Source organism: Pirellulales bacterium (genome assembly GCA_019694455.1).
Taxonomy (GTDB): Bacteria; Planctomycetota; Planctomycetia; order Pirellulales; family JAEUIK01; genus JAIBBY01.
Genome location: JAIBBY010000027.1, coordinates 1 through 57,671, shown reverse-complemented (window position 1 = coordinate 57,671; position 57,671 = coordinate 1). Strand labels below are relative to the sequence as shown.

Here is a 57,671-nt window from a genome sequence, read left to right as displayed (position 1 = left end):
GCCAGCGCGCGGCCAAAAAAATGATGTTGCCCGGTACTTTTCTGACGCCATCCGCGCGCGGCGACGAATTGCTCCGCCAGCGCAAAAAAAGGCGCAAAAACCCGTAAACGAAACGCGGCGGAGTCTTAGTTTGGCTGGCGCGAAGCGGTCGCTTCGCCGGGCGTGCGCACGCAGCGGAAGCCGAGGTGCGACATGGAGCTATCCGGAGTCGTGCCGCGGCGAGCGCTGGGGCGGTAGGAAGCGCAATAGGCATCGTTGCACAAGAACGATCCGCCGCGCTGCACCCGTTTGGGAGCATACGGCTCGGTGGGGTCGAAACTCTCATCTGGCCCCGGGGGGTCGATCAGCGGCGCCGCCGCGGTGCTCGCCTGCCTCGCGTAGGCGTCGGCGCGATACCAGTCGGAACACCACTCCCAGACGTTGCCGGCCACGTCGTACAAGCCATACCCGTTGGGGGCGAACGACTTCACGGGGGCGGCGAGGATGTATCCATCGGCCGCGGTATTCTGGTTGGGGAAGTGTCCTTGCCAGACATTGCACTGCGGCGCCGCATCAGAAATTGGATCGTTTCCCCAAACATTTGTGGCATGCGACAAACCGCCGCGGGCCGCGAATTCCCATTCGGCCTCGGTGGGCAATCGCTTGCCAGCCCAGCCTGCATAGGCGACGGCATCATCCCAACTAACCTGGACCACCGGTTGCTGGCCACGCCCCTGGAGATTGCTTTGCGGCCCGCTGGGATGGCGCCAATCGGCCCCGGGAACCCATGCCCACCAGGCAGCGAAATTGTCGAGCGGCACTGGCTGTGTCGGGGGAGTAAACACCATCGACGCCGCGACCAGTTTTTCGGCGGGGGGCTGGGGGGTGTCGGGAGGAAGTTGCTTTTTCAGTTCTTCCCAGTCGGGGGCGCGCTCGGCGGTTGTCTGATAGCCAGTGGCGGCCACGAAAGCGGCGAACTGGTCGTTGGTGACCTCGGTTTCGTCCATCCAGAATCCGGAGACCTTCACGCGATGCAATGGCCCTTCGTTGTTCCAACTCAGGGGGTCGTTGCCTCCCATCGTGAATTCGCCGCCGGGTATCCAGACCATGCCGTCGGGCTTTGCGCCGGGGGGCCGATCGGTATTGGGCACGGTCTCTTGCGCCGCGGTGGCTGCCGGTGGAGGTGAGGCAGCCAGATTCGATTGTGTCGGCTTGGGGCGGCTCACGGCCCAGGCAATTGCAAACCCCACCAAGCCCAAGGCGCACCACAACGCGACATTTCTAAGGCGAGAAGGGGCTTTGACGGATGGAGAGCGTCCACGCTGGCTCATGTATTTTTTCCGAAGTTTGCAACCCGCGGCAGAGCAGTCGCCGCGCAACATAGCTACTTCGATCTTATTCGAGCGACCGGCGCAATGCCTCAAGGATGCGCTGATATTTCGCTGGGCGATTTTGTGCTGGTCACAAGGTGGGCCAACTCGACATCGTTTTCCGCCCGCATCTTGATGAGGATGCGAGATCGATGCTTGGCGGCGGTTTGCAGGCTGATTGCCAAGGTCGATGCGACTTCTTTGAGTCGCCTGCCCGCGACAAGCAGATCGAGCACTTCTTGCTCGCGCATGGTGAGGGTTTCTCGGCGGCGGTTAACTTCGCTAGCGCGGCGGGCTTGGATGGTTCGCGACAAGGCGATTTGGATGCGAGCGATCAAAATATCATCGGCAACGGGTTTCTCCAGAAAATCGATGGCCCCGGCGCGAAACGCGCGCGAGCAGTTTTTCACTTCGCCATGTCCGGTAACAAAAATGGTGGGCAAACGGATGCCGCGGGCCATTATTTGTTCATACAAGTCCATGCCGGTCATACTTGGCAAGCGCCAGTCGAGGATCAGGCAGCCCAGATCGTCCCAATTGGGCTCGACCAGGAAGGCCTCGGGCGATTCCCACAAACGAACCTCAAAGCCGGCGGATTGGATGAGCCAGCCGAGAGAGCGGCGCGCGCCGGCATCGTCGTCGACGATTCCCACCAAGGCGTCTGCGGTCATGAACGTGTTCTCGCGAGGCCGTAAAATTTCGACTTGGTCGAACCCATATCATTCTCAGTAGCGAATCATGGAGCGAGACTATTTTCGATGAGGCGCCTCGGCGCCGCAAGCGGCGTAAACGATTCATTCCGATTCTTTGGCCCCAAGCGTTAATCCTTGACCATTCTTGATTTCTGCTCGTCTGAATGGGCGATTTACTAGGTTGATCGCGCGCGGAGCGGAGATACCGCCCGGAGCCGCACTTGCGCGGATTGCGATGTTGCGACCGACACGCCAAAGCCAGCAGGAACCCGCTACCGCCATGCAGCAACCGGCAGCTTACGACGCCATTGTGATTGGCGGCGGACACAACGGCTTGGTCACCGCCGGCTATCTGGCCAAGGCGGGCAAGAAGGTGTTGGTCCTGGAGCGGCGCCATGTGCTGGGGGGCGCGGCGACCACGGAGGAGCTTTGGCCGGGATACAAGGTGTCGACGGCCGCCTACGTGGTGAGCCTGTTCCTGCCGGAGATCACGCGCGATCTCAAACTAAGCGAGTATGGTTTTCGCGTATTGGCGCGGAGTCCTTCGTCGTTTACTCCACTGCCAGACGGCCGCTACTTGTTGATGGGCCCCGAGCAAGGTTTGAATCAGCGTGAGATCGCCAAGTTTAGCGCGCGCGACGCCGCTCGCTTCGGCGACTATGAGTCGCTGTTGGAGCGGGTTGCCAAGACGCTGGAGCTGGTGCTGAGCCAAACCGCTCCCGACGTGCTGCCGATGCCGCGCGATTGGCGCTCGATTGGGCTAGCGAAACGGCTACGCGACGGAAAGTCGGCCTGGCAGTTGTATCAAAGCATGGGGCGCTTGGGGCGGGACTTGCCGGAGGCGGTTGAACTGTTGACCGGATCGGCGCGCGCGATCTTGGATCGCTGGTTTGAAGCGGACGCGCTGAAGGCAACATTGGCCACGGATGCGATTATTGGGGCCTTCGCGCCGATTTCGGCGCCGGGCAGCGCGTATGTGTTGCTGCATCATGTGATGGGCGAGGCGGGCGGCGCGCGCGGCGTTTGGGGCTATGTGCAAGGAGGCATGGGAGGGTTGGCCAACGCGCTGGAGCGCGCGTGCGCGGACCTGGGGGTGGTGATCGAACGGGAAGTGGAGGTCACGCGGATCCGCACGACCGGCGGAACAGCGCAAGGCGTGGCGCTCGCCGATGGGCGCGAGTTCTCGGCGCCAGTGGTGGCGTCTAGCATCGACCCGCATTGGACGTTCGAGCGGTTTTTGACGCCGGACGAACTGCCGAGCGATTTTCTGGCGGCGGTCCAGCGCATCGATTACTCGTCGGCCTCCGCGAAGATCAACCTGGCTTTGGCCGAGGCGCCGGCGTTCACCGCCTGTGGCGACAACACAGTAGGCCCGCAGCACCGCGGCACGATGCACATTGGGCCGAGTTTGGATTATTTGGAGCGGGCCTACGACGACGCGAAATATGGCCGCCCCAGCGCTGAGCCAATTCTTGAGTTAACGATGCCAACCAGCGTGGACGACACGATTGCGCCCGCTGGGCGGCATATCGTGTCGATCTTCGTGCAGTACGCGCCTTATCAACTGGCCCATGGCGATTGGGATTCGATCAAAGAGTCGTTTGCCGATCGGTGCATCGCCAAGTTGGCGGAGTACGCGCCCAATGTGCCCGGCGCGATCCTGCATCGCCAAATCTTGTCGCCGCTCGACCTGGAGCGCACCTATCGCTTGACGGGGGGGAACATCTTTCAGGGGGCAATGACGATGCACCAGTTATTCAGCTTCCGCCCGGTGGCGGGCTGGGCCGACTACCGCACACCGATTGCGGGCTTGTACCTGTGCGGCGCCGCCGCGCATCCGGGTGGCGGCGTGATGGGAGCATGCGGGCGGAACGCGGCGCGAGAGATCTTGCGCGACAATTAGCCTTGGCGCACTCTCGCGACGGCGCGACCTGGAACGGCAACCTTGTTTAGCGCCCGCCGTCGACGACCAGGCATTGGCCCGACACGTAATTGGCCAGTGGCGAAGCCAGAAACAGGATGGCGCCGGCCGCTTCCTCCGGCGTGCCTCCGCGGCCGAGCGGGATGAGCAATTGGGCCATCACCAGCAGGTCTTGCGGAATGCCGAGCTTGATCTTTTCACCGTCGCGCACAACTTCTTCTTGTTGCGACTTGTCGCGGGTGAGGCGCGTGTCGATCCAGCCGAACGCCGCGGCGTTGGCGCAAATGTTAAAGCGGCCCCATTCCTTGGCGATGGTCTTGGTGAAGCCGATCACTCCAGCCTTGGCGGCGGCGTAATTGGCTTGCCCTGGGTTGCCATCGGTGCCCGAGATGCTGCTGATGTTGACGATCTTACGCGGCTGCGCGTGGCCGGAGGCTTCCAGTTCGGACTTGCCGGCCTCGCGCATGGCGCCGCCGACGACTTGCGTCATACGGAAGACGGCGGTGAGATGGACATCGAGAATCGCCTGCCACTGTTTTTCTTCCATTTTGTGGAGCACGGCGTCCCACGTATATCCGGCGTTGTTGACGAGGATATCGGGCGTGCCGAACGAATCACGCGCGAGCTTCAGAATGCGATTGGGAAATTCGGGATCGGTCACGTCGCCGGCGAGCGTGACGACCTCGGCGCCGCTGGCCTTGATTTGCGAGGCGGTTTGCTCCAACGGCCCGGCATCCAGATCGGCCAGCACCAACCGCGCGCCGGCCTGCGCCATTAAGGTGGCCGTTGCGGCGCCAATTCCGCGGCCAGCGCCAGTGACGATCGCCACCTGACGATGCAGCAATTTATCTAACATCGGAAACGACTTCTCCTGCTTCGAGATAGAACAACGCGATGGAAGCACGCGGCGCAGGCACTTACGGTAGCGAGCGACGGCAATTCCGGCAATTGGCGCGGAGGCCGAAGAATCGATCTGACCGGCGCAACGCTAACCGCGCCATGAGCTAAGCTTTTTATGTTGGATTTCTTCCGGGGAGAATTGATGATGCCGCGGACCCAATTGCTTGCCGCCTTGGTGTGCTTCGCCCTATTCCAGCACAGCGCGCTGGCTATGGCGCCTTTTGCGGAGGACGTGGCGCGGCTGGCGACATCGCCACTGGACGCCAAGCGACAACGGGCACAGAGCAATTCGATTCCGCCACTGGTGACCTTCGTGGGATCAGCGAACGGCGATGAGGTGGCCAGCCCGCGGCGGCCTGATCGGTCGCCAATTTTGCGGTCGTTCGATGCGCGGCTCAAGTCGATTGATCCGTACTTCGCCAATCGCGATCGCGTGAACCGGCGTTCGCCGATCAAGTGGTAATCGGCGCGGCACACGCGGCTGCGGGATAGCGATCGAGCATTTCGCGTAAATCAAATTTGAATTTCCCCAGATTGCCGCCGAAGTTGGCGGCGGACACTGACAATGTTTCGGGGCCGGACGCTGCCCGCGCCGCATCGGCCATGGCGCGGCCGATGATCTGTTCGTCGATGCCGTCAAAGACAAGCTCGTAAGCGCAATTGGCGTCTGGATCGAGTTCGCTGGGATACCGACCGCGCAGGGTAGGACACCATGCCTCATTGGTCGACGCCCGCAGGCCGCGATAGCGTGAGCCAACTTTGCTGCCACTGCGAACAACACCGCCCGGGAAGGGGGCGATGACACCATCGAGCAGATCAATCGCGCTGGCCGCGCGACGCGAGGCGGCCAGCGCCGCCATTTGTGTGGCGGCCTGCACGATCAAACTGCCTCCGCCCACTCCTTTGCCAACGCCGGCGATGGCTTCGACCAAAAATTCGCCATCCATGACGGGAATGCGCCAGTAGCGCCGATCGCCAATGAGTTTGCTGCGCTGATGCCCATCGCCAAAGTAGCGCAAGTGGTTTCCCAGGGGGATGCGCTCCTCGCTTACGGGTAGACCGTTGTAGACAGCGGTGGTGGGGCAGGTCATAACGCACTGCCCGACGCGCGTGGGGACGCTGCGCGCCAGAGATTCGGCCGAGAACCCGAAGAACAACACGACGGCGCCGGGTCTGCCATCGGGCGTGTCTTGCGGAGGCAAGTAGCGATCGAGGCCTGCCTCCACGTCGCAGGCGATCACCGAGGCGGCGTAGCCCGTCACTTCGCGGACGGCGGCATCGAGCCAGAACTGGTCCATGGCGGTGATGATGAGTCGCGCATAGCGCATACGAAATGCTTCGGCGTAGGCATCATGCACGAAGGTATTCGCGAGCTTCATGAAGGGCGCGCTCTAGGGTAGTGCTGAATTACGGCGTAGGATGGACCTTCGCCGGAGAGGCAGCATCGCTCGTCACCTGGTCGGTTAGGTCAACGACCGCAAGGCGATTAGTATACGCGAACGCCCGCCGCAGAGTCCCGCCCCACAATAATCCATTGCTGGATTGCTCCCCTCGTGCCAGACGCCACATCTGATACAGGCAGCGACAAGAGGCAAGTGCCCGACGCCGTTTGTCTGGGTTGTGGTTGCCTATGCGACGACCTGGTGGTCGAGACGACGGCGACTCGAGTCGTCGGCGCGCGGAACGCCTGCGACAAGGGATTGTGGTGGCTGACAAGCGACGCCGCCGATCGCTCATGGATCGCGCGGATTCGCGGCGACGCTGCCGAGTTGAACGCGGCCATTGAGCACGGCGTGAACATGCTAAAGGGGGCTCGCTACCCGCTCATTTATGGCGGCGCGGACTTGGACTGCGTGGCGCAGCGGCGCGCGATCGCCATTGCCGATCGGCTGCGCGGGTGCGTTGATTTTTGCCTGACCGATGAACAGCGAGCGACGCTGCGCGCAGTGCAATCGGTTGGCCAGGTCACCTGTACGCTGGGGGAGATCGCGAACCGCAGCAACATGGTGGTCTACTGGGGCGCCGATCCCGCCACTACGCACCCGCGGCATGGCGAGCGGTATGCGCTAGCGCCGATGGGAGAGTTTGTGCCGCGCGGGCGCGCCGACCGCACCTGCGTGGTGGTCACCGACCGGGAAGTGGCCACCGAAGCCTGGGCCGACGAGGTCTTGCGAATTCGATCGGGTCGCCATTTTGAGGCAATCGCCGTGCTGCGAGCGCTGGCGACGGGCGCCGTGCTGGAAGCCAGCGAGGTCAAGCGGCAGACCGGCGCGGAACTTTCCACCTGGCTGCGACTGTTGGGACAAATGAAGGATGCGCAATACGGCGCGATCTTCTACGGAGACCAGCTTGGCGCCGCTACAGCGCCTGCAACACCTGCCTCCGAATCCAGCAGCAACAAATACGACGCCGGGATTGGTCGCCCTCCCCATTCCCCGGCGTGTCGGGGCGAGGATGTTGAGTATTGCTCTAGTCACCTGATCGTCGAGGCGCTGCTTCGATTGGTGATGGAGTTGAACGAGTTTGCGCGATTTGTTTCGTTATCGCTCGGCGGGGGAGGCAACTCGGCCGGCGCCGAGGAGACGATGACTTGGACGACAGGCTATCCGTACGGCGTGAGCTTCGCGCAGGGGTATCCGCGATCTTTTGATCGCGAACACCTCGGGGAGGCCATGTTGGCCCGCGGCGAAGTCGACGCGGCGCTACTGGTGGGAGTGAACCCGGCGGAATTGAATCACGCGGCCCAGCGGCATTTGGAAACAATTCCTAGGGTGTTGATCGATTGGCGAAGCGAAACCGCGGCGAGTCGCGCCGACGTGGCAGTACGTATAGCACGACCGGGCATCGAGACGGGGGGCACGGCCTATCGCGCTGATGGCGTACCGCTGCCACTGAGGCCGGTGCGACTGTCGGCGGCGCCGGCAGCGGCCAGCGTGCTGGAAGCGCTGGAGCGATCGATCCTTGCCACGCGAGAAACCACTATTGCGTCGAGGGAAGCGTGACGGAACCGGCGCCAAGGTTCGATTTGCTGATCCGCGGCGGGACCGTATATGACCCCGCCAACGGAGTTGACGGCGCATCGCGCGATCTATGGATTCACGATGGTCGGATTGTCAGCGCGCCCATACTACCGGACGCGCGCCCCGCACGCGTCATCGAGGCGCGGGGCCGGGTGGTCATGCCCGGCGGTGTGGACATGCATTGCCACATTGCGGGCTCGAAGGTGAACTTGGCGCGAAAGATGCAACCCGACGCCGCGCGCGACGGGGAACCAGAGCCGGAGCGCCGGTCGTTGCGCAGCGGTAGCGGTGGGCAGATACCGAGCACCTTCGCCACTGGGTACCGATACGCGGGTCTGGGTTATACGACGGCTTTCGACGCGGCAATTCAACCGCTGGCTGCCCGCCATGTGCATCAAGAGTTGGCCGACACCCCTTGCATCGACAAGGGCTTTTACGTGTTGGCCGGCAATAGCCACTTTTTGATGCAGCGACTGGCGGCGGGCGAGCTTGACGAGGCGCGCGACTTTTTGGCTTGGCTATTGAACGCCACCAAGGCCCACGCGCTAAAGTTGGTGAATCCGGGCGGCATCGAGATGTGGAAGCAGTTGCGCGCCGGCAACGTGGCGAGCATTGACGATGTGGTGGGGCATTTTGGCGTCACTCCGCGAACCATCGTCACTCAGGCCGCGCGGCTGGCCACGGAACTTCAATTGCCGCATGCGGTGCATATTCACGCCAATCACCTGGGTGTGCCGGGCAATTGGCAAACCACGCTCGAAACGATGCGCGCCGTGGACGGGGCGCGGGCCCATTTCACTCACATTCAATTTCACAGCTATGGGGGGAGCGACGAAGCGAGCCTGTCATCGGCCGCCGCCGAGTTGGTCGAGTATGTCGACGCGCACAAGAACCTGACGGTCGATGTGGGACAGGTGCTGTTTGGTCGCACGACCAGCATGACGGGGGATGGGCCGCTGGGGCATTTTTTGCATCAAGTGTATGGCGGCAAATGGTACAGCGCCGACATCGAGCAAGAATCGGGCTGCGGCATTGTGCCGATCGAGTACAAGGAAAAGAGCCTGGTGCATGCTTGGCAATGGGCAATCGGCCTGGAGTGGCATCTGCTCATGCGCGATCCATGGCGCGTGGCAATGAGCACCGACCATCCCAACGGAGGCTCCTTTCTGGCGTATCCGCAGATTATTCGCCTATTGATGGACAGAGAATATCGACAAAGCATGCTGAAGCAGGTACATGCCGTAGTGCGGGAAAAGTCGCTATTAGCGACCTTGAATCGGGAATACACGCTTGGCGAGATTTGCATCATTACCCGCGCGGCGCCCGCGCGTATGTTGGGTTTGAAGCACAAAGGGCATCTCGGCGTCGGGGCCGACGCCGACGTGACCATTTACGATCCGGGCAACGATCCGGCGGCGATGTTTTCGCTGCCGAGATACGTGATCAAGGCGGGGCAAGTGCTGATCGATGATGGCGAACTGCGGGAATCGGCGCCGGGTAACACGTTGTTCGCCGCGCCAGAGTACGACGACAAAATCGAGATGCGGCTGGCGGATTGGTTTGAGCGGCGGTACAGCGTGCGGATGGCGAACTTTCCCGTGGCGCTCGACGAGATTGAATCGCCATGCCAGATCGCTTGCCATCAACCGGGGGGGTGAGGCGAGCGCAACAGTTCGTCGAGTTGTTCCGGGGTATCGAAGCTCCGGCAGCACTGGAGCGCCGGATCGACCTCGATCAGTTCTTGTTCGGTAATGCGGCGGGCGCTACATAGCTTCAGCAGGTCCATCGGACCGGCCGACCCGCAGTCTTGCAGGTGCTTTATCATTGCAACAAGTCTCGTCGCGTAGACGGCGGCCAACGGTTGCGGCGCCGCCGACAGCACAGGTATTGCGATCTCGTGGCCAGTGGAAAGCGCGACGACGCGGCTTACGAAAGCGCTGGTTAAGAGCGGCATATCGCAGGCACACAGGAACGCGCCGTCGCAGCCGCGCTGTTGGAGGTGTTCCAATCCAACGCGCAGCCCTTCGAGTGGGCCGATTTGATCGCATTGATCGCGGAGAATCTCGATGCCAGCCGGCAGATTCGGCAACGACTGATTCCGCGCCCCGACGACAACGACTGGATCGAGCGCTGCGCCGACAATGCGAACCGTGCGGGCCAACCACGTTTCGGCGCCGAACAGCAATGCCGCTTTGGGGCGGCCCATACGGCGGCTTTCTCCCCCGGCCAAGACGATGGCGCCAATACGATGCTCAGCGGTCATGCTCAAATTCGCGATTGGAGCCAACTATATCCGGCGGCGCCTTGGCGTTATATTCGGCGCGACACGCCAACATCTCGTATTGTAGGTGGCGGGTAAACCCTTTACCGCGCCGCCAGCCCCATGGATTCGCCACCGCCCTGATGCCGCTCACGCTGGAAATTCGAACTACCACGACGGCGCCGATCTCGTTGGAGGAGGTGACTCCCGCGGCGCTAGAGAAGTTATCGACGTCACATGTCGAACGCCTGGCGATACAGCATGGCAATCGCCGAACGCCGCTGGGCGAGCTGTTCAAGGTGAGCGGCAACGCGGCCGACGGTGAATTGCGCCTGCTCGGCCAATTGGCCGGGGTCCACTGGATCGGCGCTCGCATGGAGCAGGGAACGGTGCGAGTTGAAGGCGACGCAGGCAGGCACATAGGTTCGCAGATGCGCGGCGGCGTGATTTGCGTGAGCGGCAGCGCCGGCGACTATGCAGGCGTGGAGATGCGCGGGGGGCAAATCCACGTGCGGGGCGGCGTTGGAGAGCAAGCCGGTGGCGCCTATCCCGGCAGTCGGCGCGGAATGCGTGGAGGAGCGCTGTTGGTCGATGGCAACGCGGGTTCGGAACTGGGGCGCTCCATGCGGCGAGGAATAATCGCCGTGGGGGGATCGACGGAGGCGGCGCCAGGGTACGATATGATTGCGGGCACGATCGTCATTGGCGGCGAATGTGGTCGCTGGCCTGGGGGAGGAATGCGGCGCGGGACTTTGATCGCGTGTGGCGATCCACCTGAGCTTTTGCCAACATTTCGCTGGGCATGCCGCCAATCGCCGGTTTTTTTGCAGTTGTTGCGTGGCGAACTATTGCGGCGCGGGTTTGCCAACGCCGATGCACTGCTGTCGCGGCAGGAATGGGATGTTTTTAACGGCGATTTGACGACGATCGGCAAGGGAGAAATTCTCGCCCGCGCGCGTTAGCCGTTGGCAGAACGGAGCGAATACGGCAAGCGACGACCTACTCGTGATACGGTCGCGGTAGTCGATGCTCGGGCGACTGCGACAGGAACCTGGCGACTTGCTCTTGGCGCGAGACAGCGTCTGGCAGAAACGCGATTGCTTCTTCGATGGCCTCATCGGATTGAGCGCAACTGAAGCGCAGGAACCCGGCGCCCGCCTCGCCAAAACATTCACCGCCGAGGCAGGCGACGCCTAACCGATCGTCGGCGCCAGCCAGCAGATAGAGCGCCAGGCCGTGCGAAGTGATGGCGAGGCGATTGCAGATCGACTTGACGTTGGGGAAGGCGTAGAAAGTTCCCGCCGGCATCAAACAGCGGACGCCGTCGATGGCGTTGAGGCCATCGACAAGTCGGCGGACTTTGCCGTGGAAAGCGCGCATGTTCGCATTGCGCTCATCGGCATCATGCAGCAGCGCGGCTTGACCGGCCATTTGCACAAAGGGAGGGGCGCACGAGAGAGAAGTGTTGATGAGCCCGGCCAATGTGTTGGCCAGGGCGGGACTGGTCACCGCGAAACCAATGCGCCAGCCGCTCATGCTGTACGACTTGCTGAAGGTGTAGGCCGCGACGGTTTGGTTGAGCATGTCTGGCTGCGCGGCGATCGAGTGATGACGGCCTTCCCACACCATGCGGTCATAGGGTTCGTCGCTGAAGATGGCGATATCCCGTCCGCGAATCAGATCGGCAATGCCGCGCAGGTCGTCGGGCGTGGTCACACCGCCAGTGGGATTGTGGGGCGAGTTGAGAAAGATGGCCTTGGGGCGCGGATCGTCCGCCAAGAATTTTTCGACATCGGCAAGCTGGGGGCGAAATGCGTGGCGCTGTTGAAGATCGGCGATCCAGGGACGCGCGCCACGACGAGCAATGTTGGGCAAGTAGGTGGGAAAATAGGGGCCAAACACCAACACGCCGTCGCCGGGGTTCAAGAACGCCTCGCAGAACAGCAGCTCGAAGACTTTGGCGCCATGCCCTGCGATGATATTGTCGGCGGTGGCCGGGATACCGTATTCGCTGGCGACAAACTGGGCCGCGGCTTCCCGAAAGGCTGGCAGACCAGCCGAGGGGCAATAGCGGGTTTGTCCCGCTTCAATCGCCGCAATGCCGGCCGCAGTCGCGGCTTTAGTTGAGGGAAATGGCGAATCGCCGATTTCCAGTTCGATGACGCGTTTGCCTTGTGCCATGAGCTTTTGAGCCATCGCCAACACAGTGAACGCCGACTCAACATGCAAATCACTGGCAAACTGGCTGAGCGTTACGGCCATAGTATTTGGACTCGATGGATAGTGCAGGTATGTGTCACGACCGTACTGAGATTCCGGGTCAAATCAAGTCGCCGACTTGCAGAAGCGAAAGTGGGGTTGGTTTTTTGTCGCTCACCGCGCACAGTTGGGCAATGGAAGTTGTGCATTGATTTCGCATTTTCTTGGCAATCTCACTGACTGGCGTAGGGCATTTTTCGCGCCGCGATCTGATATAAGCACCGTGAAGGATTCTGAGATTGGCATTTTCTCTTTTGGCTTCCCCTCGACCTGAATTGAGTTGATCGATGGCTGAGCAATCGCCCGAACGGGGCGTGATCTTCGATATGGACGGCGTTCTGCTGCGCACGGACGAATATCACTACCAGTCATGGCGCGAGATGGCGGACGAACTGGGAGTGTCGTTTTCGCGGCAGACGTTTGACCAGCGAATGCGCGGGGTCGAGCGGTCGACGGCGCTGGCCATCTTTTTGGAATCGGCGCCGGGGCGCTTTGACGACGCGCAGTCGCGGGAGTTGCTAGACGAGAAGAATCGCCGATTCTTCGCCATCCTGGAGCGCGAAGGGATACGCCCGCTCGATGGGGTGATGGCGCTAATTGACGCATTGCGGAGGCGGCGAGTACCGATTGGCGTAGGATCGTCGAGTCGTAACACGCGAAGGCTGTTGCAGGCCGCCGGTCTGGCGAGCTTGGTTGAGGCGGTTGTGGACGCCAACGACGCGCCAGGCAAGCCATCGCCCGACATTTTTTTGTCGGTGGCAAAGGCATTACGCCGGTCGCCCGCTGATTGCGTGGTGATCGAGGACGCATTCGACGGTATTGAAGCGGCGCGGCGGGCCGGAATGGCGGTGGTGGCAGTGGGAGACCGGGAGCGTTTGGGAGAGCAGCCGAATTTTGTGCCGACGCTCGAAGGGATTGACGTCGATTGGTTGCTGTCGCTGCCGCAGCGGCGACTAGCGACCTAGCAATCACTCGTGGTTGACAAGATATTCGCTCGGAGTTGCCACAGCGCCAGCGGCGAGCCACCTGGCAGTACCACGCGACAAGCAGGCAGTGACTCAATCGTGCGAGTCTTCTTGCGCGGGTTCTGGCAGCCAGAACGAGGTAATGAAGCCGAGCGTGTAGACAATGGCGGCAGTCGTGGCGGCGGCATAGGCTAGCCGCTGAAACGGCGTGCCGCTGGAGAACAAGTTGGCAATCGCGGGCGTCAGCACCGCCGCTGACGTGCCGATCATGCGTCCGCCGACATTGGCGGCAAAGCCTTCACCGGTGCCGCGCAAGTAGGCGGGATAGACCACCGGCAGGTAATTCCCCCAGAAACTGAACTGGGCCACCGTGAAGAAACCAGCCAATGCGATTCCCCATTTGAGCAATTCTACATCCTTGGTGGCCCAAAACACGAATATCAGTGGGATAACGATCAGGCCCGGAACCTGGAAGACGCGCAACAGCGCGCGGCGACTGACGATATACATGGCCAGCACGGCCAAGGCGCAGCGACCCAGCAGGCCGCCGATCTCTTGCCAAGACTGCACCCGGCTGACGGCCTTTTGCTGTGCGCCAGCCACCTTTCCAATTTCTGCGCGCAGCGCGCTGGTGTCGCTGCCTGCTTCCTTGGCGGCTTCGAGTTCCTTACGGAGTTCCTTGAGCTTCGGCGCGCCAGCGACCAAGCCGGGCACGATTTGCGGCGTGAATTGAATGGCGCCGAACGCGGCGCCATACGCGCAGGCGAAGAGGATGGTGGAGGCAATGGTGGTACGGCGGAATTTGGGCGCGAAGAGTTCCGCCAGACTTGGCCGCTTGAGCGTGCCGGCGCGTTTCTTTTCGCACCACACGGGTGATTCGGGGAGGAAGGGGCGAATGACGATCAGCGGCAGCGCCGGAATCAAGCCCGAGATCAACGTGTATCGCCACGGTTCGTGCGTGCCGTAAATAGCGGGTAGCTGATCGGCGTAGTGGATTACCAGATAATAGACTCCAGCGACCAAGAGTCCGCCCAGCGACGAAAACGCCTGCGTGACGCCCAACACCCACTCGCGCTGGCGCGGATTGGGAAAGACCTCGGCCAGCCAAGCGACCGCGGCGACAAACTCCACGCAAACGCCGACGAAGGTGGCGCACCGCAGGACGAGCAGCATTGCCGCCGAAGTGGCAAAGCCGGCGGCAAAGGCCGAGCAAGCGTAGAGCAAGATGCTCCAGGTAAGCACACGGCGGCGGCCAAACCGATCGGTGAGGTATCCGCCCAAGAGGCCAAAAGTTCCGCCGCACAGGGCGCTACCCCATTGAATACGCCCCGTCCAAGTGAGGATCAATTGGTGGCCCGACTCGGTCAAGGGATCGACGCTGAGCAACTGCGCCAAGGCCGGTCGCGCGATGAGCGGCATCATTAGCAGTTCGTAGATGTCGAACGCGAAGCCGATGACCGCGACCAAGAGAATCAACCAGTGCGTGAGAGTCAGCGGTTGTCGCTCGGGTTCGCGAATCTCCATCGTGAGCCACCTATCGAGAGTGAAACGTTGGGCGCCAATTAAAATTACGCCGGCGCAAGTTTCCGATGATACGGGGCCATGTGACGAGCGACAAGCGCGGCGCCCCGCTTGTGAGCGAGGCCGATAGACGCGAAACTGCGCATTCGCCGCGATGCAAAAAAATCTCAGAATCGAATGAATTCAGGAATTGGCTTGCGATGACAGACCGCGAACGCTGGACCGTGTACCCGTTGTTGCTGCTGGCGCTAGGCATATCGATGCGCGACAAGTTGGCGCCGCCGCCGGTGCTGCGCACGAAAGACTTGCAGTGCGAACGCTTGGAGATTGTGAGCCCCAAGGGGCATCCACGGGCGGTCATTGCCGCGATGGGGGAAAAATCGGGGATCGTCGAATTATTGGGCGCCGATGGCAAGCCGAAATTGCTGCTGGCGGCAGGATCGGACCAATCGGATCGTCCGGTGATTCAGTTGCTGGGGAGCGACGGCGACGCGCGTGTCGAAATGACGGTGTTAAAACAAGAGGCTGGCAGCGTGCAGTTGCGGCGTAGCGCGGATCAGACCATCGTCGCGCTCGGGACCGACAAGGAGGGAACAGCGGGCGCCATCACCACTTTCGCCGGGGACAACTTGCCGACGGTGGCAATTGGTTCCGTGGCCGGCAATGGCGTGGTCAGCACGGCGGGGCCAGACAACAAGCGCTTGGTGGACTTGACGTTTGCAACCAACGGGGCCGGCAGCGTCACGACGTATCTTGGCGACAGCAAGCAGGTGGTGCTCGATTCGCATCAAGACGCAGGCCGCGTCAGCACAATCACGAAGGACGGCCGATTGCAGTTCATCATCACCGGCGATGAGCAAGGTCTGGGGCGGGCGATTGCCACCGACAAGCAAGGCAAGCTCTACCTGGCGGTCATGGCAGGATTGACGTTGGCCCCGGCGACAGCGCCCGCGCCCGAAGCTGACCCGAAAGCGGAACCGTCGCCCGACAAACCCGAGGGCGAAGCGCCGCCTGCCGACGAATAGCGCAGACTACTTGCCCGCAGCGCTGGCCGCCTCGGCGGCGGCAGGTTGCTGAGCCACCTGTGGCTGGCCGAAGAGTCGGTCGCGATAGAGCAGCAGGCCATGCGCGGCGTGGTAGAGGGCGCCGCATTCAACATCCATATCGCGCGTTTCGTCGAGCAGTTGGCACATGGCCACGGCGCCGCGCCGCAGCGCGGGATCGTGAAGTTGTTTTTCGTCGGCCGACATGACGAGAAACTCGAACGTATGCCCGGTGGCGTGCAAGACGGTGGCGATGTCTGGCGAGGTAGCCGGCCGTTCAAAAAAGGCGACTGAAAAGTTGCCGTCGGCCTGCTGGTACTTGAGTGCGGTCGCCACCGATTCTTTCACCTTTTTGTCAGCCGCGGCCCAGCCGCCAGTCAACTTGCCGCCTTGCGCCAGGTGCAGATTGAGTGCCATGGCCAGTCCATAGAGCCGATGCGTGCCACCGCAGGGACTTTCCAGCAAGTTTTGTCCGGCCTCCATTTCGGCAATCTTTTCAACGGTCCATTCGGTACCGTCCTTCGACTTCCAAGTCGCGCCGGGGGGAAGGTAGGTGCTAAGGGCCATGAGGGTCCAGCTAGCTTCCATGCCGGGGTGGATGTCCCATTGGGCTTGCGTCAGCAGGTCGCTGAGCTTGAACGTTTGCCCTTTGACGACGATGGCGTCGTCTGGGGCCAGCCCACACTGCGAGAGATAGCCGATCCATTGATCTTCGTGACCTTGGCCGATCTTGGTGCCGGGCTCCAGGACGGCTTCGAGACCGTGATCTCCGGGGCGCATGGTCCAGCCGCGAATCTCGCCGCCTTGCACCAGATAATCGAGAGCCGAAACGAGCTTTCCGTCGACCTTGATTTGCAAATCTCGCCCGTAGGCCAGAATGCCGTGGACGATCTGCCAGGCGTTGTGATCCTCGGCGGTCATGTGCCGCGCGCGAGTGAACTCAATCGTGTCGTCGAGCCGTTTTTTGAGCGCGACGTCGTCTGTAAGTTCCGGCGCGCTGGCGGGGGTGATCTTGGCCGCGGCTTTCTGTTCCGCCACGGGGGAACAACCGCCGATGGTCAGCAGCATCGAGACGAGGGCGCCGCTAGCGGCAAAACGGGCGAGTTGCATGAGAGTTCACTTCCTTAACCCAAGGCGGGAGCAGCGCGGGGAGGCAACTGCCGAAAGGCGGGTGGGCGTTAGCGAGGACTTACATGAACATAGCACGAAATGGGGCGGAATTCCATTTTGGAATTGGATCACCGCCCGGTTGTGAACTGCGATTTTTCAGCTCGCGTTTTCAACGCGTAGAGATCGGCGCCGCAGCGCGGCACCGACGATTTTTCCTAGCTCAATGGCGGTGGCGGGAAATAGCGCGATCAATAGAACGACCGGCCAAGAAATCGCGCCTTCGACGCCAAAGACGCCGCGCGTCCAAGGCAGCGACACGACCATCCATTGCAGCATCGCGGACAAGGTGATGGCTATGAACAAATACGCATTTGAGAAAGGTCCGAGTTCCAACATCGTGGATCGCTCGCTGCGGCATGCCAGCGAAAAAAAGAGCTGAGCGACGACCAAGACGCAGAAGGCGGTCGTACGGGCCTCGGCGAGGTTGGCCGATTGCTCGTCGTATCGCCACCAAAAGGCGATCGTGGCGGCCAGAGCCATCAGCAGGCCGTCGCGTAGGATGCGCAGGGCGCGCTGGCGCGTGATGACGGGCTCTGAGCGCGGCCGCGGCGGATGGCGCATCTGATCGGGATCGGGGGGCTCCAGCGCCAGGGCGATCGCCGGGATGCCGTCGGTGACGAGATTGATCCAAAGAATCTGCACGGCCAATAGCGGGGCTGGCCAGCCCAGCAGCGCCGTGGCGAACATGAACATCACTTCGCCGGCGTTGCAGGAAAGCAAATAGCGAATCACCTTTTGGATGTTGTCATAGATTCGCCGTCCCTCGGCGACGGCGCCGACGATGGACGCAAAATTGTCGTCCATGAGCACCATATGCGAGGCTTGCTTGGTGACATCCGTGCCCGTGACGCCCATGGCGATGCCGATATCCGCCGCTTTGACAGCGGGGGCGTCGTTGACGCCGTCTCCCGTCATGGCGACCGTTTCGCCGCGGGTTTTGAGGGCCTGCACGATCTTGAGCTTGTGCGCGGCGGAGGCGCGTGCGAACACCGAGATTCGCCGCGACTCGTTCGCCAACTCTTCGGGTGACCATCGATCTAGCTGCTGACCGCTGGCCACTGAGCGATCGTCGTCCACAAGTCCCAATTCGGCTGCGATGGCGCGAGCCGTCTCGGGATGATCTCCGGTGATCATGACCGTCCGCACGCCAGCGGCACGACACTGTTCGATAGCGGGCCGCACTTCGATTCGCGGCGGGTCGATCATGCCCACTAATGCGGCAAAGACCAGTTCGCTTTCGACAAAGCCCTGCGCGTCGCGTGCTGGATCGCGGCGGTAGGCCAACGCCAGCACGCGCAGCGCGTGCGAGGCCATTTCGCTGGCCGCAGCTTGGAATTTGTCCCGGGCCGCTTGATCGAGCAAGCGCACTTCGCCATCGACCAAGTAGAGCTTGGATTGAGAAAGCAACTCTTCAGGAGCGCCTTTGACGCACATCAAGGCGTGGTCCACCTCCTGGTAAACCACCGACATGGCGCGTCGTTCTGGATCAAACGGCCGCTCGTCGAGCAGCGGAGGCCGCTCTTCGATCTTCCACCCGGCCTTGGCTGCCGCGACCAGCAGGGCCCCTTCGGTGGGGTCGCCGAGTATCCGCCAGCCAGAGACGCTGCTGTCGGGAGCCAACAACTGGGCATCGTTGCACAAGTAGCCGATGCGCAGCGCCTGCTTGAGATCTGATTCTCGCCCGCCGGTATTTGCGGAACTGGCGGCGCCGCGGAGTTGGAACTCTCCCTTCGGCTCGTAGCCCGTGCCAGTGACTTCAAACCAAGCATCGCCGACTAGAACCTGGCGAACGGTCATTTCGTTGCGTGTGAGCGTGCCCGTCTTATCGGAGCAAATGACCGTCACGGAGCCGAGGGTTTCGACACTGGGAAGCTTGCGCACCAGCGCGTTCTGCTTGGCCATTCGTTGCAGGCCGAGAGCAAGGCAGATTGTCACAACACTTGGCAGGCCCTCGGGAACTGCGGCGACCGCCAAACTGACCGAGAGCAGCAATACATCGAGCCATTCGCCACCGCGCCAAATGTGTAGCGCGAAGATGATCGCCACGAGCACCAGACAAAGGACGATCAGCTTTTTTCCCAACTCCGCCAAGCGGCGCTCAAGCGGGGTCGTCTCGCGCCCGGCGGCTTGCATCATGCCCGCGATATGCCCTAGCTCGGTGTTCATTCCGATCGCGGTCACCAAGGCGCGGGCACGGCCGGCAATAACCATGGCGCCGAGAAAAGCCATGTTCTTGCGGTCGCCCAAGGGCGTTTCTGGGGCGGACACATGATCCGCCGATTTTTCAACCGGAGTCGACTCGCCAGTGAGGGCAGCCTCCTGCGTTTGCAGGGCATACGTGCGCAACAGGCGAACATCGGCCGGAATGTTGTCGCCGGCCTCCAATTCGACGACATCACCGACAACCAGTTGTTGCGCCGGTATCTGGCGAATTGCGCCGTTGCGAACCACGCGGGCCAGCGGCGCCGAGAGCTTGCGCAGCGCCGCGAGCGACTGTTCGGCGCGATGCTCCTGCACGAAGCCCAGAATGGCGTTGAGCAACACGATGGTCAAAATGGCGCCGGCATCGATCCATTCGCCGGTCGCGGCGGCCACTAGCGCCGCAACAATCAATATCCAAACAACCAATTGCTGGAATTGCCCGACAAATTGACGCCAGGCGGGGACGGAAGGCGCCTCGCGCAGTTCGTTGGCGCCGAGTTTGGCATGGCGACTAGCGGCTTCGGATTCGGACAGGCCGTGCTGGGCATCGGATCGCCAAATGGCCACGACCGTGTCGCGCTCCAATTGATGAGGCGCGACGCCGCCGGGCCGGGGCGATTCGGTGAGTTTCGGCGCGGACATCACAGTCCATTCGGGGGGAATATATTCGCCATTCGATTGCAACGCAGGCGCCGGATAGCATGGCGAGGAAATTGTGTATGATGCAAGGGCATGTCACTAGCAAACGCGTTGTTTGGCGCCAGTCGAGGAGATTCACCATGCGCGTGCTGATTGGGGTCGACGGTTCTGAAGGGGGTTGGGAAGGGATTTACCAAGCGAGCAAATTGCTTTCGGGAGATCGCGACCAGATCGCGCTGTACTATTCGCCGCCGCAGATCGTGTTCAAGCGCGGAGTTTCGCCGAGCGGCGACATGATCGAGCGGACGCGCACCAGCCTGGCCGATAATGTGCTTGACGAGGCGCTGCAGCGGTTGCCGACCGCGTGGCACAAGCAGGTCGAAAAGATCATTGGCCAGCAGAAGCCGCGCGAGGGCATTCCGGCGGCCGCCGAAAGCTGGAAAGCCGAACTGGTAGTGGTGGGCGCGCGCGGTTCCAGCACGCAGTCTAGAACGGCGATGGGCAGTGTGGCGCGGGCGATCGTGCGCAGCACCAGCGTGCCGGTGATGGTGGCGCGTAAGAAGCTCGCCAAGCAGACCGACGGTGGCTACCGCGTGTTGATGGGCCTGGATGTGATCCCGCAGTCGAAGGCGCCGGCCGAATTTTTAGCGCGTTGCTCCTGGCCCCAACAGGCCAGTGGCCGGCTGCTGCACGTCATTGAGCCCATGCTGGGGGCAGAACTGCCGGAATGGCTGGAAGTGAAAGCGCGGCAATCGCGCGACGAGGCGCTATCGCAAGCGTGGATCGCCGAGTACCAGGCGGAGAAGCGCCAAAAGTACGACGAACTAGCCGAGTACGCCAAGCAGTTGCCGGCGATCTTCCACCAGCAGTCGCCGATCGTATTGGAGGGATTCGCCGCGGAAAAGATTTTGGAGACCATCCAGGCGGACGATATCGACTTATTGATCGTGGGGACGCGCGACCTGGGCGCCTGGCAGCGATTCATGCTGGGGAGCACGGCGGAGAAGGTGGTGCAGCAGGCCACCTGCTCGGTGTTGGTGCTGCACCACTTTGCGACCAAATGACGCATGGCGCACGCGGCCACTGCGCGCAATCGCTTTGGGTACAGGCCAGCGCTTGCCACTGGTGCGCCGTTAGTCGGCGGCGAGCGCGACGCCGACAAACTCGGCAATGACGAGCGGCGCGTCGTTGAGCGCGGCCGCCGCCTCACTGGTCGAGGCGCCGCTGAGTTGCTGTAGCCAAGCCAGGTAAGCATCAAGCGGCGCACGGGGAATGGGCGCATCGCCCCGCATTGATTCGAGCAGGCCTTCCAAGACGCGCGTCACCCGCACCACATCGGGGACTGGTATGGCCAAGGCCGAGGAAATGACCGTGTGCAGCACGCGCACGACGCGAAGGCAGCGGGCGATGTTCAAGGGCCCTGGAGGCTCAATGAGGCTTTCGAGAACTGACGCGCGCTCGCGCAGTTCGCACTGAAATTTTTGCCAGAGAAGCTGATCGACAGCGGTTTCGTATTGGGTGGACATGTTGTGCCAGGGGTCGAACAGCGCCATGAGCCAATGTCATGACGGACCCGCGGTGAGGATTGGGAGTTCAGTACGCCTTGCAAACAGCAAAGCCACCAGCCAGCCCCGGGGGGCGGAGCGCAAAATTGCAAGGCGTTAGCAGTGCTATCGTAGATTGCCTTGCTCAAAAATCAGCCAAGTCGCGGCAGACGGAATAAACGGCCGCTTGCTGAAGGCGCCTGTCATTCTCGGTCTGTATCAGCGAGCGGATTGCGCTTCGGTCAGTTTGCCGCAGTGGGCTGGGGAGCGGACTGTCCGCCGGCGGGGAGCATCAGGGTCATGTCTTTCTTGTCGAGGTTGGTCCAGAAGGTGCCCGGCCCGGCGTGAAAGAGGCGGAGGATCATCTTTTCATTGAGATCTTGAGCCATGGAATAGCGTAAGAAGGCATCGCCATTGTTCTGAAAGACATCGAGCTTCATGCGGTAGAGGCCGCTTTCGGCGGTCTGCTTGAGTTTTTCGGCGTCGGCCTCGGCCTCGCCGAGCAGTCGCACGCGCTGCGCGTCGAGGGCGGCGATCTTGGCCTGGTACTCGGCGGCGATCTTTTCGATCTCGCTTTGAGTGAGGGTCTTGGTGTTCTCAACGTCGCGATCGATGGTGGCGACGATGCGCTCGGTTTGCGCGGCGACTTCGGCGGTGCGCTGCACCACCAGTTGCGTCTCGCGCTCGACATCGGCCTCGCTTTGCGCGGTGGCCTCCTTGGCCTTGTTGGTAAGTTCGGTTTCGGAGGCGATTTGCTTGTCGCGAATTGGCTTGAGGTAGTTTTCCGGGATCACGATGTTGCGGATGAACGCCGAATGGACGGTGACGTTCTTCGTGCGGCAGACGCGCACCAGTTCTCCGGTGAAGTCTTGCTGAAACTTTTCGCGCTTGTTGCCTTCAAGAAAATCTTGCACGCCGTAGTCAATGCCTTTGTCACGGCCAATGGCGTGAGCCTGCACTTGAATGACCTTGTTCTCGACCTTGGTGCGATCGCCATATTCGGCGATGAGGGCCGGCATGTCGGCTGGCAGCACTTCCCACTCGACCGTGCAGTCCATGCTGATCTGAAAGCCTCCTTTGGACGTGAACGTGATGGCCGTTGTGAGGCGCGGGTTTTCGTCGTAATGGAACGAGGTTTGAAAAATGCCAATATCGGCCGGGCTGACTTGATACTCCTTGGGGTTGATGTAATACAGCCCGGGCTGCAGCACCTCGCGCAAGATTCCTTTTTCGTTGTCGCCGTCGGCGAATCGCCCCTTGCCATCGACACCTAACAAGCGGCTCTGCACGCCGACAAAGCCCGGCTTGATTTCGACCGCGTCGGCCTGCTCGACATCGAAGCCATGGCGATTGATGCGATAGGCGCCGGGGGGGAGCACCGCGCGCAGGATGCCTTGCTGTCCCGGATCGGCAAGCAGTTGGCCGGGGCGCAGCGGCTTGCCGCCGCGCGAGATGAGGATGCCGACTTTGCCCGGCGGAATGATGGTGTTCTCTTCAATGTGCCGATCGTAAAGGATCGGCATGACGAAGTGCCACCCTTCGCCTTGCACCTGGGCCTGAATGCCTTGCTCGCCTGGCTCAGCCAGGACGTGATCTTTGGGAAGCGGCTTACCGCCGTTGGCGACGATGACCAGGTGCTTGCCTGGCGGAACGTAGGCGAAAAACTCGTTCCAGGTGAACAACAAGATCGCCAGCGCCACGATGGCGCCAACGCCGCCAACAATCAGCCGGCGATTAAGCTGCGAAGTCTTCTTGATTTGAAAGCGGTCTTTGATCGAATTCGGAAGGTCTGGCGTGGTCATGTGCAAGGTCTCTGTGAGGCGGTTGTGCGGTGCGTCAGCGGACATCGGCCGCGTCGGCCGGCGCATTGGCGGTGGCGGGCGCGGGAGCGCCGTCTTTGGGTTTGAGGTATGACGAGAGCAGGCGGGCAATTTCGCTGTCGTCGGAGACGAAGATTTCGCTAATCGACGGCGCCAGCCGCGCCAAAATGTGGTATTGAGCGAATTGCTCGACGCTGTCGAAGCCGCCGACCGCCTCCTTGAGTCCGGCGACCTCGGCCTGGTTTTTCACGGTGATGACCGCGGCCTCGGCCTCGCCCTTGGCGCGAATGGCTTCGGCCTGCTTGGTTGCGGCATCGAGTTTGAGCTGCGCGTTGGCCAGTTCTTGCTGCATGCGCGATTGCTCTACTTCCTTTTGTTGATCGCTACGTGTTTTGGCCTGGACCAGGCGCGTCTCGGCCTCGACTTTCTCCTTGGCTTGTTGTTTGAGCGCTTCTTTGGCCTTTAATTCCTGTTCGGCCTTGTACTGCCGGACTTTGACTTCGTTGCGTTCGAGTTCGACGCGGGCCAGTTCGCGCTGGGCGATCTGTTCGGACAGTTCCTCCGGCGGCCGCATGTCGGCCAGGGTCACGGCGCGGACTTCAACGCCCAGTTCGTCGCAGCGCGGTTTGACCTTTTCCAAGAGGGCGCGCTGCATTGCCTCACGGGCGTTCGACTTTTTGACGGCGCCAGCGGCCAGGGGTTGCTCCGTGCCAAACAAGATGAAGTCCCGAGCGTCAAAATTGCTGCCTTCGATACGGGCATAGCCGCGGATGTGCGGGAGAATGACCTTTTGCAGAATTTCGTTAGTGGCTTGTTGCTCTGGTGTTTCGTCGGCTTGATGAATGACGCCGCCATCGGTGATGCGAACGAGCAGTTCCGAGGCCATCTCGGGTCGAACGGCATACTCAACCACCATCTGTGGTCGGATGATGAAACCATCGCGTGAGGGAAACTCGATGTCTCCCAAGGCGACGCGATGGCTGCGCACTTCGACCGGCGTGATCTGCTCGATGTAGGGGTTGAGATAGTAGGTGCCGGGGGGAACGATGGTTTTCTGAATGCCGCGGTAGCCATCGGGCACAACGTATTGGCCTTGGCGATCTTCCTTGGCCAGGGCGGCGGGATCCTTGCCAACCTTGAGGGTGCGAACGCCGACTTCCTGGACCTGAATCTCGATGGCGTCGACTTCTTCGTATTTGTACGCGTAGGGATTGATGCGGTAGCTGCCCGGCAGCAGGACGCGGGCGATGATGCCGCGTTCGCCAGCGTGCGGCTTTTCGATGTTTTCACGAGCGAGGATATCTCCCTGGCGAATGCGCTCGTCGGGGATCTGCTTGCCGAACTGGCGCGTGAGCACCAGGCACTTGCCGGCGGGGACGTGGATCATCTTGTGGCGCTGGTACGACCAAAAGATGGGGTTGATGAAGTGGCGCCCCTCGGAGAGCACACCGAGCATGACCCCTTTGTAGGTGGTGTCTGGCGCGATGATTTCGTTCTCGGGGAGGTTTTTGCCCCAGCGGCTGACGCGCACGAGAAACTCGCCGGGGGGCACCTCGACTCGTTCGATCTCCCATTTCCAAAGCTGGTAAATGAGAATGGCGCCCACGACGACGCAGGCCGCGATGATGGCTCCGCGGGCAGGTTTGGTGAATGGCACTTGAGCGCTCCTACAGATTTGGCGCGGCACGGCGCGCCGTTATTTTGCTTGTTGAGAATGATCGTTCGCTTGCTGGTTGGAATCGCGCAGCGGTTCGCCATTGGCGCTGGCGGTGGCAGAGTCGGTTTGGCAAAGGCGTTTTAGCTCATCGAGTTGATGTTCGAGCGTGGCGGCATCGACGTCTGGCGCGTGGTTGGCGGCGAGGTCGGCTGTGTCGGCCGCGACCCGCTCTTTGGCCTGGGCGATCAAGGCTTTTTCTTGAACCAGCCCCTCGGCTTTTTGCCAATTGGCCACCGCGTTGAAGGGATCGAAGCTACTGGCGATCTCGTATTGTTGCTCCAGGCTCTTAGCCTGGGCCAATTGGCTCATCAGGATTGTGCGGCCGACTTCGAATTGGCGAAGTTGCAACTCGGCCAGGTAGAGCCGCCGCCGAGAATCTTCGATGAACGCCTGCTGCCGATCGAGTTGCGTTTGGTAGTTGGCGGACGCATCGCGTTCCAAGTTGAGCTTGTACAGCGCCGCCTTGGCGCCCAACTCGTCGCGGGAACGGACCTCGCACTGGGCCTCGGTTTCCAATTCGCGGATGTTCGTTTGGCTGGTGGCCAGACTGCGGGCAATCTCGCTCTCGGCCGTGACGGCCTGTTCGAGCGCGCGGCGCACCTTGGCGACATGCTCTTGATGCTGTCGCACGACGTCGGCCAAGAGGACTTCTGGCTCAAGTCGGCGGGCGAAAAGAAAGTCGCGACCGCGGCGCAGCAGACTTACGAAGCGGCGCGGGCCGATCACCACCGCCACCAGCAGCACCGGCAGACCAACCCAGAAGGCTAGCCGCAGCAGCACACTCAAAAGCGACATGCGATCTACTCCAGGTCCAGGGAACCAGGGGACCGAGGACTAGAAGCACGTCCTGAGAAGCCGCGTTGGTCAAAACGGGATGAAGAACCCAAGAACTGGCGACAAGCGTAGGTTGAAGAGAGCCCCGAGAAACTCGTTCTCATCGGACACACTAGCCCTTTCGCCATTGATTATCCGCTTGCCAAGCGCGGGTGCAACTGAAAAATTGAGCCATCCGCTGGCGCCTGCTCGGCGGATTTGCCGCAAGTGCGGGCAACTCCGACCCAGCGGCGCGTGCGGCAACCACGTCGCAACTTGCAATACGGCAATCCATTCACGCTGACGCCGCGTATGCAAGTGTAGGACGGAATTTTCGTGCCAGGCCGACTTGCGTCGGCGCCCCAGCTTTGTGAAAAACGCGTACAATCGCCATCGCCCTACCCGACCACCGAGGATTCGCGATGTTGAAATTGATTCAACCGGTCTCATTCTTTCTAGGATTGTGCATGGTCACGACGACAGCCACCGCCAAGGAGCCGCTGACACTGGACGCGATGTTTCGCTTGGCGCGCGTGAGCGACGCGCAGATCAGCCCAGACAGCAAATGGGTGGCGTTTGTCGTCACCACGGCGAACCTGGAGAAGAATTCGACGCAATCGCGGCTCTGGCTGGCGCCCACAGGGGAAGGCGAACCGAGGCAATTGACCAGCACCGAAAAGCACGACCGACATCCGCGCTGGAGTCCTGACAGTACACAGATCGTGTTTGAATCGGACCGTGGCGGCGACACGCAGCTTTGGCTGATCGACGTGGCCGGCGGCGAGGCGCGGCAACTCACCCATCTTTCGACCGAGGCCAGCGCCGGGGTATGGTCGCCCGACGGCAAGCAGATCGCGTTTGTGTCTGCGGTGTATCCCGAGTTCTCGGCTTTGCCATTTGCCGAAAGCGATGCGGCCAACAAGAAGCGAAAGGAAGAGATCGAGAAGAACCCGGTCAAGGCGCGGGTGTTCGACAAGCTGTTTTATCGCCATTGGGATTCGTGGGTGGAAGGAAAGCGGCAGCACCTGTTCGTCCTGGCGGCGGCCGGGGGCGAACCGCGCGATCTGACCCCTGGCGACATTGACGGCGTGCCGACATCGAGCACTTTCTCGGCAGGAGATGACTTCACTTTCAGTCCCGACGGCAAGCATCTCTTGTACACATCGCCGCCGCGAACCGACGAGGCCTGGAGCACCAATCACGATATCTGGCGCGTGCCGGTGACTGGCGGAGAAGCGGAGAACCTGACCGCTGGCAACATGGCCGCCGACACGTATCCGCGATTTTCGCCGGATGGAAAGCAACTCGCCTTTCGACGGCAGGCGAAGCCGGGCTACGAGGCCGACCAGTGGGAGTTGGTCGTGGCCGACGCCAATGGCAAGAATCCGCGCAGCTTGACCGACGCGCTCGATCGCTCGGTCGACGCGTTTGTGTGGGCGCCGGACGGCAAGTCGCTGTACTTTGTCGCCGAGGACCACGCGCAGGCCCCGATTTTTCGGGTAACAGTCGATGGCGGCAAGCCGGCGCAGTTCGCCGCGACGGGAGGAACCTTCTCGTCGCTAACGATTAGCGATCGCGGCCAGCTTGCGGCGCTACAGGCGTCGATGTCGGCGCCGGCCGAAGCGGTGGCGCTGGACGCCAGCGGCAAGGCGCGCAACGTCAGCCGCCGCAATCAAGAGTTGCTGGCGGGATTGAATCTGCCGCAACCCGAGAGCGTGACGGTGAAGACGCCCGATGGCAAACCGATGCAGATGTGGCTCTTAAAGCCGCCGGGATTCGACGCCAAGCAAAAATGGCCGCTGGTGTACCTAGTGCATGGCGGGCCGCAAGGCGCGTGGGACAACAACTGGAGCTGGCGCTGGAACCCGCAGCTCTGGGCGGCGCAGGGTTACATGATCGCGCTGCCAAACCCGCGCGGCAGCACAGGATTTGGCCAGGAGTTCGTCGATCAGATCAGCGGCGATTGGGGTGGACGCTGTTACGACGATTTGATGGCGGGGGTCGCCTATTTGGAGCAGCAGCCATACATCGACACCGCGCGACTGGCGGCGGCGGGCGCCTCGTTCGGCGGCTACATGATGAACTGGTTCGCGGGGCACACCGACAAGTTCAAGACGCTGATCACGCACTGCGGCGTGTACAACTTCGACAGCATGTACTCGACGACCGACGAACTATGGTTCGACGAGTGGGAACATGGCGGGCCGCCGTGGGAGACGCGCGAGTCGTATGAGAAGCACTCTCCGCATCGGTTCGCCAAGAATTTTAAGACGCCGATGCTGATCATTCACAACGATCTCGATTTCCGTGTGCCGATGAGCGAAGGCTATCAGCTCTTCACAACGCTCCAGCGGCTGGGCGTGCCATCGAAGCTGGTGAACTTTCCGGACGAAGGTCACTGGGTGACCAAGCCGGCGAATAGCCGCTATTGGCATGAGGAGGTTTTTGGCTGGCTCAAACAGCACGTGGCGCCCGGCGGCAAATAGGCAATCATGCGCCACGCGCCAGCGGGGCCGTCACCACTTGAGGCCAAATCGTTCGCCGCCAGAACCGGAGTCACGGCCTCCCTTCAGCGGCAGGTTGCGCTTCGGCAGTTTGAGCGGTTCTGCCGGCTCCTCAATCTCCGGCTCGGGCTTCTTTTCGGCTTGAGGCCGAGCCTTGAGCGCTTTGATCGACAAGCTGATGCGGCGATTGGAGGCATCCACCGAGAGCACTTGCGCCTCGATTTCTTGGCCCACGCTCACGACATCGGTGACGCGGAAGACGCGCTTGTGATCGAGTTCGGAGATGTGCACCAGCCCATCGACGCCGGGTTCGAGTTCGATGAAGGCGCCAAACTCCATGATCTTCGACACCGTGCCGGTGATATTCGACTTGGAGGGGTATTTGCTGCTGATGTTGTCCCAAGGGCTTTCGGACAGTTCTTTCATGCCGAGACTGATCTTGCCGGTCTCGGGATCGATCTTGCGGATCTTCACCTTCACCGCCTGCCCGACTTGCAACACCTCGCTGGGATCCTTGACGCGCTGCCAGCTCACCTCGCTGACATGCACCAGCCCATCGACTCCGCCGAGATCGACGAAGGCGCCAAAGGGTTGAATGTTGCGCACGGTCCCTTCGCGCACCTGTCCGGGGGCCAGCGTCGCCAGCAACTCTTGGCGGGACGCTTCGCGTTCGCGCTCCAGGAAGTCGCGCCGGCTCAGGACGAGATTGCGCTTGTCTGGATTGGCCTCGGAGACGATGCAGTTCAACTTTTCGCCGATGAGCGTTTCGAGATTCTCCACGCGGTAGAGGCTAGCCTGACTGGCGGGGATGAAACCGCGAATCTTGTTGACCTCGCATTCCAGTCCCCCTTTGTTGGCGGCGGTGACGCGGGCTTCGACCACCATGCCTTCGGCGACCTGCGACCAATCGGCGATATCAATCGCGCCGCCCGGGAGCGTCAACTCGTAAAGTCCTTCTTCGCCGTCGTAGCGCGCGACCATGACTTCCAATTCGGCGCCGACCTGCGGCTCTTCCGGAAATTGGCGAAGCGGCAGCACGCCTTGAATGGGCTGTCCGAGTTCCACAAAGACATTGTCTCGATGCAGTTTGACAATGCGGCCGCGGAGGCGCGTCTCGGGTGCTAGCTCAGGGGGCGGGGACGCCTTTTCGCTGGAGATCAGGTCGTCCATCGAACTGCCGCCCATCGCCAGTTCGAGTTCGATTTGCAGATCGGGGGACAGATCGCGGCGGATGCTGGGCACCGGCACCTTTTCGGCGCGGCGCAGGTCGCTGGAGACTTTCTCGGCCAAGCGGCTGGTAGGCTCTGGCGCGGGGACCGGCGAGCTGGGCTCTTCGACCGCCGGACCGGGCTGCGCTTCGCCTTCGACCAATGGCGGCGCCGGCGGGGCCGCCGCGGGATGCACGTCGCGCTGCGAGCCAATCTTGATGCGCGGCGCCTTTGAGTCGGCGCCGGCGGGCTCTTGCGTGGCGGGGGCGCTAGATTGGATTTCGCTCGTGGGCAATGTCTCTTGGGCGGCGTCGGTCATGACAGTCACTCGAAACGAGAGTTTCTCAGGTCCGTTGGGTGAAGAGGCGCATACGCTGGGGGGCTTCGGAAGATGCGTGATTTGGCGCCGCCACGAGCCCGCGCGGTGCGGTAATGAGGAACAGTCACAGTGGTGACCAGCTCAAGCGGCAAGGCAAGTAGAGAGATTTGCTAATAGACCCCCGTGGCGCCTCTGAGTTTAGCCTATGTCGCAAGCCGAATTCCAGTCCCGCGCGGAAGCCGTTCGTCGCCAGCGGCGCCGCAATCTGTTAAACACATTCGCAAGGGGAGCGTCGCCCTAGGAAGATGGTGTGTCATGGCCAAACCGATCCACTACGGTCCAGAGATCGACGCGCTGGTCGAGCCGGGTCGATTCGCCGAGTTAGGTGAGGGCCAACCCAATCAGGCGGCGCTGGCGCGGCTGGAAGGCTTGAAGATCGACAACACGCTGGCGGGGCAGAGCATCACCAATCGCAATGCGGCGAGATGCTGCGCGGCGGCGCTATGGCTGTACCACGACTATTTGGACCGGTCGCACACGATCAGCCAATCGATTGACTCCGCCGAGGGGAGCTATTGGCACGCCATCATGCACCGCCGAGAGGGCGATTTTGGCAACTCAAAGTATTGGTTGCGGCGCGTGGGGGATCATTCGGTGTATGCGGAGTTGGCTGATTTGGTCCCCGACATGTTAGGGAAGACGCCCCTGCTGGAGCAATTGCTACCGTCCGGCCGCTGGGATCCCTACGTTTGGGTGGATACGGTCGAAGGCGCAGTGCGGAGCCGTCGGCCTGAACGAGCGGCGTGCGTGGCGATTCAGCAAGCCGAGTGGCGGCTGCTGTTTGACCACTGCTATCGCCAAGCAACGCGGTAAATGACAGTTCCGCAAGTAATTGCGGCGCTTGCTTGAGCCTGCCGGCCCCGTGCGATTAGAATCGTAGGGCGGAACAGACTTTAGGCAAATGGGAGGGGGAATGCTCCAATTCGATTTTGAGAGCAGCATCGCGTATTGGGTCTTTTCGACCGCGCATCAGCTCGCCTGCACCATCAACGAAGAACTTTCGGAATTGGGCATCACGCATCGCCAATGGGAGGTGCTGGCGTGGATTTCGTTTGCCGGCGAGATGTCGCAAACCGAGCTGGCGTCGAAAATGGGGATCGAGGCGCCGACATTGGTCGGCGTGCTTGACCGCATGGAGCGCGACGGCTGGATTGTCCGCGTACCGAGCGAAGTGGATCGCCGCAAGAAGATGATTCGGCCGACCGAGAAAGTCGAGCCGGTTTGGGCCCAGATGCTGGCGCGCGGCGCCGGGATTCGAGCGCGCGTCACCCGCGGCCTGAACGAGGATCAACTGGCCAGCTTGCGCGAGATATTGGGCACGATGCGCAATAATCTGAGCGACGGCACTCCGCGCATTAAGGATTACGGCGATGACGAGTCGGCCGTAGAGCTCGAAGCAGAGACGGCGTAAGCCCGTCCCATAGCGCCAGTCGCTGATCGCATTTCTTTGAGCTCCAGTCTTTGAGTTCTGGGCGAACCTGGGCGATTTCTAATTGAGCACTGCGCTTTGGCCTGCGCAAGTTCGCGGCGGATCATACGCTCTTGAATGAATGTGTCGCGATAGCAGGCCCAACTGCGCGCCACACATTAGCCCGCAGCGAGTAGTCGTAGGCGTGGGCGTTGCGAGACGGCGCCGATGCGGGGCGCCGCGAGGTGGCTTGCAGGGCGGCGAAATGAATTGCGCTGAAAACGCGCAATCAGGGGGGGTAAACTCCGAAAACCGCGATTCCGAAAACCAGTCGCGACATTCAATGCCGGCTACAAACCATTTACCGAATTCATGTTGCGCGGCCGGAGTCTGACTGACGAAGGGTCAGGGTTTTCGGAGTTTTCGGAATCGACGTTTCGAATACGAATTGGCACAACCTCTAATCCAATCCACCAGGACCAAGCGGTCTTGAAAATCTGCGTGGGCGGCGGATTTTTAGATTGAAAATGTAACGCGATTACAATTATCATCTCAGCCGGAGGGAATTTGCATGGCGACACAGGCGCCAGTCGAACGCGCATCGAAGTGGGTGAACCCGGCGGTTCAGCTTCGTAGCCAGGAAACGCTCGCGCGAATCCTGGACGCGACGGAGCGACTGCTGACGGAGCGCTCGTTTCAGGCCATCTCGGTGGCTGAGATCGCCAAGGCGGCGGGCGCTTCGCCGCCATCGCTGTACGCCCGATTCGAGAACAAGCAGGCGCTACTGGGCGCCTTGTTTGAGCGTCATGCCGCCGCGCAGCGCTTGTGGATCAAGCAGATTCTGGCCGCGGAGGTGTGGCGCGATGTCCCCTTGGCGGCCATGCTGCGACAAACACTGCCGGCGATTGTCGAGGTGTATCGCGCGAAGCAGGGTTTGATTCGCGCGTTTCTCGAACAGGCCGCGAGCGACGCGCGATTTCGGGCTGAATGGCAGGAGCTCGGAAAGTTCCTGCAAGATCGGGCCATCGAGATCGTACTGGACCACCGTAGCGAGTTGTCGCACGACAATCCGCGGCGGAGAGTGGAGTTGGGGCTGGAGGTGGTGATCGCCACGTTCGCGCTGCGCATCGTGCTGCACACGATCGACGACCAGGACATGAACGAACTGGCGGAACTGCTGACACAAATCATGCTGCGACATCTGGGGGTGGCAGACTTGCCGAAAGCGGGCGCCTAGTGGCATTGGATCCCGTCACCTGTTTTTCTCCGTAAGGCGAACTTCGATGGCAACGAACATGACGCGAAATTGTCTGACGCTCGCACTCTTGGCGCTCTTGGCCGCCGGGTCTGCGCAAGCCGAGGAGGCTGGCGGCGCCTTGGGATCGCAAGTGGCGCCATTCAAACTACCCGCCGTGGGGGGCGCCACCTGGTCGTTGAACGACGTGGCCGACGCAAAACTGGTGGTGGTGGCGTTCATTGGCACGGAGTGCCCGCTGGTGCGGCACTACGCTCCACGCCTGGAGGCGCTGGCGCAGGCTTATGCGTCGCGCGGCGCGCGCTTCGTGGCGATCGACTCCAACGCGCAAGACAGCGCGGACGACATTGCCGAACTGACGCGCGAGTTTGAACTGACCTTTCCGGTGCTGCGCGACGAGGGGGCGCGAGTGGCCGACGCGCTGGGCGCCACGCGGACGCCGGAGGTGCTGTTGCTCGACGCCGAGCGGCGCGTGCGATATCGCGGACGTATCGACGATCAGGGACGCGTGGGCTTTGTGCGGCTCGATGTGGACCGACACGATCTGAAAGAGGCGATGGAAGAACTGTTGGCCGGCAAGGAAGTGAGCCAGCCAGAGCTGGCGCCGATCGGCTGCCTGATCGGGCGGCGGCGCGAGCCGGCGAAGGCGCCGACCGTGACCTACGCCAAGGAAGTGTCGCGCATCTTTCAGCGCCGCTGCATCGAATGTCACCGGACCGGCGAGTTGGGGCCGTTCTCCATGGAGTCGTACGACGAAGTGGCGGGCTGGGCCGACATGATTCGCGAGGTGGTGGAACAAGAACGGATGCCGCCTTGGTTCGCCAATCCGGAGCATGGCCAGTTTTCGAACGTGGCGCGGTTGACCAAGGAGGAGAAGGAACAAATCTTTGCCTGGGTCGACGCCGGGGCGCCGCTGGGAGACCCGAGCGACCTGCCCGAGCCACGGCAGTTTGTGGAAGGCTGGAACATTGGCGAGCCCGACCAGGTGGTGGCGATGGCCGACAAGCCATATCAGGTGCCGGCGGAGGGGACGATCAACTATCAGCATTTTGTGGTCGACCCCGGTTGGAAAGAGGATAAGTGGCTGGTGAAGGCGGAGGTTCGGCCGGGCAATCGCACCGTGGTGCATCATGTGTTTGTGTTGTGTTATCCGCCGGGGGAGCGGAACAGTTTTATGATCGCCTTCGACGGGGGGTTGATCGGCGCGTACGCGCCGGGGATTCGCCCTTTCGAGACGCCGCCGGGCGCCGCGCGGCGGATTCCGGCGGGCTCGAAAGTGGTGTTTCAGATGCATTACACCACCAACGGCCGGGCGCAAGAGGACCTGACCAAGGTCGGCTTCACCTTCTGCGATGGCAGCGAAGTGAAGCAGGAGTATCTGGCGAAGGGGGCCAGCTATTGGCTATTCGCGATTCCGCCCGGCGCGCCGAACCATGAAGTGCGGGCGACGCACAAATTCGAAGAGGACGAAATCCTGGTGAATCTATTGCCGCACATGCACCTGCGCGGCAAATCGTTTCGGTATGTCGCCCGCTACCCGGACGGCCGACGCGAGGTGTTGTTGGACGTGCCGCGTTACGACTTCAACTGGCAGATTCAATACGAACTGGCGGAGCCGAAGCTGATGCCGAAGGGGACGGTGCTGGAGTGCACGGCGCACTACGACAACTCGGCCGCCAACCCGGCCAACCCCAACCCCAAGGCGCTAGTGACGCCGGGGGAACAGACGTGGCACGAGATGATGATCGGCTGGTACTCGACTTTGACGCCGGCTGCGGGGAAGTAGCGGGGGGCAGTTGATGTGGCCGATCCGCGAGCAGATCAACGGCTGGGTGCTGCGCGGCGCGTTCTGCGGCCAGCGGCGGTTCGTGGGCAAGGGGCCGTGGCGATTGAGGAGAAAAAGAATGGCTTGAAGCGGGCCGAAAATCGTCTCGACGCTGTGAGCGAAGCATGCGAGAATTAAAGGGCAGCGAACGGGAGAATCGGCGATGGCAACCCGCGAAGAAATCACCCGACAGGCCTTGGCATTATCGCCTGAAGACCGGGCTTACGTCGTGTTCGAACTAGAGCGAAGTTTTGCCGAGGAGCCGGACCGACCAGCGTCGGCGGCGGGCCATGCCGCATTCTTAGCGGAAATCAAGCGCCGATCGGCGGCGTACCGCTCCGGTGAAACGAAGTCGCGGCCAGCGGCGGATGTGATCGCCGACTTGCGCAAAGTCGCGTCGAGAGAGCAGCCGGCGTGATTCTCACCGTCCTCGCCGAGGCCGAGGCGGAGTTACGCTCGGCGTTTGCCTATCTCAACAATCAGTCGCCGGGCCTTGGCGGCCGATTCCTCGACGAAGTCGCCGACGCCTTTCAAGCGATCCGCGAGCGTCCCTTGAGCTTTGCCAAGCTGGAAACTCTGCCGGCGGACGAACCGTATCGGCGGGCGGTGTTGCCGACGTTTCGTCACGCGGTCGTCTTTGAAGTCCTCGACGCCGAGATTGTCGTCGTCGCCGTTTCGCACACGAGTCGTGAACCCAACTACTGGCTCAAGCGGCTGGGATAAATGAACGAGGGAAATGACCCCGCAATCGCGCCGCCAACCCGGCCAACCCCGACCCCAAGGCGCTGGTGACGCCGGGGGAACAGACGTGGCACGAGATGATGATCGGCTGGTACTCGACTTCGCCGCCGCTTGCGGGGAAGTAGGGGGGGGTGACGAGGGTGTCATCTCGCAATCGTGGCGCGTGAACGTGCGTCAAGATTCTCAAATAGAACCGCGCGTTCGACCAACGTAGGATGGCGGGCCATCGTGATGGCGCCCATCGACCGGCCGGATTGAACAAGGCCGAACAGCCGAACACGGGGCACCATCGTAACTAATCTGGATTCGCGCGCTCAGCGCGAGCGAACAATTACAATAAGCTCGCGCCTTCAAATGCGTTCGAAAAAAACTCCTGGTCATAACCGATGTTGGAAACTCAGCAACGCCCGTTCTTTATTCGAGTCCTCATTCCCACCGGTGACCCAGACGGCCTGCGCATCGTCGAGAAATCGAACTGGCCCGGTGTCGGCGTCGTCTTCAAACGCACGAACTACAAGGAAGCCGTCGCGCGCTCGGAATTTGAAAAAACCGGAGTTTATGTCCTAGTTGGCACATCCGACGACAGCATTCTACCAACGATCTACGTCGGTGAAGGCGATCCCGTGAAAAACCGGCTGAACCAGCACTACGGAAAGAAAGACTTTTGGGATTGGGTTGTGTTTTTTGTGGCAAAGGACGACAGTCTCAATAAAGCCCACGTTCAGTATCTCGAATCTGAATTGCTGCGGCTAGCGACCGAAGCCAAGCAATGCAAACTCGACAACGGACAAGGCGCCATGGCGCCGACCTTGTCTGAGGCGGAATTAGCACTGGCAGACAGCTTCCTCAGGGATATCCTGAGCATCTTCCCGCTGCTCGGGCTGGGAGTCTTTGAGAAGACTGTCGCGACCACAAAAACGCCAAACGAACTTTTGAGCATCGACTCGAAAGGCATCAAAGCGAGTGGTTACGAAGATGCCAAAGGCTTTGTGGTTGTAAGGGGTTCGCAACTGGTGAAGGTCGAATCGAAGTCGATTCATCAGTATATGTCCACTTTGCGGAGAGACTTGTTATCGCAAGGAGTAATTGTGGATCAAGGCCAGCACTATGCCTTTGCCCAAGATCAGGTTTTCACCTCACCATCGACAGCTGCTGGGGTAATTTTGGGACGATCAGCAAATGGCCGAATGGTGTGGAGAAACAGTGACGGAAAGCCCCTAAAGGACATACAGGCTTTGGTGAGCGCTGAATCGGTCTAGCCAGAGTTCAGAACTTCGCGAATTTGCTGGCGACGACAAATCCGCAGCGCCACGTGCGAGTTGCGACGGCAAGACTCAATTGCAACGATTTTTCCCAGCAACTTGGCGACAAGTGGCGGCACGTCCGTCAGCCTATACTTGTGAGGCGCCATCGGGTAGACACGCGAACACACGGCGGGCAATTTGCACTACCTTGCAGCGTGTGCGCCGCATGCGGTTCAATGGCTTGAAGACGCGGCTTAGCTAGTGACGCTCGGGGTGCGGCGCTGAGCGTGAGCGCGAGGCGGCGAGGGAGCACATGGTGACGCAACCGATCGTGACGCAGCCGGTCATTCGATCGATACAGGTTGGCTTGCCGCGAAAGCTTGGCATGGCCGGCGCGGCGGACCCCATGGACCGGCCTTGGACCAGCGGAATCGACAAGCGTCCGGTCGACGGTCCGGTATGGCTGGGGGTCACTAATCTTGAAGGGGACGGGCAGGCCGACCTCGCGCATCACGGTGGGCCGGACAAGGCGGTGTTGGCTTACTCGGCCGATCACTATGACCAGTGGCGGCGCCAACTGGAGATGCCCGACCTGCCGCCGGGCGCCTTCGGCGAGAATTTTACCGTTGAGGGACTGACGGAAGCGAACGTGTGCATCGGCGACATCTGGCGCGTTGGCGCCGATGCGCTGGTGCAGGTTTCGCAACCGCGGCAGCCTTGTTGGAAGCTCGCCCGACGGTGGCGCAACAAGACTCTTGCCTGGCAAGCGCAGGAATCGGGGCGCACGGGCTGGTACTTTCGGGTGTTGCAAGAAGGGCTGGTTGCCGCGGGAGCGCGGCTGCAACGGCTGGAGTGCGCCTATCCCGCGTGGACCGTGGAACGCGCGAACCGGGTGATGCACATCGACAAGGATGATTTGAGCCTGGCAGCGGAACTCGCGGCGGTTGGAGCGTTGTCGGCCAATTGGCGGGCCACGCTGACGAAACGGGTGGAGCAGCGGATCCATCCCGATCCGGCTAAACGGCTGATCGGCCCGAATGCTCCCTGATGGGGGCGGTGGCTGTTGAGGGCGACCGTCGTTGTGCCGGAAGCTCTTTCAAAACCGCGCGTCGTTGTGTCGCTTGTCGTGAGAAGCAGCGGACGCCGCTGAGCCATTGGCAGTTCGCTCCTCTACTCCGGCGGGGCGAGCGGTTACGATGCGTCGAGTCAGGCTTGGCCGCCAATTTGTAAATGGGTTCACCCGGGAAGCGAATTTGATGGATTCCGTTGCGACGCTCCAGGCTGCCGCCGCGGCAGTTTTCCCATTACGGGTGTCGCCGTTTGAGGCGTTTTTTCTGGCCGACGAGAGCGCGTCGCACCCCATGATGTTTTTCATGCAGATGGAACTGCAGGGAGTGCTCGATCGCGAGTTGTTCGATCGCGCGCTGGAGTGGGCAAGCTGGAGGCATCCGCTGCTGCGCGCCAAACTGGTGAAGCGCGGGGCGTATGACGGGCAATGGACGCTCGACGCCGATTGGGCGATCGCATGCCATTGGCTGTCGGAGGAAGGGCCCGTTCTATCGCATGAAGCGCTACGATTTGATTTGACCCGCGAGTGCGGGCTGCGGGTGTGGGGGCGGTGCAACGGGGATCAGACGACGATCACGTTTCAATTCCATCACGCCTGCTGCGATGGGATTGGGGCAGGGATGTTCATCGACGATTTGTTGACCGCTTACGATAGTTTGTGTGGAGATGGGAGCCGAGCGACCAAGACGCGGCCGCTGGAATACGCGCAACTGGATCAGCGCCGATTTGTCCGTTCGACAGAGATGCGCACGACCATGGCCAACGCCGGCCGCAGCGTGCTGTTGTGGTGGAATCGGTATTTATGGCGGCAGGCGACTCCGCTGCCGGCAGCGCGGGGGGCCAGCGAGCGGCCCGCGTTTCGCGCGCCGGGATTTGTCGTTCATAGCTTTGGCGTTGACGACACGAACCGGTTGCGCGACGCGTCGCGCAACCGCGGCGTGACATTGAACACGCTGATGCTGCGAGACTTCTTTCGCTGCCTGGCGCGGTGGTCGACTGCCGAGACTGGAAAGCCGCCGCGGCGGCTGGCGATTCTGGTGCCGGTTGATCTTCGCGAGCGATCCGATGTGCGCTTGCCAGCGTGCAATCGGCTGGGCTATGCCTTTGCGGATTGGCGGCTGCGCCACGGCGAGACAGATGACGAACTGTTGGCCGCGCTGGAAGCGCAGTCGACGAAAGCCTTGCAACGTCAACAGGCGATGGTGCTGTTGCAGGGGCTTGCGGTCGCCCGGCGCATCGGAACGATGTCGTGGTTGACCAATCCGCGGACTTGCCTGGCGACGGCGGTATTCAGCAACTTGGGGGATCGGTCGCGGCGATTCGCGGCCAAACTGCCCCGGCATGAGGACCGCGTGATGGCCGGAAACGTGGTGGTCGAGCGGATTCTTGGGGCGCCGCCGCTCCGGCCGGGCACCTGCGCCGGGATGACCGTGGGGATCTACTCGCGGCAATTAACCATTTGCTTTCGAGCCGATCCGCTGCATTTCGATGCCGGCGACATGCGGCGCATGCTGGCGGAGTATGTCCAGCAGCTATCGCAAACCGCTCAGGACGGTTGTTGAGGCTAATGCGCACCGTCGCGCGAGGTTTGCTCCGCGCAGTCCTTGTGATCGGCGCATGCCAGCGACTTGGACAACTCGTCGACATACCGATTGAGCAGTTCGGCCGCGTCAGTAGCACTTAATTGCGCGGTGTCGTAGCGCAGCGTGAGCGTCAGCGACCCACGATAGGTATGCGCGCCGAAGCTGATGGGTGATTGCGGACGGATGGGGGGCATGAACTCGATCGAGTCGAATTCGATTCCCGGTTCGGCGCCACCGAGGTTTGCAGGACTGGCGAGCACGACCCCCAAGTTGCTCAAGATGCAGGTGACTTGCGATCTCGGGTTGCGCAAGACGCTTTGCATGGCGGTGGCGCTAACGGCCAGACATTTGAGCGAGCGCAGCATCGCAATGCCCATGCGATGCTGTTTGATCTGCCGGGTTTCGCTGGCGATCGACGCCAGCAGCTCCGCGGGCTCTCCGAATTGCCGCGCGGTACGATCGAGAAAGACCATGCTCACTCGATTGACGGCGCCTTGGCCGTCGTCTGGCAGGCGATGGCTGATCGGCATGGCGATTCGCAATGCGCGGGCGCCGTAGTCGCGGCGAATAAGCATCCAATGGTGCAGGCTCAGGTAGAGGTCTCGCAGCAATAAGTCGTTGAGCGTGACGCCTTGGCGCCGCACACGATCGAGCAGGCTTGCCGTCTCACTGGGGGAGAAGCAATGCGTTACGAAGGCCGACGACTGAAACTCGGAATTCGACTGTTCGGCTCCGCTGGTCAGGGGCGCAATGCGATGCTGAAAGAACTTTGCGATGCGGGCCAGGTCTTTGGGGGTCCTGGTGATTCGTTCCAGCGGTGTGAGCGGAATATGGGCGCGGCGGGCGAGTCGCGCAGTCGTCGGCGCGGGCGTCAGTTCATGCGCCGCGCCACGGTAGGCCGCGATAATCTCGGCCGTCGCCTCGATGGCTCCCAGACCATCGCAGGCCGCATGGTGAAACTCGAGCCAGACGTGGCCACCGGATTGGTTTTCGCCGACTCCTGCCCGAAAGCCATTTGTTGACAGGAGGTCCAAATGGTCTGCGACGAACGGGACTTGTGGCGCGGGGGGAACACCGAAGAGGCGAATAGCGGGTTGGAACGAGTCCCAGAGGAATCGGCCTCGATTGCGGACCACTTTTGCGGCCAGCAGCGGATGCCGCGCGACAACAACTGCCAAACTTTGAGTCAGACGTTGCCGATCCAACTGGCCAGCGTAGCTCAACCGAAACAGAAACGTCATCGGGCCGCGACGACAGTCGTCGAGGAACATGTACTGTTCCCAGGGCGTGAGCGGCAACTGGCGTTCTGTTGACATGCGAGGCGCCGAGATGGGTGTCGCACGGGGCGAAACGTGAGCTAACGGCGGCGCTTGCCGAAGTTGTGGCGCGCGGCGAACTCAAATAGTCGCAGCAGCATGGCAGCATCCACGCGCGGGCAGGCCGCGCCTTGCATGACCTGCGCGGTATTGGTTTGGTCGAAGACGGGATCGCCCTCCCAGTAGGGCTGATAGGCGGCAACGGCGCTGTAGAACAACTCTTCCGACGCGTTCATCGACGCGGGGGGAATCGGCGGGCGGCCGACAAACTCCACACCGTGATAGTTGCAGTGCCGCGCGAGCGCGGTTTCGATCTCTTGGGAAGTGGTCGGCTCGGCCGGCGTGATATGGAATGTTTGCCCGTGGGAGGCAGGGCTTTCCAGCACTCTCAGAATGACGTCCGCAACGTAGTCGACGGTCACCAGACTACGAAACTCCTGGCCCGTGAGATTCAGGCGAACCGGGTGATGCCAGCGTCCCTGGGCATCGCGATCGGCATTGCGCGCCATGGCGCAGGTGAATTGCAGATAGGAATAGACGCCCCGATAGGTGGATGTGTAGGCGGTGAGCGAGTCGCCGACGACGATGCCCGGCCGGTAAATGGTGCGCTGCCCAAGAAAGGGGGCATTACGGACCAAATTCTCGGCCGCGAACTTGCTGGATTCATAGTCGTTGCGCAAGACCTGCCCGCAGTTCAATTCTTGCTCGTAGATTCGCCCGGTTCGATTGCCGCAAACGTAGGCGGTCGAAACATAGTGCAGATCACGAATCCCCAGTTCGGCGCACATGCCCAGCAGGCATTGAGTGCCGGTGAGATTGCTGAGCCAGGGGTCTTGTGCGTGATCGCTGCCTTGAAACTGCACGCTGGCCGCGTTGTGCAAGATGCGGTTGCAATGCTGGGTGACCCAGCGGAGATCTTCATCGGATAGGCCCAGGCCGGGCCGATTGGTTTCGCCTGCCAACACGACCGGTCGAGGGAGCGGTTTTCCAAGCGTCTGCTCCCAGCGAAGGAGCAGTTCTTCAATGCGGTTGGCAGGCGAATCACCGTCTTTGGCACGGGTTAACACCGCCAAGGGCACATTTTTTTGCAGTAGCCCGGCGAGTAAGTATTCTCCGATCAGGCCGGTGGCCCCGGTCAACAGTAGATGGCTGGACATTGCGCCTCTAGTGGATGTGAACGATTCAAGGCGTGCCACGGTATCGCGCCAGCCATTACTCGATTCAAAAGATAGTGGCTGTGGCCGCAAATCTCAAATGCGACGACGCGGGCGCATGTGAATGAGCGATGGGGGGCACAGCCATCAGGGGGGGGGTGAGTTGCGGCTGAAAACGCCGCCTGGTCATACGGCAGTTGGTGTCTTGGACTGATCGCCCGGTTTGGCGTGGGGGCTTTGGGCGTTTTTCAGGGAGTGCCGGCGGGGTATGTAACAAACCGGCGGCGGGGACGCTGTATGGGATAGAGCACTCCAGTCCCCATTTTCCCCCAGACCGAGGCGCTGCCATGTTTCGCACGCTGTTTCGATCGTTTTCGCAGAAGCAATCTCGCAAGCGCGGCACGAGCCCGATGACGAGCAAGCGTCGGCGACTGGAATGCCAGCAACTCGAACGGCGCGACTTGATGGCGGTGGATGTTTTTTACCACGACGGCTTCGAGCGCGGGGTGGCGTACCCCGAGCGCGAAGGAATCTACATCGTCGGCACATCGGGAAACGACCGCGTGCAGGTGACAGAGCGCGGCGGCACGACGACGGTCTTCGCCGCACGGCCAACAGGAATGGGCTACTACTACCTGGAAACGTCCAAGGTTCCGAATATTCACTTTTACGGTGGGGCCGGTGACGACACTTTTCTGAACCAATCGTCGGCCCAGGCCTTTGTCTTCGGCGGCGAGGGAAACGACACGCTCGAAGGTGGCAAAGGAGTCTGCCATGTGTACGGCGAACGAGGGGAGGATCAGATCAAGGCGGGGCCACTGTGCATCGCCGAACTATATGGCGGCGACGGACGGGACACGATTTGGGGAAGTTCGCTAGGCGACACAATCGACGGCGGCGCCGACCTGGACGTGATTTATGCCGGCGACGGCGACGACCGAGTAGACGACGAAGCCGGTGGCTGCATCGTCTTTGGCGGCGCCGGCAATGACAATTTGGTTGGCGGACCAGGCAGCGACACATTGTACGGCGAGGATGGCGAGGACTATCTGGGGGGCGGCGACAACGACGACTCGCTGTTTGGCGGGCGAGACAACGATGTGCTGTTCGGCGAGGAAGGCCGAGACAGTCTGGAAGGGGGCGCCGGCTCGGACCAAGTCGTTGGCGGCGCTGGCGACGACACCCTTTTTGGTTTTGAATACTTCTTGCACTTTGGCGGCACCGCTGACAACGACGTCGATTTGATGATCGGCGAAGACGGCGCCGACAGCTTCTTTGTGCGCTACGTGATGCAGGATGGCGTGCTCCAATCCGACTTGCGATCCATTGACGATCTCACGGGTTACGAGGGAGATCAAACATTCAGCGCGAATTTGGACACTTTCACCTTGACCGCCTACGCGGCCTCGTGGGCTGAGTTGTACCAAGGCGCCGGCGCCGCTCCGTTGGCAGGAAATATGGACGCGGAGATGGATTGGGACATCGGTTCGTACGACGAGCAGGCGACTTGGAACGAGTTGGGACCGATGGCGCCGATCGATGAGGGAAGCGAACTGGCCACGCTCGATGATTACTTCAACAACCTGGTGGCCACCGATGCGCTGGTGGAGGGGGGAAACGACATCCTGGCCATCGACGCAGCGTTTGGCGACATGGACGATGCGGACGAGTTGCTCGATTCGTCACCCTTCTTGTATGAATCGGGCGTGAGCTATCTGAGCACCGCCGCACTGACAAACAACAGCATGTGGTCGAGCATTCGTTACTCGGCGTTTTAAGGCCACCGCACCAGTGTCCGAACCTACTGGGCTATCGCAGCATATCCTTTGGCGAGCCGATTGACTTCGGTTGCAATGCGGAAGAACCACTCCCGGAAGCCAGGGTCGCGGAAGAAACCGACCGTCTGATGCGTTCGATCGCGAAACTTTGTCGCGAGTAGGCCAACTCGCCCCCCTGCCCTGCTGCGGCGGCGGAAGATATTCAAACCAGCGAGACTGGAGAAAGCGGCGAACGATTGCCGATGAACTAAAGCAGTCGGACTGCGCGGACTGCGGTCAGCTTCTCCTTGGTATGGGGAACAATCGCCGGCCGAGGCAACTTCGACGCAACGGATTGTCGCCCAAAGAGGCGCGGCCGGCCCCGCGAAGACCCAAGTGGCGAGCCACACGGTCGCGGAACCGCCTGACGCCTCGGAGAGACAGGGAAGTCGGAGCTCCAGCGCCAGAAGGCGACTGGCTCGATGCAACATTTCTCCCGACAGTCCACCGCGATGGTATCTGCCCCGCACTTTCAACTGGTGACCGAAGCACACAGCGATCCGCATGGCGGTCGCTGGCGGTTCGCGCTGCGACAAGGAAGCGGCCGAGTTTTGCTCGAAGCCGCGGATATCGAGCCCGGCCTGGCTGGCCCCCGGCTTGAGCTCTTGGCCGCGGTGCGTGGGTTGGAAGCGATCGAGCAGCCAGCGCGGGTGACGTTGCTCACCTCCAGCGCGTACGTGCGCCGCGGAATGGACCACGGGATTGAGAACTGGCGCGCGAGCGACTGGGAGTGGGAATGGTTCGGGCAGATGGTTCCGATCCGCAACCGAGACCTCTGGCAACGGATTGACCGAGCGCTGACCTACCACCAAGTGCAATGCCGACGATGGCGCATCGACGCGCCGCATCGCTCGGCGAGCAGCACGGCATTCGCGGCCGAACCGCGACCAGCGCGATCGCTAATCCTGCCTCATGAGGCCGAAGCGGCGCGGGTCGCGGGGCCACCTGCCCGACCGGGACGGCGACTGGCGCGAGCTGCGCTGGGCAGTCGCCGTTGGCTGGCCGAGCGCGCGGAGAGCGTGTGGACCCGCGCGCGGCAGATGGGGACGGGGCTTGTGCCGGCGCCATGGATGGAGTGAGGAGGAAGTGGTTAGTGGTTAGTGGTTAGTGAGGAAGAAGACGCCCCTCACCCGGCCTACGGCCACCCTCTCCCCGCAAGCGGGGCGAGGGACGAGATGGACCGGCTTGTAGTGAGGGGTGAGTGGCAAGTGGGGGAGAGGAAAACCCCTCACCCGGCCTACGGCCACCCACTGCCCGCAAACGGGGCGAGGGACGAGATGGACTGGCTTGTAGTGAGGGGTGAGTGGCAAGTGGGGGAGAGGAAAACCCCTCACCCGGCCTTCGGCCACCCTCTCCCCGCAAGCGGGGCGAGGGACGAGATGGACCGGCTTGCGCCGTGAAGCATGGCACGCAGACAGAGTACACAGTTAGAGAAGAAAAAGGGTCGGAGGAACCGACCAATTGGCGGTGAATTGATTCGCCCATGGCGCGCGAATCGCCCGACAAGCAGATGCGAGGGTGGACGCCAACCATCGCTCGACTGACAATCTCCCGAGAGGGAACAGCAAAGGAGTAGGCAACCGGTGAGGACGACGGTGGAGCTGGATGGAGTGCGTCGGCTGTTGGAAGGGACGCACGAGGATCCGTTTTCGGTGCTGGGCCCCCACGAGGTGGATGACGCTGGCCGCAAAGCGCTCGCGGTGCGGGCGTTTTTTCCGGACCAAGCGCAGGCTTGGCTGATCGACAAGGCGCAGTCGGACGCGCCACGGCCGATGCGGCGGATTCATCCGGGCGGATTGTTTGAGGCGATCTGCCCAGCGGCGGAAGAGCCGGCGCATCGTCGTTATTTATTGCAAGTGGCCGACCTTGAGGGCCGATCAACCGTGCTACACGACCCGTACGCCTTTCCGCCGCTGCTCGGCGAGCTCGACCTCTACCTCTTAGGCGAGGGGCGGCATTGGAAGAGCTACGAAAAGCTGGGCGCGCATCGGCGCGTGATCGACGGCGTGGAAGGGGTGAATTTCGCCACCTGGGCGCCGAACGCGCGATCGGTGAGCGTGGTGGGGGACTTCAACGGCTGGAACCCGCTCAAGCACCCGATGCGGAAGCACATTCCGGCGGGGTTTTGGGAGCTGTTCATCCCCGGCATGAAGGGGGGCGACCTTTATAAGCTGCACGTGCGCAGCCAAGCGGGAACGGTCGAGAAGAGCGACCCGTATGGCTTTGCGGCGGAGGTGCCGCCGCGCACGGCGTCGATCGTGACCGATTTGAGTCGGCACACCTGGAACGACTCGTTGTGGATGGCCAAACGGCAGCGCGCCAACGGATTGGACGCGCCGATTTCGATCTACGAAGTCCACCTGGGCAGTTGGCGGCGCCCGGGAGACGATCCGCAGCGTTGGCTCAGCTACCGCGAGCTGGCGCACATGCTGGTGGACTATTGCCGCGAGATGGGCTACACGCACCTGGAGCTGTTGCCGGTCAGCGAGCATCCGTTCTCGGGGAGCTGGGGTTATCAGACGGTGGGCTATTACGCGGCGACGAGCCGTTATGGCACGCCGGAAGACTTCATGTACTTTGTCGATCATTGCCACCAGAACGACATTGGCGTGATCTTGGACTGGGTGCCAGCGCACTTTCCGCGCGACGATCACGGTTTGCGCCGCTTCGACGGCACGGCGCTTTACGAGCACGACGATCCGCGGCTCGGCGAGCACAAGGATTGGGGCACGCTGATCTTCAACTACGGCCGGCACGAGGTGCGCAACTTTCTGTTGTCGAACGCGCTGTTCTGGCTGGACAAGTACCACATCGACGGGTTGCGCGTCGACGCGGTGGCGTCGATGTTGTACCTGGACTACAGCCGCGAGCCGGGCGAATGGATTCCGAACGAGTTCGGCGGCCGCGAAAACCTGCACGCGGTGTCGCTCATCAAGGAATTCAACGAGCAGACGCATGGGCAATACCCAGGCGTGTTGACCATCGCCGAGGAGTCGACGGCGTGGCCGATGGTGTCGCGGCCGACGTACCTGGGGGGATTGGGATTCAGCCTGAAGTGGAACATGGGCTGGATGAACGACACGCTGAAGTACTTTCAGCACGAGCCGATCCATCGCAAGTTCCATCACAACGATCTGACGTTCAGCCTGATTTACGCCTTCAACGAAAACTTCGTGTTGCCTCTGTCGCACGACGAAGTGGTGCATGGCAAAGGGGCGCTGTTGGCCAAGATGCCGGGCGACCTGTGGCAAAAGTTCGCCAACCTGCGGCTGCTCTATGGCTACATGTGGACGCACCCTGGCAAGAAGCTGCTGTTCATGGGGGGAGACTTTGGCCAGTGGAATGAGTGGAACTACGACGAAAGCCTGCAATGGCATTTGACGCAGTACGACACGCACCAAGGCATGCAGCGCATGCTGGGCGATCTGAATCGGCTGTATCGCAGCGAACCGGCGCTGCATCAGGTGGACTTTGATCCCGCGGGCTTTGAGTGGATCGATTGCAACGACTACGAAGACAGCACGCTGTCGTACGTGCGGCGCGCCAAGGATCCGCGCGACTTTTTGGCGGTGGCCTGCAACTTCACGCCGGTGCCGCGCGAGGGCTTTCGGATGGGGGTGCCGCAAGGGGGCTTCTACCGCGAGATCTTCAGCAGCGATTCGGCGTATTACGGCGGGTCGAACGTGGGGAACTACCCCGGCGCGCTGGCGGAGGAGATCAAGTGGCACGGACGGCCGTACTCGCTGAAGGTGACGCTGCCACCGCTGTCGACGGTGATTTTCAAGCCACAGTGAATTGGTGGCCAGTGGCTGAGATTGCATCGGCGGGCCGCGCCCAATCGGCCTTCCCACGATCAGTGGGCGTGGCGCGCCGCTGCGAAATAATCGCACCAAAGCTGGTTGTCGCGTATACCTGCGCGGTGTAAGATCACCGCCGATATGAATTCGAGGAGATTGCGGCGCGAGCCGGCAAGTCTCTTCACCTGATGGTCGTTATTAGCTGAGGTACGCTAATCGATTGAGCCCTGGCCAGGCTGCTCGCTAGTTGTTTTTTGCGAGCGTGCGCGGGCAATGCTTCGCCCAATTGGCGACTTGCCCACTCTTTGGCCACTTCCGCAGTTGTTTGCCATGCCGTAAGGCGCCGCGCCCGTGTTGCGCCGCCTTGCGGACCGACCCGGCGCACGGTGCGCCGCGTGTCGCAGCCGAATTGCATGAGGACAATCACTGATGTTGCGCATGTTGACCGCAGGGGTGTTGATGCTGGCAGTCTCGTCGCCGATCGTGGCCCAGGGGGGATTGGTGGTGGGGACTGAGCCGGAAGGGGATGGCGGCTTTGGGGTGGGCTTTAGCTTTTCGTCAGATGTCAATTTGGTGATCGCGCAGGAGTTTTGGGTGCATGAACCGGCGCGGGCCGACAACATCACGGTCTATCTCAACGGCGACGGGACCGACAATCCACAGGGGGAGTTCACCTTGCAATTGATGGATCAAATCGGTCCAGCGGCGACGGCCGCCAATGTGCTGTGGTCGCAGACGGGGATATTTCCTTCGGGGCCACTGCCCACCGGACACGCGCCCGTCACGTTCAGCGGCGTGGGCGTCGATCTGGACATGGGAAGCTATTACCTGGTGATCAGTTCGGAGGCGGGGCCAGGGACGGGCTGGGGCACCGGCGCCAATCTGCTAGCTGGCGGCATCGGCGAAATTGGCGACAGCTTTGTGGGGATTGTGACTGGCGGCGGCGTGGGAGATTACACCGCGCTGGAACCAACCAACCCGAGCGCCAGCCGCACGAACTTTCGGATCGACGCCGTGCCCGAGCCGGCGAGCTTGCTATTAGCTTTGGTCGGCCTGACAGCGGCCATGGCGATGCGGCGACTAGGACGGCGGCGCGGGTAAAGCACCGGGGGCGTTCAAGATTTTTTCCGCGCGGGCGAAGTGCTTTGAGATTGGGGCAGTCACAACGCATTTTGGATGGTCGCGCGCCGATGTTCACCTTTTTATTATGGTGCCTGTTGCTGGTGGTCTGCTGGCCGCTGGCGATCTTGGTGGTGCTGGTCTACCCGCTGGTGTGGCTGCTCTTGTTGCCGTTTCGGCTGATCGGGCTGACGTTCGACGCGCTGTTCGAGACGCTGCACGCGGTGCTGACGCTGCCGGCGCGTGTGGCCAGGGGGATCGGGTAAGAGTTGAACCGCCGAGACGCGGAGACGCAGAGGAGTCTCCACTTGCGAGCCTGGCGGCTTCGCGTGAGTTTGCATTACGGGGGCGCGGCGCCCAGGAATTAAGTTCTGGTCGCAGCGAATGGCTAATCAGTCGCGTGCGGTTAGCGCGTGCGGTTGGGGGCGCGGGCGGGGCGTTCCCATTGCACGCCGGCGTCGGACTCGATGTCGTTCATGAACGCGATCATGAACTCGTCGCGATCCGACTGGCTGGCCGCCATGTACTGCTGCGGATTGGCGCCAAGGAACTGCGCCAGCAAGTCGCTTTCGGCCGGTTGCTGGTCGATGACGCGAATCACATACACGGTGTCGCGCGATTCGTTGAACGCGTAACCGACCTGCCCCGGCTCCAAACCGAAGGCGGCGCGCATGAAGTCGGGGCCGGCGCCGGCGACGCCATTGACGCTGCTCAGGGTGGCCTGCGATTGGCCGAAGGGCTGAGCAAGCGGGTTTTCGCTCATCCAGCTAAAGAGCCCGGTTTCCGAGACCTGATAACGTGTGTCGGAACCAAAGAGGTCTTTGAGCGACTTGCCCGCCTTCTGGGCCTCGGCGGCCATCTGGGCGGCGCGATCCTCGGCGAGTTTGCGGGCCTCGATGGTTTTGTACGCGGCGAGGACGGCCTCGCGAGCTTTCTCGAAGGTTGGCACGTGCTCGGGGCTCTGTTCGATCTTCCAGAAGAGGTAATGGTTGCCGCCGATATCCTGGCTGCGGCGCGGCGAGAAAAGGCCTAGATTGTCGAAGGCGACCTCGACAAACGGGCGACCGTCGACCTCGGATTGGCCCAGATCGGTGCTTTGCGCTTCGGCGGGTGTTATCAGGTTGGTGGCCAGCGCCTCGACGCCATGCTTCTTGGCCAGTTCGGCAAAGTTGACCGGGGCGGGAAGCGCGGTCTTGGTGACGCCGGCCTTCAATTCGCCGGATTTGATCTCTTCCTGCTCGACATCGTAGGCGAGCCGCGCCGAGGAATAATCCTCCAGCGGAATGGAGAGATCATCGAAGATCGCGTTAATTTGTTCGTTCACTTTTTGTCCGAGCAACTGCTTCTTGATGCGATCGGCAACGCGCCAGAGGGGATTGTGCTCGGGCGTGGCGCCGCCGGCGATGTCGCCGGGCAGATCGAGTTCGGTGGTGGGAAGCACGGGGGAGAGGGCCGGTTTGCTGTCGGCGGGTTTTTCCGCGGCAGGTGGCGCATCGGCCGGTGGAGGCGCCGCATCGCCGGTAGTCAAAGCAGGGCCCGCACCTTCGGTTGCAGGCGCTTCAGCCGCAGGCGTTTCGGCGGGCGCCGCGGGCTCCGCGGCGGCCGGTGGATCGGCGGGAGGCGTATCGTCGCCACCGCCACCTTCGTTCGGCTCGGCGGCCGGCGGGCTGTCAGTTGGAGCGCTTTCGGCGGGAGGCGTTTCGGCAGGTGCTGTCGTCTCAGCGGGAGGATTTTCCGCTGGCGCGGCCTCTGCCGGTTTCTCGTCTGCCGGTTTCTCGTTTGTCGCGGGCGCCGCGTCGGCAGGCGGAGCCTCGGGCAACTTCGCTTCTTCCGGCGTCTCTTCGGTGTAGGGGAATTCGCTCAGATTCTCGTTGTAGTACTTTTCCACTTCGGCGTCGGTGACTTGCACCTGTGCGGCAAACTGGTCGTAATCGGCCTTGAAGCCTTCGAAGCGTCCCTTGGGAGGCTGGCGAAAGCCGGGCTCGGGTGACGCCGGATTGGAATAGCGGTTCTTGTACTTTTCGTAGAGGGCACGCAAGGCGGCTTCGTCGGGGGGGGCGACCTTGCCCGTGAAGGAGGCGACGGGCACGGCGACCACCTCGGCGTTCACCTTGCGATTGAGCCGCTGAAAATAGTCCCACTGGGCAGCGGGGGTGGCGCCTTGCAGGCCGCCAAAGACCATTTGCTGCACTTTGCCGGACAACATCGCGGCGCGCAGTTCGTCGAAGATGTACTTTTGCGGCACGCCCATGCGGTCGATGATCTGGCGGAGGACGTCGGGGGTGACATTGCCGAGCGTGGCGGCGTTGAGGTAATTGAAGACCGCCTCGTTGCTGATCTGCATGCCGAGATCGCGCGCCTTGTTGGCGAGGAGCATGTTGCGGACGATCACCTGCTCGGCGGTGTAATCGGGCCCGTAGAGGCCGTCGCGCTCGAAGTTGCGCAGAATGAACATGCTGATCTGCTGCGGATTCATGCGGCCCGATTGCGCCAGGGCCTCGGCGGTGGTCATGGCGACCATTTCGAGAAACTGGTTGACGCGGGCGCGCCCTTCGCGCATCGACTGCAGTTCGCGTTCGCGCACATCGCCCGAGTTGGTGCGGACAACGACGGGGTTTTGGTCGCCCGGCTGATTGCCCATCATCCGCACGAGCGGTTCCCAGATGATGAAGCCGACGATGCAGACCACGCCGAGGATGGCCAAAATGTATTTTTGGTGATGACGGAACCAGTTCATGGGAGAGGACATGCGCGGCCTTGCTTCCGTAACAAAAAGCCCCCAGCGCCGTCAGCAGTCACTTGACAGCGTGGGGCTTGGAAAGGTAATGGGTTAACGAGCCCACTTGGGCGCTGATTCTAGGACGGCTACGCGTAATTTCAATCCCAAACGACGACAAGGCCACATCTTGCAGCTTTTGGAGAACACCTGCGCGGGTCTATGACTGGCCCGGAACCGGCAGGCGGTCACCAGGGCGCCAACGGATTGGCCGTGACAATCGGCAGCGCTCCACCGCGCCGGCAGATTCGATTCCTACGCACCCCGGACGAGGACGGATCATCGATGCGACCGAATCGGCGTTAAGAATAGCGCAGCGAATGGACAGATAAATAGCACGCAAGCTACGCAGCTTACGAAAATGGCTCGGCTCGCCGGCCGGCGGCCCCAATAACGCCGCAAACAACGGAATTGCCACCGAAAAGACAGACGCATGGCGAAAAAGACAACTTCCTCCAATGGTCGAGCGCTGGTGATTGTGGAATCGCCGGCCAAGGCGCGCACGATCAGCGGCTTTTTAGGGCGCAATTACCTGGTGGAGGCCAGTATTGGCCACGTGCGCGATTTGCCGGAGAACGCCAAGCAGATTCCGACGCAATATAAAAAGGAGGCGTGGTCGCGGCTGGGGGTGAACGTCGACGAGAATTTTGAGCCGCTGTACATCGTTCCGCCGGGCAAAACTGAGCAGGTGAAGAAGCTCAAGGGGCTGGTGAAAGAGGCCAGCGAGTTGTACCTGGCGACGGACGAAGATCGCGAAGGGGAAGCGATCAGTTGGCACCTGCGCGAGATTTTGAAGCCGAAGATTCCGGTGCGCCGACTGGTGTTTCACGAAATCACCAAGGAGGCGATTCAAGAGGCGATCGAGAATCCTCGCGACATCGACGACGCATTGGTGCGCGCGCAGGAAACGCGGCGCATCGTCGATCGGTTGTACGGCTATGAAGTGTCTCCTTTACTATGGCGCAAGGTGGGACCGGGGTTGTCGGCTGGCCGCGTGCAAAGCGTGGCGGTGCGGCTGATCGTGGGACGCGAGCGCGAGCGGATGCGCTTTGTCGCGGCGACCTACTGGGACCTGCTGGGCACGTTCGCCAAGCGTGGCGGCGAGGGATTTGAGACAAAGCTGGTCGACTATCAAGGGCGGCGGGTGCCGACCGCCAAGGATTTTGACGCCGCCACCGGCAAGTGCGTGGACGAGGCTTGCCTGCTGCTGGACGAAGCGCAGGCCGCGGCGCTGGCCGGGCAGTTGCGCGCGGCGGAGTTTCAGGTGGAGTCGCTGGAGGAAAAGCCGTACACCTCCAAGCCGTACGCGCCGTTCACCACCAGTTCTTTGCAGCAGGAGGCGAATCGCAAGCTGCGATTCACGGCGCGGCGCACAATGCAGATCGCACAGAGCTTGTACGAGACGGGGCACATCACCTATATGCGAACCGACTCGACCAATCTGGCCTCCGTCGCGGTCGAGGCCGCGCGCGATCTGGTGCGGTCGCAGTATGGCAGTGACTATTTGCCAAACCAGCCGCGCGTGTATCAAACCAAGGTGCGCAATGCTCAAGAGGCGCACGAGGCAATTCGGCCGGCCGGACACCCGTTCGCGTTTCCAGAGGATTTGCGATCGCAGCTTAGCGACGACGAATTCAAGCTTTATGATCTGATTTGGAAGCGCACGGTGGCGAGCCAAATGGCCGACGCCCGCGGCCGGCGCGTGACGCTGGCGATTGTCGGCGGCGGGGCGACGTTTCAGGTCGGCGGCTCGGTGATCGACTTCCCCGGCTATTTGCGGGCGTATGTCGAGGGCTCGGATGATCCGCAAGCGGAATTGGCGGAGCGCGACGCGGTGCTGCCCGACGTGCAGGCAGGAGAGCGGCTGGATTGCCGGCAGATGGACCCCAAGTCGCACACGACCCAGCCACCGGCGCGATTCACGGAAGCGACGCTGACGCGTTCGCTGGAAGAATTGGGCATTGGTCGGCCGAGCACCTACGCCACGATCATCGACACGATTCAGGCGCGCGACTATGTGTTCAAGCGCGGCAACGCGCTGGTGCCGACCTGGGTGGGCTTCGCCGTGTGCAACCTGCTGGAAGGGCACTTGCCGCGGTTGGTGGACTATCAGTTCACCGCGCAGATGGAAGATGATCTCGACGCGATCAGCCGCGGCGAGGCGGAGAGCATTTCGTATTTGACCAAGTTCTACTTTGGCAAGGAGCAGCCAGGGCTCAAGCAGGAGTTGGCGAACAAGGTCGACGAAATCGACGTGCGGCACGTAAGCCGCATTCCGATCGGCACGCCGAGCGAAGGAGAGCATCGCGAGCCAATCTTTGTGCGGGTGGGCCGCTACGGCCCGTTTTTGGAACAGGGGGACCGCCGCGCAAGCATTCCGGACGATCTGCCGCCCGACGAGATGAAGCTGGATAAAGCGCTCGACTTGCTCGACCGCGCGACGCAGGCCGAGGAGCCGCTGGGGCACTGCCCGACGACGGGGCGCCCGGTGTATCTGAAAGTGGGCCGCTTTGGGCCCTACGTGCAGATGGGAGCGGCGGAAGATCTGGAGAAGCCGCAAAACGCGTCGCTGCTGAAGGGGATGAAGCCCGAGGACGTGAACCTGGAGCTGGCGCTAAAACTCCTGTCGTTGCCGCGCGAGTTGGGGGTGAACGCCGAAAGCGAGAAGGTGGTGGCGCACAACGGTCGCTTTGGGCCGTACATCAAGTGCGGCGTGGAGACGCGCTCGCTGCCGGCTGACCTGTCGCCTTTGGACGTGACGTTGGAGCAGGCGCTGCATTTGTTGTCGCAACCGAAGGCGGCGCGACGTGGGTTCGGGGCGCCGCGCGAGCCGTTGCGAGTGCTAGGGGAATCGCCCGTGACGAAGGGCCCGGTGCAAATCTTCACCGGCCGCTATGGACCGTACGCCGCGGATGGCCAGTCGAACGCTTCGCTGCCGAAGGATGTGTCGGTGGAGGAAGTGACACTGGAACAGGCGCTGATGCTGCTGGCCGCGCGGGCGGCGGCGGGACCGCCGAAGAAGGGGCGGCGCAAAGCAGCTAAAGCGAAGTCGGCGGCGCCGAAGAAGGCGCCCGCGAAGAAAGCGGCCAAGAAGCCGAGCAAGAAGAAAAAGTCGAGCGAGGCCGCAAGTCAGTCGGACGAGTGATTTTATCGGCGACTCTCGGCAATGAGCCGCCGCCAGCGCCATTGGCGGTAGCGAAAAAAGAGCCGGGCGAAGCGGCAGACGGGGAGCGTCAGCCAGCCGGCGTCGATATCGACCTCGTCGGTGTAGCGACAATGGTGGGCGCCGGCGGCCTCGAAGCGGAGCGTGTGGTTCCAGGCCTTCATCAGCCCGCCGTGCTCGCGGGTGCTGATCTCTCGCGCGACCGGATCAACGCGTTCGACCGCTAGTTCATGCTGATATGCGACCGGCAGATGCAGCAGGCGAATCGATAGGGTCAGATGGTCGCCGGGGCGCCACTCTTTTGGCGCGAGCGATACGGCGTTGCCAGCGGCGGCCAGCGGGACGACGCGCATCGCGCCACGGGTCACAAAGAGGAAGGTGTCGTAGCGCAGGGCGAGACGAAACGCCTCGTCGGCGGAGAGCGACAGGGTCGACGAGATGCTGACGCGGCGCACAGGTCAATCCAGGAGACTCTTTTGCTGGAGCGGCGGCTCGGGCAATTCTTCCTGAGCCAGCGGAGCAACGCAATCGGGGGCGTCGTGCCGGGCGCTGTTGACCGCCGTGCCGACCGGAGTGAGGCGAAACGCCTCGTCGGGATAGGGCGCGAGCAAGTACTGCACGCGGTCGGGAGCGCGGCGGTGGTCGAGCCACTCGTCGAAGTGGATCGGGTCGAGGATCACCGGCATACGCTCGTGCAGCGGCGCCAAGCGCTGATTGGCGCTGGTGGTGAGAATGGTGAAGGTGTCGAAGGGACCGGTGGGGGATTGCCAGCGCTCACAGAGGCCGGCATAGGCAAACGGCTCGGCGGCGCCGATCTCGATGAGATACGGTTGCTTGCGGCGACCGACTCGTTGCCACTCGTAAAAGCCGTCGGCAGGAATCAGGCAGCGGCGCTGGCGCATGGCCGCGCGAAAGGCGGGCTTGGAAGCCGCGGTCTCGCTGCGGCAATTGATGAGCGTGCTGGCGATGCCGGGATCTCGGGCCCAGGAGGGAATGAGCCCCCACGAGGCGAGGACTGCTTCGCGCTGGCCATCTTCGGCGACGCGCGCGAGGGGAGCCATTTGCGTGGGGGCGATGTTGTAGCGTGGCGAAAGATCGAACGGCAGCGGCAGGTTCAGCAGTTCGGAAACGCGGCGCAGCGGCGTACGCAGCGTATATCGCCCACACATGGTTTCGCTCGCGGTCAAAGTGGAAAGAGTGGATTATATCGCGTGAGGCGGAGGCTGCGGAGTCAACTCGAGCGCAGAGGGAAACACGCGCGCGGGTCCGAGCGAGCCATCTTCGCGGCGGCGCAGGATGGCCAACAGTTCGCCGCCGGGCGCGAGCGCGGCCCACTGGCTGTCGGCCGAAGCGACCGGTCGGCGGATCGTCTGGCCGCGCACGATACGCCCGACTTCGTCGGCGGCAAGTTTGATGGTGGATAGCATCGCGACCGCTTGCCGAGCCGGCGCGAGCACGGCAGGCAGGTTGTCGGCGGTCAACGAATCGAGTTCGCTGGCGGCATCGACATGAAAATCGCCGATCGCAGTGCGCACCAGCGCGGACATGACAGCCGCCGTGCCAAGCGATTCGGCCAGATCGCGGCCGAGCGAGCGAACATAGGTCCCTGAACCGCATTCGATTTCGAGCACCAGTTCTGGACACTCGTAGCGCTCGATGCGCAATTCGTGAATCGCGACCTCGCGTGGCGGCAGATCGACGCTTTTCCCCTGGCGAGCGAGCGCGTAGGCGCGCTGGCCAGCGACATGCACGGCGGAGTAGGCGGGGGGACGCTGCATGATTGGGCCAACGAAGCGCGGCAGAGCGGCTGCGATCTGCTCGCGCGAGGGGCGAGGCGCATCGTCGAGCGGGGAGACTTGGGTTTCCACGTCGTCGCTGGGACTGGATCGGCCCAAAAGGAAGGTGGCGCGATACCGCTTGGGCATGCGCTGCACGTATTCGATGAGCCGAGTGGCCTGACCGACGCAGACGATCAAGACGCCGGTGGCGAGCGGGTCGAGCGTGCCGGCGTGTCCGGCCTTGTCTGGCCGGATCAGTCGCTCAACGCGGTTCACCACGTCGCGCGAGGTGAGCCCCGGCGGTTTGTTGATGTTGAGCAGGCCAAACCGGGGCATACGCGGAGTATTACCTAATTGGCGGGTTGATTCAGCAGCCGCGGATTGGGAAGTCGTAGAGGCTGTCGATTTCGGCGGGCGATTTGTCGATCAAGCCGGTGAAGCGGCGGTAGAGGGCATCGACGTCGTCGACCCCCAGGCCGGCGAGCAGGCGGAATTTGTGTTCCAAGAGCGCGTCGAGTTGGCCACTGTTGTTGCGGGCGTGCCCTGTGGGATACATGACCAGACCGCTGGTGACCTGACCGATTTCGGCGTGATCGATGTCGAGCGTGGTGGGGATGCCATCGGGGTAACGGTCGTCGTACTCCTTGCCGCCGTGGCGGAAGTCGATCTTTTGCATGATCTCGCGCGTCAGCGGATCGAAGAGCGCGGCATCGTCGTAATCGGCGGGGACGAGCATCAGTTCGCGCCAGCCGCTAGTGCGCTTTTGATATGCCTTGCGCAGCAAAGTGGCGATGATGTAGACCATCGAGTGATCGGCGCTTTGGCGGGTGCGCGGGTCGCGCTTGGCGGGATCGCCAATGATGCCAAAAGCGGGCTCGTAGATGGTGATGCGGACGGCGCGCAGTTGATCTTTGTTGTCCAGGATTTTGGGGTGTTTGGCCAAGAGGTCCATCACGCCTTGAATGGCGCCGGCGGATTGATGCTCGTAGAGGCCAAGCTTGAAGTGCATGCCCATCACGGCGAAATCGTCGCCGGCGAGGCCGAGCGTGAGGTCGAAAGGACTGGTGTTTTTTTCCGCCGGTTTTTCAAAGAGGCAGAAGATGGCCTCGGGGTTGCGGAAGATATCGGCCGGACCGACAAAGCCGCGCATGGCGCGGCGCATGGCGAGGATGGCGACCTCAGTGCTGACGGCGGCCGAGGCGCCTTTAGAGTCGGAGAGTTGTTTGCCGGCACGGATCGCGCGGAACGGTATGTAGTGCGCCACGACCTGGCCGATGGCGGACTCGATCTGATCGACGGTGGCGCCGAGCGCGGCGCCATAAACGGCGGCGGAGGCGATGGCGCCGTGGACCACATGGTCGATTTTGTAGTTCTTGAGGGCGAAGACTTCGGCCAGGCGGCCGCGAATCTCATCGATGGCGATCATCGCCTTGAGGGTTTGCCGGCCGTTGAGCCGGGCAAGCTGCGCCGCCGCGACGGCGACGGGATAAAAATCGTTGTGGCCAAATTCGCCGCGGGTGTAGCCGCGCTTCGGGTTGTAGCCAAAGTTGGTGCCGTTGGAATCCCATTCGCGGGCGGCCGAGCTTCCGGCAAGGACCGCTTTTTCTGGCATGACGCGCGCCCGAGAACCGAGCAGCGTGGCGCCGGGCGCGCCGGCGGCGACCGGATATTCCAGCGCTTCGGCGCGCAACACAGTGGGGG

General features: G+C 62.0%; 45 protein-coding genes. 24 read left to right on the top strand and 21 right to left on the bottom strand.

Features of this window, described 5'->3' with window-relative positions; all coding sequences use genetic code 11:
• Positions 1 to 125: 125 nt before the first annotated feature.
• Positions 126 to 1,130 (bottom strand): formylglycine-generating enzyme family protein, encoded by a 1,005-nt coding sequence (locus K1X71_12555; protein ID MBX7073971.1) that lies wholly within the window; start codon positions 1,128 to 1,130, stop codon positions 126 to 128.
• Positions 1,131 to 1,399: 269 nt separating this feature from the next.
• Positions 1,400 to 2,020: a response regulator gene (locus K1X71_12550; GenBank protein ID MBX7073970.1), complete on the bottom strand. Its 621-nt coding sequence runs from the start codon at positions 2,018 to 2,020 to the stop codon at positions 1,400 to 1,402.
• Between the two features lie 301 nt (positions 2,021 to 2,321).
• Here K1X71_12550 and K1X71_12545 point away from each other — a divergent pair, with 301 nt between their 5' ends.
• A complete protein-coding gene (locus tag K1X71_12545; GenBank protein MBX7073969.1) occupies positions 2,322 to 3,944 on the top strand; it encodes an NAD(P)/FAD-dependent oxidoreductase in 1,623 nt (540 codons plus the stop codon).
• A gap of 46 nt (positions 3,945 to 3,990) precedes the next feature.
• Here K1X71_12545 and K1X71_12540 read toward each other — a convergent pair whose 3' ends face one another.
• On the bottom strand, positions 3,991 to 4,818 hold the full coding sequence (locus tag K1X71_12540) for an SDR family oxidoreductase (GenBank protein MBX7073968.1): 828 nt from the start codon (positions 4,816 to 4,818) through the stop codon (positions 3,991 to 3,993).
• 189 nt (positions 4,819 to 5,007) lie between these two features.
• Here K1X71_12540 and K1X71_12535 point away from each other — a divergent pair, with 189 nt between their 5' ends.
• Positions 5,008 to 5,325, top strand: a complete 318-nt coding sequence (locus K1X71_12535) for a hypothetical protein (protein MBX7073967.1) — start codon at positions 5,008 to 5,010, stop codon at positions 5,323 to 5,325.
• On the opposite strand, the gene fhcD is transcribed toward K1X71_12535, so the two are convergent.
• Complete coding sequence (fhcD, locus tag K1X71_12530) at positions 5,315 to 6,241, bottom strand: formylmethanofuran--tetrahydromethanopterin N-formyltransferase (protein ID MBX7073966.1); 927 nt, start codon at positions 6,239 to 6,241, stop codon at positions 5,315 to 5,317. The genes K1X71_12535 and fhcD overlap by 11 nt on opposite strands.
• A gap of 174 nt (positions 6,242 to 6,415) precedes the next feature.
• Between fhcD and K1X71_12525 the strand changes: the two genes are divergently transcribed.
• Entirely contained in the window at positions 6,416 to 7,864 is a 1,449-nt protein-coding gene (locus K1X71_12525; GenBank protein MBX7073965.1) for a hypothetical protein, read from the top strand.
• Positions 7,861 to 9,540, top strand: coding sequence for a formylmethanofuran dehydrogenase subunit A (locus tag K1X71_12520; protein MBX7073964.1), 1,680 nt, complete (start codon positions 7,861 to 7,863; stop codon positions 9,538 to 9,540). Before K1X71_12525 ends, K1X71_12520 begins: the two co-directional genes overlap by 4 nt.
• Here K1X71_12520 and K1X71_12515 read toward each other — a convergent pair.
• Positions 9,525 to 10,145 carry a molybdenum cofactor guanylyltransferase gene (locus tag K1X71_12515; GenBank protein MBX7073963.1) on the bottom strand — a complete coding sequence of 207 codons (621 nt, stop codon included), beginning with the start codon at positions 10,143 to 10,145 and terminating at the stop codon, positions 9,525 to 9,527. The two genes, K1X71_12520 and K1X71_12515, sit on opposite strands and share 16 nt — an antisense overlap.
• 140 nt (positions 10,146 to 10,285) lie before the next feature.
• On the opposite strand from K1X71_12515, the gene K1X71_12510 reads away from it, so the two are divergent.
• Positions 10,286 to 11,104 (top strand): formylmethanofuran dehydrogenase subunit C, encoded by an 819-nt coding sequence (locus K1X71_12510; GenBank protein MBX7073962.1) that lies wholly within the window; start codon positions 10,286 to 10,288, stop codon positions 11,102 to 11,104.
• Between the two features lie 37 nt (positions 11,105 to 11,141).
• Here K1X71_12510 and K1X71_12505 read toward each other — a convergent pair whose 3' ends face one another.
• Positions 11,142 to 12,404 (bottom strand): aminotransferase class I/II-fold pyridoxal phosphate-dependent enzyme, encoded by a 1,263-nt coding sequence (locus K1X71_12505; GenBank protein ID MBX7073961.1) that lies wholly within the window; start codon positions 12,402 to 12,404, stop codon positions 11,142 to 11,144.
• Positions 12,405 to 12,688: 284 nt separating this feature from the next.
• Here K1X71_12505 and K1X71_12500 point away from each other — a divergent pair, with 284 nt between their 5' ends.
• Positions 12,689 to 13,366: a beta-phosphoglucomutase family hydrolase gene (locus K1X71_12500; GenBank protein MBX7073960.1), complete on the top strand. Its 678-nt coding sequence runs from the start codon at positions 12,689 to 12,691 to the stop codon at positions 13,364 to 13,366.
• 93 nt (positions 13,367 to 13,459) lie between these two features.
• Here K1X71_12500 and K1X71_12495 read toward each other — a convergent pair whose 3' ends face one another.
• Complete coding sequence (locus K1X71_12495; GenBank protein MBX7073959.1) at positions 13,460 to 14,890, bottom strand: MFS transporter; 1,431 nt, start codon at positions 14,888 to 14,890, stop codon at positions 13,460 to 13,462.
• Positions 14,891 to 15,087: 197 nt separating this feature from the next.
• Here K1X71_12495 and K1X71_12490 point away from each other — a divergent pair, with 197 nt between their 5' ends.
• On the top strand, positions 15,088 to 15,912 hold the full coding sequence (locus K1X71_12490) for a hypothetical protein (protein ID MBX7073958.1): 825 nt from the start codon (positions 15,088 to 15,090) through the stop codon (positions 15,910 to 15,912).
• Between the two features lie 6 nt (positions 15,913 to 15,918).
• On the opposite strand, the gene K1X71_12485 is transcribed toward K1X71_12490, so the two are convergent.
• Together K1X71_12485 and K1X71_12480 are read right to left on the bottom strand one after the other, a co-directional pair.
• Positions 15,919 to 17,040, bottom strand: a complete 1,122-nt coding sequence (locus K1X71_12485) for an ADP-ribosylation factor-directed GTPase activating protein isoform b (GenBank protein MBX7073957.1) — start codon at positions 17,038 to 17,040, stop codon at positions 15,919 to 15,921.
• A 156-nt stretch (positions 17,041 to 17,196) separates the two neighbouring features.
• The gene (locus K1X71_12480) at positions 17,197 to 19,944 is read right to left on the bottom strand and encodes a cation-translocating P-type ATPase (protein ID MBX7073956.1); all 2,748 of its coding nucleotides are present in this window, start codon (positions 19,942 to 19,944) and stop codon (positions 17,197 to 17,199) included.
• A gap of 137 nt (positions 19,945 to 20,081) precedes the next feature.
• On the opposite strand from K1X71_12480, the gene K1X71_12475 reads away from it, so the two are divergent.
• A complete protein-coding gene (locus K1X71_12475; GenBank protein ID MBX7073955.1) occupies positions 20,082 to 21,005 on the top strand; it encodes a universal stress protein in 924 nt (307 codons plus the stop codon).
• A 69-nt stretch (positions 21,006 to 21,074) separates the two neighbouring features.
• Here the strand turns inward: K1X71_12475 and K1X71_12470 are convergent, their stop codons facing one another.
• From K1X71_12470 to K1X71_12455, 4 genes are all read right to left on the bottom strand, one after another.
• A complete protein-coding gene (locus K1X71_12470) occupies positions 21,075 to 21,494 on the bottom strand; it encodes a hypothetical protein (GenBank protein ID MBX7073954.1) in 420 nt (139 codons plus the stop codon).
• Positions 21,495 to 21,727: 233 nt separating this feature from the next.
• Positions 21,728 to 23,287: a hypothetical protein gene (locus K1X71_12465; protein MBX7073953.1), complete on the bottom strand. Its 1,560-nt coding sequence runs from the start codon at positions 23,285 to 23,287 to the stop codon at positions 21,728 to 21,730.
• Between the two features lie 34 nt (positions 23,288 to 23,321).
• On the bottom strand, positions 23,322 to 24,962 hold the full coding sequence (locus tag K1X71_12460; protein MBX7073952.1) for a hypothetical protein: 1,641 nt from the start codon (positions 24,960 to 24,962) through the stop codon (positions 23,322 to 23,324).
• A 39-nt stretch (positions 24,963 to 25,001) separates the two neighbouring features.
• Entirely contained in the window at positions 25,002 to 25,817 is an 816-nt protein-coding gene (locus K1X71_12455) for a PspA/IM30 family protein (protein MBX7073951.1), read from the bottom strand.
• A 485-nt stretch (positions 25,818 to 26,302) separates the two neighbouring features.
• Here K1X71_12455 and K1X71_12450 point away from each other — a divergent pair, with 485 nt between their 5' ends.
• Positions 26,303 to 28,321: a S9 family peptidase gene (locus tag K1X71_12450; GenBank protein MBX7073950.1), complete on the top strand. Its 2,019-nt coding sequence runs from the start codon at positions 26,303 to 26,305 to the stop codon at positions 28,319 to 28,321.
• A 30-nt stretch (positions 28,322 to 28,351) separates the two neighbouring features.
• Here K1X71_12450 and K1X71_12445 read toward each other — a convergent pair whose 3' ends face one another.
• Positions 28,352 to 29,866 carry a S1 RNA-binding domain-containing protein gene (locus tag K1X71_12445; protein MBX7073949.1) on the bottom strand — a complete coding sequence of 505 codons (1,515 nt, stop codon included), beginning with the start codon at positions 29,864 to 29,866 and terminating at the stop codon, positions 28,352 to 28,354.
• 315 nt (positions 29,867 to 30,181) lie between these two features.
• Here K1X71_12445 and K1X71_12440 point away from each other — a divergent pair, with 315 nt between their 5' ends.
• The 9 genes from K1X71_12440 to K1X71_12400 all read left to right on the top strand — a co-directional run bounded on the left by K1X71_12440 (position 30,182) and on the right by K1X71_12400 (position 39,029).
• Positions 30,182 to 30,739 (top strand): hypothetical protein, encoded by a 558-nt coding sequence (locus tag K1X71_12440; GenBank protein ID MBX7073948.1) that lies wholly within the window; start codon positions 30,182 to 30,184, stop codon positions 30,737 to 30,739.
• Positions 30,740 to 30,839: 100 nt separating this feature from the next.
• Positions 30,840 to 31,337 carry a MarR family transcriptional regulator gene (locus tag K1X71_12435; protein ID MBX7073947.1) on the top strand — a complete coding sequence of 166 codons (498 nt, stop codon included), beginning with the start codon at positions 30,840 to 30,842 and terminating at the stop codon, positions 31,335 to 31,337.
• A 568-nt stretch (positions 31,338 to 31,905) separates the two neighbouring features.
• Positions 31,906 to 32,571, top strand: a complete 666-nt coding sequence (locus K1X71_12430) for a TetR/AcrR family transcriptional regulator (GenBank protein ID MBX7073946.1) — start codon at positions 31,906 to 31,908, stop codon at positions 32,569 to 32,571.
• 58 nt (positions 32,572 to 32,629) lie between these two features.
• Positions 32,630 to 34,375, top strand: coding sequence for a redoxin domain-containing protein (locus K1X71_12425; GenBank protein ID MBX7073945.1), 1,746 nt, complete (start codon positions 32,630 to 32,632; stop codon positions 34,373 to 34,375).
• Positions 34,376 to 34,577: 202 nt separating this feature from the next.
• The gene (locus tag K1X71_12420) at positions 34,578 to 34,832 is read left to right on the top strand and encodes an addiction module protein (GenBank protein MBX7073944.1); all 255 of its coding nucleotides are present in this window, start codon (positions 34,578 to 34,580) and stop codon (positions 34,830 to 34,832) included.
• Positions 34,829 to 35,137: a type II toxin-antitoxin system RelE/ParE family toxin gene (locus tag K1X71_12415; GenBank protein MBX7073943.1), complete on the top strand. Its 309-nt coding sequence runs from the start codon at positions 34,829 to 34,831 to the stop codon at positions 35,135 to 35,137. The genes K1X71_12420 and K1X71_12415 overlap by 4 nt, the downstream gene beginning before the upstream one ends.
• A gap of 404 nt (positions 35,138 to 35,541) precedes the next feature.
• Positions 35,542 to 36,414, top strand: coding sequence for a GIY-YIG nuclease family protein (locus K1X71_12410; protein ID MBX7073942.1), 873 nt, complete (start codon positions 35,542 to 35,544; stop codon positions 36,412 to 36,414).
• Between the two features lie 298 nt (positions 36,415 to 36,712).
• On the top strand, positions 36,713 to 37,447 hold the full coding sequence (locus K1X71_12405) for an MOSC domain-containing protein (GenBank protein MBX7073941.1): 735 nt from the start codon (positions 36,713 to 36,715) through the stop codon (positions 37,445 to 37,447).
• 208 nt (positions 37,448 to 37,655) lie between these two features.
• Entirely contained in the window at positions 37,656 to 39,029 is a 1,374-nt protein-coding gene (locus tag K1X71_12400; GenBank protein ID MBX7073940.1) for a hypothetical protein, read from the top strand.
• Positions 39,030 to 39,031: 2 nt separating this feature from the next.
• Here K1X71_12400 and K1X71_12395 read toward each other — a convergent pair whose 3' ends face one another.
• Together K1X71_12395 and K1X71_12390 are read right to left on the bottom strand one after the other, a co-directional pair.
• Positions 39,032 to 40,366, bottom strand: a complete 1,335-nt coding sequence (locus tag K1X71_12395) for a hypothetical protein (GenBank protein ID MBX7073939.1) — start codon at positions 40,364 to 40,366, stop codon at positions 39,032 to 39,034.
• 41 nt (positions 40,367 to 40,407) lie between these two features.
• Positions 40,408 to 41,523, bottom strand: coding sequence for an SDR family oxidoreductase (locus K1X71_12390; protein MBX7073938.1), 1,116 nt, complete (start codon positions 41,521 to 41,523; stop codon positions 40,408 to 40,410).
• A 344-nt stretch (positions 41,524 to 41,867) separates the two neighbouring features.
• Between K1X71_12390 and K1X71_12385 the strand changes: the two genes are divergently transcribed.
• From K1X71_12385 to K1X71_12365, 5 genes are all read left to right on the top strand, one after another.
• Positions 41,868 to 43,298 (top strand): hypothetical protein, encoded by a 1,431-nt coding sequence (locus K1X71_12385; GenBank protein MBX7073937.1) that lies wholly within the window; start codon positions 41,868 to 41,870, stop codon positions 43,296 to 43,298.
• Between the two features lie 491 nt (positions 43,299 to 43,789).
• The gene (locus K1X71_12380) at positions 43,790 to 44,416 is read left to right on the top strand and encodes a hypothetical protein (protein MBX7073936.1); all 627 of its coding nucleotides are present in this window, start codon (positions 43,790 to 43,792) and stop codon (positions 44,414 to 44,416) included.
• A gap of 504 nt (positions 44,417 to 44,920) precedes the next feature.
• Positions 44,921 to 47,131, top strand: a complete 2,211-nt coding sequence (glgB, locus tag K1X71_12375) for a 1,4-alpha-glucan branching protein GlgB (GenBank protein ID MBX7073935.1) — start codon at positions 44,921 to 44,923, stop codon at positions 47,129 to 47,131.
• Between the two features lie 432 nt (positions 47,132 to 47,563).
• Positions 47,564 to 48,235 carry a hypothetical protein gene (locus tag K1X71_12370; protein ID MBX7073934.1) on the top strand — a complete coding sequence of 224 codons (672 nt, stop codon included), beginning with the start codon at positions 47,564 to 47,566 and terminating at the stop codon, positions 48,233 to 48,235.
• An 89-nt stretch (positions 48,236 to 48,324) separates the two neighbouring features.
• The gene (locus K1X71_12365) at positions 48,325 to 48,519 is read left to right on the top strand and encodes a hypothetical protein (protein MBX7073933.1); all 195 of its coding nucleotides are present in this window, start codon (positions 48,325 to 48,327) and stop codon (positions 48,517 to 48,519) included.
• A gap of 140 nt (positions 48,520 to 48,659) precedes the next feature.
• Here K1X71_12365 and K1X71_12360 read toward each other — a convergent pair whose 3' ends face one another.
• Positions 48,660 to 51,002 carry a hypothetical protein gene (locus K1X71_12360; protein ID MBX7073932.1) on the bottom strand — a complete coding sequence of 781 codons (2,343 nt, stop codon included), beginning with the start codon at positions 51,000 to 51,002 and terminating at the stop codon, positions 48,660 to 48,662.
• A gap of 460 nt (positions 51,003 to 51,462) precedes the next feature.
• Here K1X71_12360 and topA point away from each other — a divergent pair, with 460 nt between their 5' ends.
• Entirely contained in the window at positions 51,463 to 54,174 is a 2,712-nt protein-coding gene (topA, locus tag K1X71_12355) for a type I DNA topoisomerase (protein ID MBX7073931.1), read from the top strand.
• 2 nt (positions 54,175 to 54,176) lie between these two features.
• On the opposite strand, the gene K1X71_12350 is transcribed toward topA, so the two are convergent.
• From K1X71_12350 to K1X71_12335, 4 genes are all read right to left on the bottom strand, one after another.
• On the bottom strand, positions 54,177 to 54,647 hold the full coding sequence (locus tag K1X71_12350) for a hypothetical protein (protein MBX7073930.1): 471 nt from the start codon (positions 54,645 to 54,647) through the stop codon (positions 54,177 to 54,179).
• A gap of 3 nt (positions 54,648 to 54,650) precedes the next feature.
• The gene (locus tag K1X71_12345; protein MBX7073929.1) at positions 54,651 to 55,361 is read right to left on the bottom strand and encodes an SOS response-associated peptidase; all 711 of its coding nucleotides are present in this window, start codon (positions 55,359 to 55,361) and stop codon (positions 54,651 to 54,653) included.
• A 33-nt stretch (positions 55,362 to 55,394) separates the two neighbouring features.
• On the bottom strand, positions 55,395 to 56,306 hold the full coding sequence (gene truB / locus K1X71_12340; GenBank protein MBX7073928.1) for a tRNA pseudouridine(55) synthase TruB: 912 nt from the start codon (positions 56,304 to 56,306) through the stop codon (positions 55,395 to 55,397).
• A 31-nt stretch (positions 56,307 to 56,337) separates the two neighbouring features.
• The coding region (locus tag K1X71_12335) for an MmgE/PrpD family protein (GenBank protein MBX7073927.1) at positions 56,338 to 57,671 on the bottom strand (1,334 nt) is incomplete at its 5' end.

Excerpts from the sequence above, each read along its gene's own strand:
- K1X71_12500 (MBX7073960.1), top strand. The coding sequence starts at position 12,689 with ATGGCTGAGCAATCGCCCGAACGGGGCGTGATCTTCGATATGGACGGC.
- K1X71_12465 (MBX7073953.1), bottom strand. The coding sequence starts at position 23,287 with ATGACCACGCCAGACCTTCCGAATTCGATCAAAGACCGCTTTCAAATC.
- K1X71_12490 (MBX7073958.1), top strand. The coding sequence starts at position 15,088 with ATGACAGACCGCGAACGCTGGACCGTGTACCCGTTGTTGCTGCTGGCG.
- K1X71_12370 (MBX7073934.1), top strand. The coding sequence starts at position 47,564 with ATGTTGCGCATGTTGACCGCAGGGGTGTTGATGCTGGCAGTCTCGTCG.
- topA (MBX7073931.1), top strand. The coding sequence starts at position 51,463 with ATGGCGAAAAAGACAACTTCCTCCAATGGTCGAGCGCTGGTGATTGTG.
- K1X71_12385 (MBX7073937.1), top strand. The coding sequence starts at position 41,868 with ATGTTTCGCACGCTGTTTCGATCGTTTTCGCAGAAGCAATCTCGCAAG.
- K1X71_12550 (MBX7073970.1), bottom strand. The coding sequence starts at position 2,020 with ATGACCGCAGACGCCTTGGTGGGAATCGTCGACGACGATGCCGGCGCG.
- K1X71_12365 (MBX7073933.1), top strand. The coding sequence starts at position 48,325 with ATGTTCACCTTTTTATTATGGTGCCTGTTGCTGGTGGTCTGCTGGCCG.
- K1X71_12360 (MBX7073932.1), bottom strand. The coding sequence starts at position 51,002 with ATGTCCTCTCCCATGAACTGGTTCCGTCATCACCAAAAATACATTTTG.
- K1X71_12345 (MBX7073929.1), bottom strand. The coding sequence starts at position 55,361 with ATGTGTGGGCGATATACGCTGCGTACGCCGCTGCGCCGCGTTTCCGAA.
- fhcD (MBX7073966.1), bottom strand. The coding sequence starts at position 6,241 with ATGAAGCTCGCGAATACCTTCGTGCATGATGCCTACGCCGAAGCATTT.
- K1X71_12540 (MBX7073968.1), bottom strand. The coding sequence starts at position 4,818 with ATGTTAGATAAATTGCTGCATCGTCAGGTGGCGATCGTCACTGGCGCT.
- K1X71_12545 (MBX7073969.1), top strand. The coding sequence starts at position 2,322 with ATGCAGCAACCGGCAGCTTACGACGCCATTGTGATTGGCGGCGGACAC.
- K1X71_12510 (MBX7073962.1), top strand. The coding sequence starts at position 10,286 with ATGCCGCTCACGCTGGAAATTCGAACTACCACGACGGCGCCGATCTCG.
- K1X71_12455 (MBX7073951.1), bottom strand. The coding sequence starts at position 25,817 with ATGTCGCTTTTGAGTGTGCTGCTGCGGCTAGCCTTCTGGGTTGGTCTG.
- K1X71_12450 (MBX7073950.1), top strand. The coding sequence starts at position 26,303 with ATGGTCACGACGACAGCCACCGCCAAGGAGCCGCTGACACTGGACGCG.
- K1X71_12505 (MBX7073961.1), bottom strand. The coding sequence starts at position 12,404 with ATGGCCGTAACGCTCAGCCAGTTTGCCAGTGATTTGCATGTTGAGTCG.
- truB (MBX7073928.1), bottom strand. The coding sequence starts at position 56,306 with ATGCCCCGGTTTGGCCTGCTCAACATCAACAAACCGCCGGGGCTCACC.
- K1X71_12420 (MBX7073944.1), top strand. The coding sequence starts at position 34,578 with ATGGCAACCCGCGAAGAAATCACCCGACAGGCCTTGGCATTATCGCCT.
- K1X71_12440 (MBX7073948.1), top strand. The coding sequence starts at position 30,182 with ATGGCCAAACCGATCCACTACGGTCCAGAGATCGACGCGCTGGTCGAG.
- K1X71_12435 (MBX7073947.1), top strand. The coding sequence starts at position 30,840 with ATGCTCCAATTCGATTTTGAGAGCAGCATCGCGTATTGGGTCTTTTCG.
- K1X71_12470 (MBX7073954.1), bottom strand. The coding sequence starts at position 21,494 with ATGGCGCTGTTCGACCCCTGGCACAACATGTCCACCCAATACGAAACC.
- K1X71_12535 (MBX7073967.1), top strand. The coding sequence starts at position 5,008 with ATGCCGCGGACCCAATTGCTTGCCGCCTTGGTGTGCTTCGCCCTATTC.
- K1X71_12480 (MBX7073956.1), bottom strand. The coding sequence starts at position 19,944 with ATGTCCGCGCCGAAACTCACCGAATCGCCCCGGCCCGGCGGCGTCGCG.
- K1X71_12495 (MBX7073959.1), bottom strand. The coding sequence starts at position 14,890 with ATGGAGATTCGCGAACCCGAGCGACAACCGCTGACTCTCACGCACTGG.
- K1X71_12400 (MBX7073940.1), top strand. The coding sequence starts at position 37,656 with ATGGATTCCGTTGCGACGCTCCAGGCTGCCGCCGCGGCAGTTTTCCCA.
- K1X71_12410 (MBX7073942.1), top strand. The coding sequence starts at position 35,542 with ATGTTGGAAACTCAGCAACGCCCGTTCTTTATTCGAGTCCTCATTCCC.
- K1X71_12395 (MBX7073939.1), bottom strand. The coding sequence starts at position 40,366 with ATGTCAACAGAACGCCAGTTGCCGCTCACGCCCTGGGAACAGTACATG.
- K1X71_12390 (MBX7073938.1), bottom strand. The coding sequence starts at position 41,523 with ATGTCCAGCCATCTACTGTTGACCGGGGCCACCGGCCTGATCGGAGAA.
- K1X71_12425 (MBX7073945.1), top strand. The coding sequence starts at position 32,630 with ATGACGCGAAATTGTCTGACGCTCGCACTCTTGGCGCTCTTGGCCGCC.
- K1X71_12445 (MBX7073949.1), bottom strand. The coding sequence starts at position 29,866 with ATGACCGACGCCGCCCAAGAGACATTGCCCACGAGCGAAATCCAATCT.
- K1X71_12515 (MBX7073963.1), bottom strand. The coding sequence starts at position 10,145 with ATGACCGCTGAGCATCGTATTGGCGCCATCGTCTTGGCCGGGGGAGAA.
- K1X71_12380 (MBX7073936.1), top strand. The coding sequence starts at position 43,790 with ATGGTATCTGCCCCGCACTTTCAACTGGTGACCGAAGCACACAGCGAT.
- K1X71_12475 (MBX7073955.1), top strand. The coding sequence starts at position 20,082 with ATGCGCGTGCTGATTGGGGTCGACGGTTCTGAAGGGGGTTGGGAAGGG.
- K1X71_12485 (MBX7073957.1), bottom strand. The coding sequence starts at position 17,040 with ATGCAACTCGCCCGTTTTGCCGCTAGCGGCGCCCTCGTCTCGATGCTG.
- K1X71_12430 (MBX7073946.1), top strand. The coding sequence starts at position 31,906 with ATGGCGACACAGGCGCCAGTCGAACGCGCATCGAAGTGGGTGAACCCG.
- K1X71_12405 (MBX7073941.1), top strand. The coding sequence starts at position 36,713 with ATGGTGACGCAACCGATCGTGACGCAGCCGGTCATTCGATCGATACAG.